We start from the raw sequence: 56,759 nt of genomic DNA, 5'->3' as shown, positions 1-56,759 counted from the left end.
GACGGCTCGCTGAACACGCTGATCGCCAAATGGGAAGTGTCCACACAGTGGTAATCTGACCCTTTGTAAACACCGGGGCCTGCCCTTTTGGGCGGGCCCTATTTTTCACCCGGCCCACGTATGATGTTTCGCGCCCGAAACAGAAGACCAAAGCCCCTTTCCATCCGGTTCTTGCGATGTTTTCCTACTGCACCGATCCTTCGACATTAGATGGCCTGAAATGGCTGTCCTGCTACCTGACCACAGGCAAGCATATGTCTTTCTATGCCTCATTCGGCACGGTCTTGGCGCTGTTGGCAATCACCGCTCCGGTGGCATTATTATTCGGATTTGCGGGGGCCTCTGCCGCCCGTGCGCGCATTGCCCCCATTCGCTGGCTGGGCAAAAGCTATACCGCGATTGTACGCGGCGTACCGGACATTGCCTTTTTCCTGTTTTTCGTGATCGCCTTGGACCAAGCGTTTGAGTGGATGCGCCACAAGGTGAAATGCCCAGACTGGGATCAACCGATCCGCCAGGGCAGCGATTTCATTGTGTGTGACGCGGCCAAACTGCCTCTGTCCAGCTCGCCGCAATGGATCCACGAAGCATACGGGTTCTCGCTGGCCGTGCTGACCTTTGCGATTGTGTTTGGCGCCTTCGCCGCAAATGTCTTGTATGGCGCGATGCGTGCGGTTCCCCGTGCGCAATTGGAAACGGCCGAGGCCTACGGCATGTCCCATCGCCAGACCTTTTGGCGCATTCTGGTGCCACAAATGTGGACCTATGCCCTGCCCGGCCTGTCAAATCTGTGGATGATCCTGATCAAGGCCACACCGCTTTTGTTCCTGCTTGGGGTCGAAGACGTGGTCTATTGGGCGCGCGAATTGGGGGCGACCAAAACCGCCAAATTCTCTGATTATCCGCACGGCAACTGGCATATGCAGTATTTCTTTGGGCTTTTGGTGTTTTACCTTGCCTTTACCAGCCTGTCAGAACGCGTGTTCAAACGCATCTCTGCCCGCCTGTCCCACGGCCAAGCCACGGCCGCCGGAGAAGCCCAAAGGAAAGCCGCACAATGAGCTGCACAGAGACCATCCAGAACTTTGCCTTTCGGTCCATCGGTTACGGCGAACGCATGCTGCCACGCACAGATTTTACGTTGTGCGAGCATTTCACCCTGATCGGGTCTGGAATGATCTGGAACATCTATTACGGATTGGTTGCGATCCTCTTTGGTTTTTTCGCCGCAACTGGACTGGCAATGGCGAAAAACAGCGAGAACAAATGGCTACGCAAACCGGCGGAGTTCTTTATCTATGTGTTTCGCGGATCCCCCCTGTTCATCCAGTTCTTCTTTGCCTACGCGGTGTTTTTATCGCTGAAACAAAGCGTGCCTGCGTTGCAACCGCTGACCGCGTCTTGGTTGGGGGCGACACTTGTTCTCTTTTGCAACACCTCCGCTTATTCAGCAGAGATCTTTTATGGCGCTTTGCGCTCCATCCCCAAAGGCGATCTGGAAGCGGCGGACGCGTATGGCATCATGGGGTGGACCCGGTTTAAGCGGATCACATGGCCAACAATGCTGCGCCTTGCGTGGCCGTCTTATACCAACGAAGCGATCTTTTTGTTCCACGCAACCGCGCTTGTGTCTTTCTCAAGCTTTCCGGTTTGGCAGCAACGTGGGGATGCGTTGTATTACGCAAGCTATTTTGCGGATAAGACCTTCAACCCCTTTGTGCCTTATCCGATCCTTGCCTTCTATTTCATCCTGCTGACCTTGGTGGTGATCACAATCTTCGGCGCGGCAAACAAGCATTTGAACCGCCATTTGCCCCAAGAGCGTCGCAAGAAGGTCCGGGTAAAGTTCAACATATTTCGGTAATTTACCAACCGGTGTTTTGCTGTGGATAGGTCTGCGGAGGGGGATGTTTTCCGTCCCCGGTCCCCTCATGTCTTTGGCGAGACGCGGTAACTCTTCGGCTTAGATTGTAAATTTACTTATACTTTGCAATATCTTACCACTATTTCTCTTTTCTGACGGAATGCCCCTTGCCCCACCACAGGGGCTCCTCTAGGCTGGCGATGTAAAATTTGATCAAATTTGGTGACTCATGAGGATTGGCATCCTACAAGCCGGCCATTCGCCCGATGAACTGCGCGAAACGGTTGGAGACTACGGCGAAATGTTCACGCGCCTTTTGGGCGGACATGGCTTTGACTTTGAAATCTTCTCGGTGGTGGATGGCATCTTTCCCCCCGACCTGGGCGCCGCCGATGGCTGGCTGATCACAGGATCAAAATACGGCGCCTATGAGGATCACGACTGGATCCCGCCGCTGGAACAGCTGGTGCGCGACATCCGCGACAAAGGCCAGCCTTTGGTCGGCGTGTGTTTTGGTCATCAGATCATCGCACAGGCGCTTGGTGGCAAGGTTGAGAAATTCGACGGCGGCTGGTCCGTTGGCCGGCAGGAATACGACTTTGGCGATGAGAAAATGGCGTTGAACGCGTGGCATCAGGATCAGGTCACGGTGCTTCCCGAAGGGGCCGAAGTGATCGCCTCTACCGATTTCTGCGCCAATGCGGCCCTGGTTTATGGCGATCAGATCCTCACCATTCAACCGCACCCCGAATTCACCTCAGAACTGGTGGCCGGGCTGATTGAGCATCGCGGCCGGGGCAATGTGCCCGACGCGCTGCTCTCAACCGCCACCGAAAATTTAAACACCGCCACGGACAATGCACGTTTTGCACACCGCATGGCCGAGATGTTGAAAAAAGGAGCCAAGTGATGGGCGCCCAAAACAAAACAAACACCGCATGGATGGCCAATTTGCCAGAGGCCGCGCAGGAGTATCTCGAAGGGAACCGCTTGGACGAGGTGGAATGTATCATTTCGGATCTGCCCGGCATTGCGCGTGGTAAAGCCGTACCTGCAGCCAAATTTGGACGTCAGGATTTCTTTCACCTGCCCGACAGCATCTTTTACCAAACCATCACCGGGGATTGGGGCGAAGCCGCTGGCGACGAAGGGTTTCTTGAACGGGACATGACCCTGCGCCCGGATATGGACACCGCAAAAGCCGCCCCCTGGACCGGGGATTGGACGCTTCAGGTGATCCATGACGCGTTTGATCGGAATGGCGAACCAATCCCATTTTCACCGCGCAACGTGCTGCGCCGCGTTGTGGATTTGTATCGGGCCAAAGGGTGGGAACCTGTTGTTGCACCGGAAATGGAATTTTACCTCGTTGCCCGAAATCTGGACCCGGCTGAAAAGATCAAGCCAATGATGGGCCGGTCTGGCCGCCCAGCTGCGGCGCGTCAGGCCTATTCCATGACCGCGGTCGACGAATTTGGCCCTGTGATCGATGACATTTACGACTTTGCCGAAGCGCAGGGGTTTGAAATCGACGGCATCACCCAAGAGGGCGGCGCCGGTCAGCTGGAAATCAATCTGGTCCACGGCGACCCGATCAAACTGGCCGATGAGGTGTTTTTCTTCAAACGCCTGATCCGCGAAGCCGCCCTGCGCCACGATTGCTATGCCACCTTCATGGCCAAGCCGATTGCTGAAGAACCCGGTTCCGCGATGCATATCCACCATTCGGTGCTGGACATCAAAACCGGGAAAAACATCTTCTCTGATGCCGATGGCGGCGAAACCGATGCGTTTTTCCACTTTATCGCTGGCATGCAAAACCACCTGCCGGCAGCGGTGGCCATGCTGGCCCCTTATGTGAATTCCTACCGTCGCTATGTGAAAGACAACGCCGCACCGATCAATCTGGAATGGGGCCGCGACAATCGAACCACGGGCATCCGCGTGCCGCTGTCCTCGCCCAACGCGCGCCGTGTCGAAAACCGGATCGCGGGCATGGATTGCAACCCCTACCTTGGCATCGCGGCGTCTTTGGCGGCAGGCTATCTTGGGCTCTTGGAAAAAGAGCAACCCAGCGCGCTTTACAAAGGCGATGCTTATGAGGGCGAAGAGGATATTTCGCGCGATTTGAACACGGCGCTCGATATCTTTGATGCGTCTGAAAAGATGCATGAGGTGTTGGGGCCAGAGTTTGCCCGCGTCTATTCCATCGTAAAGCGCACGGAATACGAAGAATTTCTGCAAGTGATCAGCCCTTGGGAACGCGAACATTTGCTTTTGAATGTCTAAACAGGACAGATCCATGACAAACGCCCTCTAAAAGGGGGCAACTCCCCGCCGCACGTCAGTTCGGCGGGGTTTTTTGTGGCATGATGGCGGGATTTTCTTTAGAATATCCGAAATGTCTCTTTGGGATATCGAAATTGACCAAACGTCAAAAGGAACAGCCATGTCGCTTGCCCCAAACGTCTATGACGCCGAACCCATCCCCGATGCCGCCCGCGCAGAAATTGACCGTCTGCTCGCCTCTGGTGATCTGTTCCGATACACCGCGCCCTCTGATGCCCCAGTTGCGCTGCTAGAGGCAGAGTTTGCAGAGCTGATGGGGGCGAAATATGCGCTCGCCGTTGCAAGCTGTTCGGCCGCGCTGTTTCTGTCTCTCAAAGCCTTGGATCTTCCCCGCGACAGCAAAGTACTCATCCCCGCCTTTACCTTCGCGGCCGTGCCGTCATCGGTTGTTCATGCGGATTGCGTGCCGGTTTTGGTGGACGTGACCGCGAATTACCGCATCGACATGCAAGATTTCAAAGCCAAGCTGACCCAAGACGTCGGCGCCGTGATTATCAGCCATATGCGCGGCCATACCTCTGATATGGATGCGATCATGACCCTGTGCGAGGCGCAAAATATTCCGGTGATTGAAGATGCCGCCCATTCCCTTGGCACACTCTGGCATGGGAAAAAAATCGGCACCATCGGGAAAATTGGCTGTTTCTCGTTTCAATCCTACAAGATGCTGAACGCCGGCGAGGGCGGGATCATGATCACCAACGACCCAGAGATTGCCGCCCGTGCTGTCATCATGTCTGGCGCGTATGAGCACAATTGGAAGAAACACAAAACACCGCGGGGCGAAAACTCATCCGAACTGGCGGATGCCTTCGCGCGTTGGCAAAACAAGCTGCCGCTGTATAACACCCGCCTGTCCAACCTGTCGGCGGCCATCATCCGCCCCCAACTCCCTGAACTCACACGACGGGTCACAGATGGGCTGCGCAATCATGATTATGTGGCCGGCCTATTAAATCAAAGCCCTTGGCTGGACGTGCCCCCGCCGCTTGAACCAGAAACCCGTGCGCCGGATTCCATTCAGTTCAATCTGGTTGGCTTTTCCGACGAAGAGACCATCGCCTTTCAGCTCGCCGCCAAGAAACGCGGTGTTTCAGTGCAGGTTTTTGGCCTGAGTGAAGACAATGCACGGGCCTTTTGGAATTGGCAGTTTATTCCCGACCAAGGCCCGTTGCCGCAAACCCGCGATATGCTGATGCGCGCCTGTGACACGCGGCTTCCCGTGCGTCTGAAACGGCCCGAGCTCGAGTTTATCGCCGCAGCACTGGTGGATGGTGCCGCCGATGTCAAAGACGCCGCAAAAACATCGGCCGCGTGATTTGACGCCGCGCGGTTTACAAAAGTCGCAGCTGATTTCGCAGCCAGGGCGTATCGGACACCGCCGGCGTCACCACCATATCTGACAAGATATTTTGCAATTGCGCGGCGATGTCCTTGGGCAGATCCCCCAACACGCCCTGTCGGGACGCCAGCGAAATCCGGCGGGTCATTGGCCCGAACGGCAGCGGGATAAGTTCGGTTTCCGCGCGGAACCGTTGGGCGTGAAAATAGCCAAGTGGGGTCAGGATTGTCCAACCGATTCCCTTGGCCACCATCGACATAATCGCGTGATAGCTATCAAGCTCGAACCGTTTATCCAGATGCAGGTTTTCCCGCGCCAGATGGTCGGAAATCACCCGCCCCATGTGATGGCGCGCAGTATATTGCACCAAGGGTAATTTCGCCAATACAGCCATAGGGTTACCCGGATCGACGTGCCCTTTTGGCACCGCGGCCACAAAGGGTTCTTCCAACAGGGGATGGACCTCCATCCAGTCGGCCCCAGCCCCGGTGTCTGCCGCGACAATCACATCCAAAGCCCGCGCATCCAGCTGGTCATACAACCGGTGCGATGCGCCGGTTTCCAAGGAAAAATGAGTTCCCGATAATTGATCTGCCAATTGCGTCAGCAACCGCGGAGTAACATCGGAGTCGAAATCTTCGATCACCCCCAACCGCAACCGCGACAGGCTGGCAAAGGCGCCCCGCGCAAGCTCTGCCCGGGCTTGTTCAGCTTCATTCAAAATCGCTTGTGCGCGTTTCAAAAACAGCTCGCCCGCCGGGGATAGGGACAAAGGCCGGGCAGAGCGCACGACCAGCGAGGTGCCCAGCGACGCCTCTAGATTGCTTAATTGCTGACTGACCGAAGAGGGGCTGACCCCAAGGCGCCGTGCCGCCACTGAGATCGAGCGTTCATCCGCCGTCGCGACAAACACCTCAACGCCCCAAAGCGTAATTCGTCCTGCGGTTTCGACCATCTGCGTGCTCCTGTTTCTGGACGCACGCTAGGGTGTTTGGGAAATCCGATCAATGGGGGCGACGCTTACCGCGCCGCTTTACCAATGGGTCCAAAGCCGGTTCCCTTGGCGATCTCGGGCGGTCTCGACCGATAATCCATTTGGTGTGGGCCACAATGCAACGGCCCCCGAGGCGCGCAATGCCCCGACATCAAAGACCTGACATCCCACCGGAACGGTGTCGAGTATGGTGCTGTTCATCACCACAAAATCCGCATAGGCACAGGCCGCCTGCAACTGTTTTGCACCGCTCTTCCCAGTTAGATGCACAAGTGTTTTCCCGGCGATCGTGGTTTCAGACAGGCCTTTTGCACCGCTAAATTCCCCCAACTGATAGGCGGCGGCTTGCGCCATCGGTGCGCCATCATTTTCCAACCAGACCTTTGCGGCAAAGCCGTCGCCCTTGGGTTTGGACAGGGCGCGCCCCTCGGGGGTAAGCACGCCCACCAACCCTCCGGTCTGACTGATCAAGACCAAGGGGCGCGTGGCCTGGGCCCAAAGAAATGCTGCAAGACATAAGGGCAGCAGCGCCAGAGCGCGCTCCCATCTCCGTAAAAGAACCACCAGCAGCCCGCCAATTGCGACCAATGGCAACACACTGCTTGGCGGCTGCGGCACATGCCCTATCGCCCCATCAAGCGACGACACCCAGTGGGCAACAAAGATGATCCAGCCAATCGGTGGTCCCATGGCGCTGATGGCCACCCAGCCCAAGCCGAAAGGTGATAACAGCGCGGCCACAACTGCGGCGGGCATGATCACCGCCCCCATCAAGGGAACGGACACGAGGTTTGCGATCAGGCCAAAATGACTGACCTGATTGAAATGCGCGGCCCCAAACGGGGCGGTCGCAGCGGCCGCAACAGCCGAAGAGACAAGCACCGCCAACACCGGTTGCGCCCATTTGGGGGCACGCCACCCTTCGCGCCGCCTAAGCCACCCAAACACAGCCACCAACGCAGTGGTTGCAGCAAAGGACATCTGAAACCCCGGTTCTGTCAGGGCCTCTGGGTGCAACAACAGCACCAGAATGGCCGCCATTGCCACCGCCCGCAAGCTAAGCGCACGACGGTCAAACAGGATCGCCACCAACATGGTAGAGACCATGATAAATGCACGTTCGGTCGAAATGCTGCCCCCAGACAACAATAGGTAAACACCCCCTGCCCCAATGGCCGCAAGGGCTGCGTATTTCTTGGTCGGAAAACGTAACGCAACCCATGGGACAAGCGCCAGGAGATACCGCATCGCCTGATAGACAAACCCGGTTAAAAGCCCCATGTGCAACCCGGAAATCGCCAAAAGATGCGCAAGATTGGCCCCGCGCAGGGCCGCCAATGTGTCTTGTCCCATCGCAGATCGGTCGCCTGTGGTGACGGCGGCGGCAAAAGCACCTGTTTCTCCGGGTAAAATCCCTCGCACCCAGTTGGCAATTGCCATGCGCGTACGGGTCACTTGAACACGCACGCCAGACCCATTGGCGGGCGCCAAAAGCATCACCGGCGTTCGGGTATAGCCCACCGCGCCGATGCCGCGAAACCAGGCCATGCGTTGAAAATCAAAGCCGCCCGGTTCCACCGGACCATTGGGGCCAGACAAATGCCCGGTCAGGGCGACACGCGCGCCCACTTGGGGGGTGAACGCCCCCAAGCCCCCTTCGAACGCGCCAAGCAAAGACACGCGAACTTTGCGCGGAACACGGTCGGGGGCGGTGTCGGACAGCCGCACCTGATCCAATGTCAGGCGCACGGCATCTGATTGCGATCGGTCCATCGCGACCACGCGCCCTTCGATGGCGCCGTAATAGCGATATCCAAGCACCGGCCCCGCCACATAATGCGCGCGTGCGCCCGCCAGACAGATCCCAAGCGCCACAAGGGCAAACATCCCCGCCACCGGGCCATAGCCCCAAGGCAAACGCCACCGGACCGCCAACATCAACAGGACAAACCCGCCAAGCGCCATATAGATCGTTTCGCTCGGCTCATTGGGCCACAGAAAATACCCCCCGATCCCTGTTGCCAGAAAGATCGGAACCCAATGCAAAAATCGACCCCGTTCGGTTTCGACCCTAAGAAGGATCTGGCCCAGCACCTTGTTCTTGGCCTCCGTTTTGCTTTAACACGCCATTAACGTAATTCAGGCATACGCCTCGCATGGTTTCCAAAAGGTTAACGTCTCATGAACTCTGATCAGGTTGTCACCCGCTTCGCCCCCTCGCCCACCGGGTATTTGCACATCGGTGGGGCGCGCACCGCGCTGTTCAACTGGCTTTTTGCCCGGGGTCGCGGCGGCAAGTTTTTGCTGCGGATCGAAGATACAGATCGGGCACGTTCAACGCCCGAGGCCACAGCCGCCATCCTGAAGGGGATGGATTGGCTGGGGCTGGACCATGATGGCGAGGTGATCTCACAGTTTGATCGTGCCGACCGCCACGCAGAGGTGGCCCATGAGATGCTGGCGAGTGGGCATGCTTACAAATGTTTCGCCACCCAAGATGAGATCCAAGCCTTTCGCGATGCGGCGAAAGCCGAGGGGAAGTCAACGCTTTACCAATCTCCTTGGCGCGATGCGGCGGCGGACACCCACCCCAATGCCCCCTATGTGGTGCGCCTAAAGGCCCCGCGCGAAGGCGCGACCGTGATCAAAGATGCGGTGCAAGGCGATGTGACCATCCGCAATGATCAACTCGACGACATGATTTGTTTACGTTCAGACGGTACGCCCACCTATATGCTGGCTGTGGTTGTGGATGATCATGATATGGGCGTGACCCATGCGATCCGGGGGGATGACCACCTGAACAATGCCGCGCGCCAAATGCTCGTCTATCAGGCGATGGGCTGGGATGTGCCGATCTGGGCGCATATTCCGCTGATCCACGGCCCAGATGGCAAGAAACTGTCCAAACGTCACGGTGCGCTGGGGGTCGAAGAATACCAAGCACTTGGTTATCCCGCACAGGCGATGCGCAACTATCTGGCACGTTTGGGGTGGAGCCACGGCGATGATGAGTTTTTCTCAGACGCCCAAGCGCTGGAATGGTTTGACCTGAAGGGAATCGGCAAATCCCCCGCCCGTTTCGATTTTAAAAAGCTTGATAACCTGTCCGGTCAGCACATGGCCGCGATGGATGATGCGGATGTTCTGGCGGGATATGAGGCGTTCCGTAACGTCACAGGCGAAGATATGCTGCACCCGCAGAAACGTGAACTTTTGTCTGCGGCAATGTACGTGCTGAAGACCAGCGCCAAAACATTCCCACAACTCACTGAAAAAGCACGATTTGTCCTGGCTGACCGCCCGCTGGAATGTGACGAGAAAGCGCAAAAGGCTCTGGATGAAGTATCCCGTAGTATACTGAAAGAATTGACGCCGCAGCTGCAAAATGTTAGCTGGGATCGCAATACGCTGGAGGCGATTTTGAACGGCCTAGCCGAAGCCCACGGGCTGAAATTCGGCAAACTGGCCGCGCCGCTGCGCGCAGCCCTTGCTGGGCGCGCCGTGACCCCCAGTGTTTTTGACATGATGCTGGTTCTTGGCCCGGACGAAACCATCGCCCGCCTTAAGGACGCAAGCACGTAAACACCGTCCGCCCATCCGGGACGGACCATGCATGAAGGGAATAAATATGGCTGAACAAACCGGAACCGCGAAACTCACCTTTGGGGATAAGGAACTGGAATTGCCGATGTATTCACCGACGGCAGGTCCGGACGTGATCGACATCCGCAAGCTTTATGCCCAAGGCGATGTGTTCACCTATGACCCCGGGTTCACGTCAACGGCAAGCTGCGATTCGACCATCACCTTTATTGATGGCGACAAAGGCGAGCTTTTGTATCGCGGTTATCCCATCGATCAGCTGGCGGAAAAGTCGCATTACCTCGAGGTATGCTATCTGCTGCTGTATGGTGAGCTGCCATCGGCGACAGAGTTGGAAGATTTTGAAAACCGCGTGACCAACCACACGATGGTCCACGAACAGATGTCCAAGTTCTTCTCGGGCTTCCGTCGTGACGCGCACCCAATGGCGATCATCACCGGTGTCATGGGCGCAATGTCGGCGTTCTACCACGACAGTACCGACGTGAATGACCCATGGCAGCGTGAAGTGGCCGCGATCCGCATGATTGCAAAAATCCCGACCATTTCGGCGATGGCCTATAAATATTCCATCGGCCAGCCGTTTGTGTATCCGAAAAACGATCTGGATTACGCGTCAAACTTCCTGCGCATGTGTTTTGCGGTGCCTGCCGAAGAATATGTGGTGAACCCGATCCTGAGCCGCGCGATGGACCGGATTTTCACATTCCACGCCGATCACGAACAAAACGCATCAACCTCTACCGTGCGTTTGGCTGGGTCTTCGGGCGCAAACCCGTTTGCCTGTATCGCTGCGGGCATCGCGTGCCTCTGGGGCCCTGCCCATGGCGGCGCCAACCAAGCCTGTCTTGAAATGCTGCGCGAAATCGGTTCGGTCGACAACATTCCGGAATATGTGGCCCGCGCCAAAGACAAAGATGACCCCTTCCGCCTGATGGGCTTTGGTCACCGCGTTTACAAAAACTTTGACCCTCGTGCCAAAGTGATGAAGGAAAGCGCGGATGAAGTGCTTGGTCTTTTGGGTATCGACGACAACGAAACCCTGAAAGTGGCCAAGGAGCTTGAGCGTATTGCGCTGGAAGATCCTTATTTCGTTGAGAAAAAGCTTTATCCTAACGTCGACTTCTATTCCGGCATCATTCTGGAAGCCATGGGTTTCCCAACCTCGATGTTCACACCAATTTTTGCGCTGTCGCGCACTGTGGGTTGGATTTCGCAGTGGAAAGAAATGCTGGGCGATCCAGGTCAGAAAATTGGCCGTCCACGTCAGTTGTATCTTGGCGATACTGCGCGTGATTATACGGATGTAGAAAGCCGCTAAACCCGGCGGGTAAATTCAAAAAAGGGGCTGCCGCTGGCGGCCCCTTTTCTTTTGCGCTACCACTTTTGCATGACCACACTCATCACTAAGCGCCTGATTTTGCGCGGCCCCAAGCCCACCGATCTTGATGATCTTTTTGCAATCTTCAGCAACCCCGACGCCATGGCCTATTGGTCCACGGCGCCGCATGAGCACCGGGACGTGACCCAAGAAAGGCTGGACAAGATGGTTGCGGATTTCGCGGCCAAGCCAACCTATTTCATCTTTGAACGAGCAGGACGCGTTGTGGGCATGGGCGGCATGTTCAGCGAAGGCGACCTTGGATATATCCTGCACCCCGATCACTGGCGTCAGGGTCTTGCCACCGAGGCAATCCGCGCGGTGATTGACCATGTGTGGGCCACAACGGCTTATCCCCATTTGCAAGCGGGATTAGACCCTAGAAACGCCGGCTCCAAGGCCCTGTTAACGCGCCTTGGTTTTGTACAAACCGGATTTGAAGCCAACACCCATTGCATCAACGATGCCTGGAGCGACAGCATCTATATGATGCTCCCACGCCCCAAAGATCGCGCATAAAAAAGGGGCCCGGCGGCCCCTTTTCTGTCGTAATTCGGTGGCGCCTCAACGCCCCTCAAAATCTGGCGTGCGCTTCTCAAGGAAGGACATCACCCCCTCTTTGAAATCACGCGATTGACCGCATTCGCCCTGAAGCTTTGCCTCAAGCGCCAATTGCTGATCCAAGTCGTTGGTCAGGGATGCCCGCATCGCTTGTTTGATGCTGGCAAAGCTTTTGGTTGGGCCTTTGGCGAGATATTCCGCGCGCGCTTTCCACGCCGCATCAAATTCGTCATCGGCCACACACTCCCAGATCAACCCAAGATTTGCGGCGTCTTTGGCAGGGAGTTTTTCGGCAAAAAGAGCCGCGCCCATGGCCTTGGCAAACCCCATCATACGGGGCATCCAATAGGTGCCACCCGCGTCAGGGATCAGGCCAATGCGCGAAAAGGCTTGCATGAAATAGGCGCTTTCTTTGGCGATCACCACATCGGCGGCCAGCGCGATATTGGCCCCTGCCCCAGCAGCAGCCCCGTTCACCGCAGCAATGATCGGAATGGGCGCGTCATAGATGGCACGCAGCAGCGGTTCATATTCATCCTTTAGCGTGCGCTCCAGATCCACCTCGCCCGCATTGGCGCGGTCCCCCAGATCCTGACCCGAGCAAAACGCCCGCCCAGACCCGACAATAACCAAAGCCCGCGCCGTGGTGCCCGCATCGCGCACCGCATGGGCAATTTCCGCCCGCATCTGTGTGTTCAGCGCGTTCATTTTGTCTGGCCGGTTCAAGGTCAAAACAGCCAAGCCATCGGTGAGATCATAGGTGATTGTGTCGTAATTCATCGGGGCCTCCCTACAGTTCCCGCCCTTATAACCGACCATGCGGACGGGAAAAAGGGGAACGTGCCGTCAAATAGCGGCGCGTGTCATTTCGTTGCAAAACGGGTGACATGCAGAGGACGGGGGCGCAAGTGTTTCGCCACGGCAGGGGCTGTCTTGCGCAGAAAAAAGGGCGGATGCCTGAACACCCGCCCCTTGTCTTAGTCTTTCATCAACTCGTCTAAGCGCGCCTGCTCCGTGTCTGACAGACCCAGGCCCTGTTCAGACGATTGTGATCGCCGCCGCAGGTAAAGCCCGCCTGTGACCGCCGCCAGCAAAAACAAGATCGGTCCCGCAAGCCAAAGCACGATGTTGGCCCCCAAAAGGGTTGGCTTCATCAATACATATTCACCGTAGCGTTCGACAATAAAGGCAACAACATCTTCGTTGCTGTCGCCTTCAACCAAGCGCTCGCGCACCAACAGGCGCAAATCATGCGCGATCTCGGCGTTGCTTTCGTCGATGTTTTCACCGCGGCACACCACACAACGCAGGTCAGCAGAAATTGCGCGGGCACGCCCTTCCAAAACGGGGTCGTCCAGCACCTCATCGGGGTTCACAGCCAAAGATGGGCTGGCGGCCAATGTGACCGCCAACGCCAGAGATGTGATAAAAAGTTTCATCCGCAACATCATTCCGCCGGCACCCCTTGGTTGGGAACTTTGGCAGCACCTGCAGCAACACGGAACCGGCGATCAGACAGGCTGATCAGCCCACCCAGTGCCATGATAATGCACCCTGCCCAAATCCAATTGGTGAAAGGCTTGATAAAGGTACGCACAGCCCAACCACCCTCATCCTGAGGGTCCCCAATCACAACATAGATGTCGCGCCAGAACCCATTGGAAATCGCGGCTTCCGTGGTGGGCATCGCTTGCACCGGATAAATACGTTTTTCCGGATGTAATACCGCCACAGTTTCACCATCACGGGCAATTCGCATGTCCGCCATGGTTGTCGTGTAGTTAGGTCCTTGTTCGCGGTACACATTTTCCAAAGTCACCGTATAGCCGGCCACTTCAAACGGCGCGTTCAGCTGGGTCACACGAATATCTTCGTGCTGATACGCCTCCAGCCCGCAGATGCCCATAATGGTGATACCAAAGCCCACATGCGCGGTGAATTTGCCCCAGTCAGCACGCGGCAGACGGGTGAGGCGCGACAATCGTTTCCCGATCGCGCCACGGCCCGTACGGCCCACAAGATCCGTCAGGGAACCAGCCACCAGCCAAGTGCCAAGAAACATCCCAATCGGCCCCAAAGCAGAGCGGCCAGTTTGGATGGCCCACACCAGCGCCAAGATCGCAATCGCCAAGGCAAACGCCGGGATCAATTGTTTTGCGGCACGTTTCACTTTCGCTCGCTTCCATGGCAACATTGCACCGATGGGCAACACCAATGCCAGCAGCACCATAAAGGGGGTAAAGGCCGCCTCGAAATACGGCGCTCCGACCGACACTTTGCGGCCAAAAATCTCGCCGATCAGCGGCCAGATTGTGCCCGTAAAGACCACAAGTGACCCAACCGCCAGGAGGATATTGTTGAACACCAGCGCACTTTCGCGACTGACCAGACCAAAGACGCCGCGCGCCTCCATCGCACTTGCGCGGGCGGCAAAAAGCGTCAGCGCCCCGCCTGTGAAGACCGCAAGAATAGCAAGAATGAACACGCCGCGTTCGGGATCAGAGGCAAACGCATGCACAGAGGTGATCACGCCAGAGCGCACCAAGAATGTGCCAATCAGCGAGAAACCGAACGCAAGGATTGCAAGCAGGATGGTCCAGCTTTTCAACGATTCCCGTTTTTCAACCACAATGGCAGAGTGCAAAAGCGCGGCGGCAAAAAGCCAAGGCATGAAGGACGCGTTTTCAACTGGATCCCAGAACCAGAAACCGCCCCAGCCCAGCTCGTAATACGCCCACCAGGACCCAAGACCGATGCCGATGGTCAAAAAGACCCAAGCTGCCAAGGTCCATGGGCGTACCCACCGACCCCACGCGGCGTCAATGCGCCCTTCGATCAGGGCCGCAACGGCAAAACTGAAGGTCATCGAAAGACCAACATAGCCGAGATAAAGGAAGGGGGGGTGGAAGGCGAGGCCCACGTCTTGCAAAAGCGGGTTCAGATCCCGGCCATCAAACGGCGGCTGCGCAAGGCGTAGGAACGGGTTTGATGTAAAGATAATAAAGGCCAAAAACGCCGCCCCAATGGCGCTTTGCACTGCCAGCACACGCGCCTTAAGGCGCAGCGGCAGATTGCCCCCAAACCACGCAGCCATCGCGCCAAACAGGGCGACAATCAGCACCCACAACAGCATCGATCCCTCGTGGTTGCCCCAAACGCCCGATACTTTGTAAAGCATCGGCTTGTCGCTGTGAGAGTTGAAATAGACCAATTTCAACGAGAAGTCAGAAGTTACAAACGCATAAGTGAGCGCGGCAAATGCCGCAGCGATCAGCGCAAATTGAATAGAGGCGGCGGGAACCGCCATCTCCATCCAGCCACGCCAGCCTTTATGCGCCCCAATCAGTGGCACGATCATCTGGATCAGTGCCACGCCCAGCGCTAAGATCAGCGCAAAATGTCCAAGCTCGGTAATCATGACGCGCAGTCTAGTCCTTATCGCGGGGGCCGACCAGCCCCCCGCGTCTCCGATGCGGCAACCAGTCACGGCCTTTTCATTCCGTTATGCGCTTATTCACCAAGCCGGACGCTCAAGTCATGATGTAAATCAAGCTGGACAGAACAACTGCACCCAGGATCGGCCATAAAAACATGGCCCCATGCCACCCGAACGACCGATTGATCACGGAAAAGTGTAATAGAGCCCCGACCAAATAAAGCGCCACAAACACAAAATGCGCGGGGCTTTCCGCCGCCCAAGCTGGCTCCCCCAACAGCGAATAGATCCACCACCACCCCAAAACAAGGCTGGCGCCCGACCAACTATAGGCCATTCCAAGTGCCAAGGGCGTTGCGCGCACCACATAAAGCCACAGGAATGTCAGCGAGATCATCAGCCCCATCAAGGTGATCGCGCCATAGCCAATTTGATACACCACATCATAGCCAGCCCATTGATACCCCGCCTGCAACAGCAGTGCGATCAACATCATCAAGACAAATGCCTGTTTCATTTCTGCAAGACCTCTCGCACGACCGCATCCAACTCTGCCGCCGCCTTTTGGTTTCGTTCCACTGATCGGTGCAGCTGCGCATTGGAAATCAGCTCTTTCACCATTTCAAAAACCCACCTCATCGCCCGTACCCTCCGCCGGATGGCAGTCGTTCGCGAATAATTGTGGTGATCTCAATCAGGATGGATGAGTTTTTATCCAGCACCGCACGCGTCGCCTGATCCTTTTGCAAATCACGGTAAAGCAGGTAAAATACCAACAGAACCCAAGGCCCGTGTTCAGACACGAGTTTCAGAATTAAGTCACTTCCCACCAGTGCGCCCCCTCGACTTAACCCAATCCACAAGGGCCGCATTGCCCGATGTATCAACGGCTTGCGCCTTTAATGCAGGTTTGGGCCCTGCAATGCCCCGAAAGGAAAGCGGCGTGGAAGGGGGGGGGCTTTGGCCGGCTGCGGCGTGCCCCGTCAGCCCCTCAATATTGCGCCGCACCTCATCCGTGCGCGACAGGGTCGTGGCGATAGAGCGTTGAAACTCCTGCCCCTTCGCCTGATGCCGCGCGCCAAAGTAAAAACTCACAATGGCACCGAGCAGCCACCACAAAGGGTCAGGCACAAGCGAAATCCCCTGCATCCGGGACGCGAACCAAATAGGGTCCACCATCGCCGCCGTAAACAGCCCCAATGTGCCCAAGGCCAGCGCCGGACGAGGCAGGCGATTAAGCCCATCCATAAACCGATCAAACATCCCTTTCTGGGGGTGCATAAATTCGGCGGCATACGCCTCTAACGTGGCGCGGTGCAGATCCACATCGCGCACGGCCCCCGCCTCGCGGTTTTCCACAAACACCTCTGCGGTGTCACGGATCACATTGCGCCCGCCGCCAAAGAGAATATTGAAAAGTGATCCCATTACCCCCATTTCGCGACCCTCTCACGATGCTCTTTGTTGGAAAGGTGATATTTTGGCGCAATGAATTCCTCGGCCCGGCGGATCCATCCACCTTTTCCGCCATCCTTACGCCGCGCATATTTGCGCGATGCGGTGCGTTGATCGGCCAGACGGTAATAATAATTGCGCCGTTCAATCCCATAGGCATCCGCCAGATGGTCCGGTGCCGCCGCATGGGCCAATCGCGCCGCCCCAAGGGTTTGCGGCCCCAAAGCGCCATCAACAGCGGCGCGAAACCCCATCTTGCCAAGAAGGCGCTGTAAAATCCGCACCGCATTGCCGCCAGAGTTGACATACATATCAAACACCGACGCCTGAAGCGGCAGGGGCAATTCAGCGATGCGGGGACGTTTGAAATAGTGACGCACAAAAATGTCGCGCGCCTGATCGCGGCTCAATGCCTTCACGTCCTGCGTCGTGACCTTCCCGTCCCCGGTCAGATCAAGCCCAAGCCCGCGCATTGTATGGATTGTGACACCGTATTTGGTCGCGCCCCCCGGGTCACTGGGGTCGTTCACATAGCCGCCTTCGCGGGCAATGATCTCATCTGCGATCTCGTCAACGCTTTTCATCCGGGCCTCTCCCCGCGGTTCAACACGGGGATAAGGCTGGTTAAATTACGTTAAGATTGTGGAAATCAGGAGGACGGCTCCACATACACGCCGGTTTCTTTCAGGCTATCAAGCACCTCTTTTGGCATGTAATTCTCATCATGTTTGGCGAGAATTTCCGAGGCCACAAACACCCCGTCCACATAAGATCCGGTGCCAATCATCCCTTGGTTTTCACCAAAAAGATCAGGCAACACGCCGGTATAGCTGACCGGGATCACTTCGCCACCATCTGTCACCGAAAAAGTCACCGTTTCGCTTTGCCCGCGCACAATGGACCCATCGGACACCAGCCCGCCCATGCGGAACACTTCGTTTGGCGCAGGCGGTTTCGCGATCACTTCGGTCGGGGACCGGTAATAGTTGATCCCATCCTGAAGCGCATAGCCGATCAAACCGGTCGAGATTGCCAACGCCACAAAGGCCAAAGCAATCACCTGAATGCGGCGCGTTTTCTTAAGGTTCTTCATCCCAGCCATCCGGGACACTCCTTTCACATCCCTTGCAACAAGGGGCTAAACTGTTTCCCAGGCAATACGCCTTACGGGAAAATCGGTGCCAACATCAGCCCCGTGGTTTCATCTTCGCCCAGCATCAGGTTCGCGTTTTGCATCGCTTGTCCCGACGAGCCTTTGCACAGGTTATCCAGCGCCGAGACCACCATCGCACGACCTGCGATCCGGTCCGCGACCACGCCAATGTGACATTGGTTTGATCCCGCCACCTGCCCCATGCCGGGCATTTGCCCCATGGGTAGCACGGTCACAAATGGCTCGTCTTGATACGCATCAACAAGCTCTGCGTGTATTTCATCCGCATCACCGCGCACATAGCAATCCGCCAAAATGCCGCGATTGACCGGCACTAGATGCGGGGTAAAGATGATGCGCACATCACGTCCCGCCAGCTTTGAAAACTCTTGATCAAACTCGCCCAGATGCCGGTGCTTGCCACCCTGCGCATAGCCCATCACATCGGTAGAGCGTTCGGCAAACAGCATGTTTTCCTTCAATGACCGCCCGGCCCCGGACAACCCGTTTTTCAAATCACAAATGATCGTATCAAGATCAATCAAGCCCTTGGCAATCAACGGATTAAGCGCAAACTGCACGGTCGCCGCGTTGCAACCCGTGCCCGCCACCAAACGCGCATTTTTGATGTCTTCGCGGTAAAACTCGGTCAGGCCGTAAACAGCGGTTTTTTGCAGCTCCGTGGCCACATGGGGCGCGCCGTACCATTTCTCATATTCCGCAGGATCGCGCAGCCGGAAATCCGCGCCGAGGTCGACCACTTTCACATGCTCAGGCAGATCACGCACCAAGGCCTGCGACAGCCCATGGGGCAACGCAGCAAAGGCCAGATCGACGTTCGAGAAATCAATCTGGTCCATCTTCACCAAAGTCGGCAGCTCCAGATGGCGCAGATGCGGATAGACCTCTGCCATCTCCATCCCGGCCTTACGGTCAGCCGACAGCGCAACAATTTCCATTGTTGGATGGGTGGCGATCAACCGGACAAGTTCCGCACCCGTGTAACCAGACGCGCCAAGAATAGCGATTTTGTGGGTCATCATGACCTCCTACGAGTTTCAAAAGATCTAAGGGTTTTGATTGCGGTCTTCAATCAGGCTGCTTCAAACGTGATCTTTCGTCGCAAGAACTGTGTTGCGCGGTTCGAGACTTTTTCCGGGTTTCCCGTGGTCAGGAACTTGCTGCCCGTGCCCGTGCCGCGCATTTGTGGGTGGCGATCCAGATAATCGGCCAGACTGTCAGCGACAAGATTGGCCTGGCTAAAGACTTTCACACCCTCGCCCAAGGCCGCCTGGAATTCCTTTTCCATCAACGGGTAATGGGTACAGCCCAGAATGGCCGCCTGCGGGGATGGCATTTTCCGTTTCAAAGCATCCACATGGCTGTTCACCAAAGCTTCCGCCAAGATCATGTCACCGTCTTCAATGGCATCAACCACACCGCCGCAAGCCTGCGCCTCGACGTCCACACCAATGGCGCGGAACGCAAGTTCACGCTGAAAGGCCCGGCTGGAAACGGTGGCGGGCGTGGCAAACAGCGCCACATGTTTCACCTCGACCTCGCGCGGTGGGGAATTATCCCCCCAATCGCGTTCGGTCATCGCCTCAATGAGGGGCACAAACACCCCAAGCACACGTTTGTCAGACGGGATCCAGCTTTCCTGCATTCGGCGAAGGGCCGCGGCCGAGGCGGTGTTACAGGCCAGAATCACCAGATCACAGCCCTGATCCCACAGCGCCGACACCGCCTGCGTGGTCAAATCATAGATATTATCCGCATCCCGCACCCCATAAGGCGCATGGGCGCTGTCGGCATAATAGACGAAATCCACATCTGGCAGACGCTTGGCCACCGCATCCAGAACCGTCAATCCGCCCAATCCTGAATCGAAAATCCCTACCGCCATGCGCCTCGTCCTTCTGCTTTTGCCTGCGTAGTCCGCCCCCGCAACTGGGTTTGGAACGTTCCACAAGGCATAGGTCGAATTTAGGCGGAAATCTATGGTGGATTTAAGATACGCGGCAGATTGCATCAGCCTTGCAGCATTGTGGTTTCAATACAAAAATGGCCGCGCCCCAACAGGCACGGCCAATTTCACCAACGTCCCTATCTGCGCGGGTTATTCAGCGGCGTGCTGGGCGCCGGCCCCCTCGCGCAACTCAGCCAGAAGGGACTCGCGGGTTTTTGCCGCTTTTGCCGCGGTTTCGGCCTTTACCGGTCCAAATCCACGGATCTCAAGCGGCAGCTGTGCCAAAGCCCGCGCCGTGGACAGGTTGTCCGCCGTCAACAGCGTCATCACCACGTCAATATCCGCCTCATATTGCGCAATCAAAGCCCGCTCCATTTTGCGCTCTTCCGTGCGGCCAAATAGGTCAAACGACGTACCACGCAGGGTCTTCAGCCGCGCCAGCATTGGCGCCAACTTGGCAAACCACGCGCCAAATTCGCGTTTCTTCGGACGACCATTGGCATCCACCCCCCCAAGGATCGGCGGGGCCATGTGGTATGACAGGGTCAGATCGCCATCAAACTCAGCCTCAGCCTTGGCGCGGGTGTCACAGATCAGGCGCGCCACCTCATATTCGTCTTTATATGCCAACAGCTTATGATAACCGAGCGCCACCGCTTCGCGCAGCTCTTCTGGTATCTTCGCCACCAACGATGCGTACCGATCCGCGTAAGCCGCGTCTTGGTATTGGGTCAGATGATCCACGCGGAAGGCGATCTTTTCCTCAAGCGTTTTGGGCGGTTCAACAACGTCTGCGTCGACATATCCGTCCGCCTCAGCAGGATGCAGATAGGCCCAGCGCCCAATGTCAAACGCGCGTTTGTTGCGATCCGGCGCTTGGCCATTTAGGTCAATCGCGTGCATCAACGCCTCAAACGTCAGCGGCACAAGGCCCGCCTGCCAGCTCGCGCCCAGCACCATCATGTTGGAAAAGATGCTGTCCCCCATCAAGATGCGGGCAAGCTCGGTTGCGTCAAACAGGCTGACACGGTCGCGCAAGCGCGCCTCTAGCGACAATTGCAAACGATCACCGGGGATGGTGAAATCCTTGTCGCGGGTGAATTCCCCAGTCACGGTTTCATGGCTGTCGACAATCGCACCGGTGCGGTCCGTTTTGGTCAGACCAAGCGTGGTCGAGGCCGCCGAAACCACCAGATCACAGCCAATCAGCGCGTCACATTCGCCCGTGGCCACACGGATGGCCGAGATATCATCGGGCTTTTCCGCAAGGCGCAAATGCACGGTGACCGCGCCGCCTTTTTGCGCAAGCCCGGCCATTTCCATCATGCCAGCGCCCTTGCCATCAATATGCGCCGCTTGCGCCAGAATGGCACCAATGGTCACAACGCCGGTGCCGCCAACGCCGGTGATCACCGTGTTGAAGGTGCCGTTGATGGCGGGCAAGTCGGGGTGTGGCATATCCGGCAAATCAAGCTCTGCTGTGGCCGCCTTTTTCACCTTGGCGCCAGAGACAGACACAAAGCTGGGGCAGAACCCGTTTACGCAGCTAAAATCTTTGTTACAGCTGGATTGGTCAATCGCACGCTTGCGGCCCAGTTCGGTTTCCAGCGGCACAATCGACACACAGTTGGATTGCACACCGCAATCGCCGCAGCCTTCGCAAATGTCCGGGTTGATGAAAATCCGCTTATCCGGATCGGGGAAAAGCCCGCGTTTGCGCCGACGCCGTTTTTCGGCGGCACAGGTCTGGATATAAAGGATCACAGACACGCCCTTGATTTTGCTAAACTTTCGCTCAACCTCCAACAGCTCGTCTCGGGTGTGATGGGTCAGCCCCTTGGGAAAGGCTGCCAGATCCACGTCTTCTTTGTCGTCATACACCAGCGCAATGTGATCCACGCCCGCTGCCTGCACCTCGCGCGCAATGCGCACCGCGTCCAAACCGCCCTCGTTTTCCTGACCACCGGTCATGGCAACCGCATCATTATAAAGGATTTTATAGGTGATATTGGCATCTGAGGCGAGGGCAGCGCGCAGGGCTAAAATACCAGAGTGGTTATAGGTCCCGTCGCCCAAATTCTGGAACACATGCTCGGTGGTGGAAAACGGCGCTTCGCCGATCCAATTGGCCCCCTCGCCGCCCATCTGGGTGAACCCAGTGGTCGAACGGTCCATCCATTGCACCATGTAATGACAGCCAATTCCGGCATACGCCCGCGTGCCTTCAGGCACTTTTGTGGATGTGTTATGCGGGCAGCCTGAGCAGAAAAACGGCAGGCGTGCGGCAATATCCGACGCGTTATCCGCTTGTTTCGCTTGTAGAATTTGATCCAGCCCGGCTTTGACCGCATCGGTGCCGCGCCCCTCGTCGATCAAGATCCCACCCAGCTTTTCGGCAATCATCATCGGATCAAGCGCATAGCGGGTTGGGAACAGTTCCACCCGTTTGCCGCCCTCCCACAGATCGCCTTTGTGCCAGCCAAACACGCGACGCCCTTGGCGATTGTCAAACAGCGCTTCTTTGATCTGCACTTCGATCAGTTTGCGTTTCTCTTCGACCACCACAACCAGATCAAGCCCCTCGGCCCATTCCTCAAAGCTTTGCATATCCAGCGGAAAGGTTTGGCCGACCTTATAGGTGGTGATGCCAAGGCGTTCGGCCTCCGCATCATCAATGCCCAAAAGATTGAGCGCATGCACCAGATCAAGCCAGTTTTTACCCGCCGCGACAAAACCGATCTTGGCCCCGGGTTTGCCCCAAACACGACGGTCAATGCGGTTGGCGCGGGCAAAAGCCTCGGCCGCGAAGCGTTTATAATCAATCATGCGGGCTTCTTGCGGGATACGGTCATCCATCAGGCGAATGTTCAACCCGCCCTCGGGCATGTCAAAATCGGGGGTGACCAGCTGCATCCGGTCCGGGCGGCCATCGACCACGGATGTCGCCTCAACCGTGTCTTTCATCACTTTAAGACCGGCCCAAACGCCCGCAAATCGGCTAAGGCCGTAGCCGTAAATACCAAAATCAAGGATTTCCTGCACACCTGCCGGGGATAAAACAGGGATATAAGCGTCCACCATCGCCCAATCCGATTGGTGCAATACTGTGGAGCTTTCGCCGGTGTGATCATCGCCCATCGCCATCAAAACGCCACCATGCGGCGAAGAGCCGGCCATGTTGGCATGGCGCATCACGTCGCCAGTGCGGTCCACGCCCGGCCCTTTGCCATACCACAGCCCAAAAACCCCATCATGGGCCCCTTCACCACGCAATTCCGCCTGTTGGCTGCCCCAAAGAGCGGTTGCGGCGAGGTCTTCATTCAGGCCCGGATGAAAGAGAACGTCGTTTTCTTTCAACACCTTGCTGGAACGCCCCATCCACAAATCCACCGCCCCAAGGGGGGATCCGCGATACCCGGTGACATAACCCGCCGTGTTCAGCCCTGCGGCTTTATCACGGGCCTTTTGCATCAACATCAGGCGCACCAAGGCTTGGGTTCCGTTCAACAAAACCTGTTCTTTGGTCAAATCAAAGCGATCATTCAGTGTTATTTCTGGCTTGCCCATGGCGCCCTCCCTGACGAAATGGATATCTGGCTTAGGGGTATAATAGGTCAAAAAGCCTGACCTAACAAATCATTTCTGCGTGCATTCCCCATTGGCAAATGTGATGAATTTGAGGATAACAGAACGGAAATGTTTTCGCGCTAACAGCTTAATGGTTCTTGCTTCATGGATTGGGATAAACTCAGAATATTTCACGCGGTTGCGGATGCGGGGTCGCTGACCCACGCAGGTGACGCGTTGCATTTGTCGCAATCTGCGGTGTCCAGACAGATCCGGGCGCTTGAGGAAAGCCTGAATGCTACCCTGTTTCACCGCCATGCCCGCGGACTGATTCTCACGGAACAGGGTGAGCTTTTGTTTGACGCCACCAATGCCATGGCCCAACGGCTCGAGGCCGCCGTGGCGCGTATTCGTGACAGCAAAGAAGAAGTGTTCGGCGAGCTGCGCGTCACCACCACCACCGCCTTTGGATCCCTTTGGCTGGCCCCACGTTTGCCGAAATTCTACGAACAATACCCGGATCTTTCGATTGATCTGATGTTGGAAGAACGTGTGCTGGACTTGCCAATGCGCGAAGCTGACGTGGCCATCCGCATGAAAGAACCCAGCCAGGCAGACCTGATCCGCAAACGGTTGATGGATGTGCATATGCGCCTTTACGCCGCCCCCAGTTACTTGGAAAGCTATGGCGCGCCGGAAACGCTTGGGGATTTAACCAAACATAAGATCATTTGCCAAAGCGCATCTGCCGCACAAGTCAGCGCTGGCGCCGCCTTGGTGCAGGAACTTTTGGCCTATGGTGTGAAATCCAGCCTGACGATAAATAATTATTTTGGCGTTCTTCAGGCGACATTGAATGGCTTGGGCATCGGTATTTTGCCTGATTACATCATTCAAAACTTCCCCGAACTCAAGCGTGTGCTGCCCCAAGCCGAAAGCAAAGACATCCCCGTATACCTCGCCTACCCCGAGGAATTGCGGTCGGCCAAACGCATTGCGGCGTTTCGCGATTTTGTCACAGAAGAGATTTTGGCGGAGCGCAAACGGAAAAATAGCTGAGTTGCCAGCGAGTTGCATTCTTTCTTAGGTGATCCCCGCAACAGCTATGCGCAAGGTGCATAGCCGCAATGCAGCATTATCCCTTGATCCATCACTTCCCGCCCCCTAAATCAAACTCAAAGCCGAACACGGGGCTTAGGCCTCTCGGTTTTTACCTCCCTGTTGGACTTGGCCGGGCGCTGCCCGGCCTTTTTTTTGCCCAAGCGAAACCTCCCCCAAAATCAACACACCCCATGATGCTGCATTTGCTCGGCTTGCCCTTGCTAATAGGCTTCCCTAACCGCCCCTTTTCCCATATGAGAGGCCGCAACTGCCAATGCGCACGCGAACTCACCAACGCGAGGCGCCATAAGGGGATCCGCGCGAGATGCAAGAACCAGCCATCACCACCGACCTGATCGAAGCCCACGGGCTGAAGCCTGACGAATACGAATTGCTTCTTGAGATCATCGGACGTGAGCCAAGCTTTACCGAACTGGGTATTTTTTCGGCCATGTGGAATGAGCATTGTTCATATAAATCCTCAAAAAAATGGCTGCGCACCCTGCCCACCAAAGGTCCACAAGTCATCTGTGGCCCCGGCGAAAACGCTGGCATCGTGGATATTGGTGACGGTCAGGCCGTGGTGTTCAAAATGGAAAGCCACAACCACCCGTCGTATATCGAACCCTATCAGGGCGCGGCCACCGGCGTTGGCGGCATTCTGCGCGACGTCTTTACCATGGGCGCACGTCCCATCGCGGCGATGAACTCGCTGTCGTTTGGCGAGATTGACCACCCGAAAACCAAAACATTGGTGAACGGTGTGGTCGAAGGTGTCGGCGGGTATGGCAACTGTTTTGGCGTGCCCAATGTGGGCGGCGAAGTACGCTTTCACCCGGCTTATAACGGCAACTGCCTTGTGAACGCCTTTGCAGCAGGGCTTGCGGACACGGACAAGATTTTCTACTCGGCCGCCAGCGGTGTGGGGATGCCCGTTGTGTACCTCGGGGCCAAAACCGGCCGGGACGGCGTTGGCGGTGCCACCATGGCGTCCGCTGAATTTGACGACACGATTGAGGACAAACGCCCCACGGTGCAAGTTGGTGATCCCTTCACCGAGAAACGCCTGATGGAGGCCACGCTTGAGCTGATGCAAACCGGCGCTGTGATCTCGATCCAGGATATGGGGGCCGCTGGCCTGACCTGTTCGGCCGTGGAAATGGGCGACAAAGGCGGGCTGGGCGTGAAGCTCAACCTCGAAGATGTGCCCCAGCGCGAAGAAAACATGACTGCCTATGAGATGATGTTGTCAGAATCTCAGGAACGCATGTTGATGGTGCTGAACCCCGAACTTGAAGATGCCGCCCGTGCGGTGTTTGAGAAATGGGATCTGGATTTTGCCATCGTCGGTGAAACCCTGCCCGATGATCGCTTTTTGATCATGCACAACGGCGAAGTGAAGGCCGACCTGCCGCTGTCGCCCCTGTCGGGCCGCGCCCCGGAATACGACCGCCCATGGGTGGAAACCCCTGCCGTGGATCCGCTTGCGGATGTGCCGGAAATTGACGGGATCGACGGGTTGAAAGCTTTGCTCGCCACGCCCAACTATGCCGCCAAAAACTGGGTCTATGAACAATATGACCACATGGTGATGGGCGACACGGTACGCGCACCGGGGCTGGGCGCGGGCATTGTGCGCGTGCATGGCACCGACAAAGCGCTGGCGTTCACCTCGGACGTGACCCCGCGTTATGTGAAAGCAAACCCATTTGAGGGTGGCAAACAGGCGGTGGCCGAAGCGTACCGCAACCTGACCGCCGTGGGGGCCAAGCCTTTGGCAACAACAGACAACCTCAACTTCGGCAACCCCGAAAAGCCCGAAATCATGGGCCAGTTTGTGGGCGCGATCAAAGGCATCGGCGAAGCAGTTGCGGCCCTTGATGTGCCGATCGTGTCGGGCAACGTCTCGCTTTACAATGAGACCGACGGCGAAGGCATTTTGCCAACCCCAACCATTGGCGCCGTTGGCCTGCTTGAGAGCCTTGATGATCTGATCGGTGGCGACGCACGCGACGGCCATGTCGCGATGATGATCGGCGATATGGAAGGGCATCTGGGCCAATCCGCTTTGCTGGCCGAAGTGTTTAACCGCGAAGACGGCGACGCACCACATGTGGATCTGGATCTTGAGAAAAAGAACGGCGAATTCATCCGCAACAACCGTGACCTGATCAAAGCCTGCACCGATATCTCAGACGGTGGTCTGGCGATGGCGGCGTTTGAAATGGCCGAGGCGGGGGGCGTTGGCGTACAGCTTGATGCCTCTGACACGCCAACGCTTTTTGGCGAAGATCAGGGCCGTTATCTTGTGGCGTTGAACTTTGATCAGGCCGAAGGCTTGATGCTGGCCGCGGGCCAAGCGGGTGTGACGCTGACCTCGGTTGGGCGCTTCACCGGCGACAGCGTGAAACTGGGCAGCTCGGAAGCGACATTGGAAGAACTGACCGGGGTTTACCGCACCGGCTTTGACAAGGCGCACCGTTAATGGCTGAGGGGGACCCCGCGCAAATTCCCGCGCTGAGCGCTGATTGCTCGTCCTGCATGGGCATCTGCTGTGTGGCCCCCAGTTTTGAAAAAGGGGCGGAATTTGCGCTGAGCAAACCCGCCCTGACCCCCTGTCCGCATCTGAATGACAAAGACCGCTGCAAGATTTATCGCAACCTCGATTGGCACGGGTTTGCCGCCTGTGGGGCCTTTGATTGCAAGGGGGCTGGGCAGTATTTGACACAGGTGGTGTATCCCGGAAAACACTGGCGCGACGGCCCGGCGTTAAAGGCTGAAATGGCGGAAACCTATCGCCGGTTGCGCCGCGTGCATGACCTGATCGAAGTGTTCACGCTTGCCAAATCCCTGCCGCTTGACGAACGTCAAGAAACCGCGCGCCAGACCGCGCTTATATCATTGGCACCAGAGGATGGATGGACGGCTGAGGGTTTGATTGAGGCAGAAGCCGCCGGGCTGTTTGGTGACATGCAAAAGACCCTGCGATCCTTCCAAAGTGCCTATGCCCGCAAATAGGACCCGTAAATAGAGCCCGAAAATATAGGGGATGACGACAAATACCGGAAAACTAGTTTTCTAGTTTTCTAGTTTTCTAGTTTTCTAGTTTTCTAGTTTTCTAGTTTTGAAATTCCGAGGGGCCACAGCCCGGTCAACCGCAAAACATCGCTTCTTACCTTGAAGCCACCGCCCTGCCGACTTAGATTTATTCCAAACGCGACTTGATAAAGGATCACGCCACATGGCCATGGAAGCGCAACAGATCGAAGACCTGATCCGCGCGGGATTTCCCGACGCCCAGATCACCATCACCGACCTTGCGGGCGACGGAAACCACTGGGCCGCCGAAGTGATCGACGAAAGCTTTCGCGGCATGAACCGCGTGCAACAACAACGCGCGGTCAATGCCACGGTGAAGGCGCAGATCCACAGCGGAGAGTTGCACGCGCTGGCGCTGACGACAAAGGCGCCTGAATGAACCTTCCGAATTGGGTTGTTTCAGTTGCAGCTATTTCCATATTCTCCGGATTGGTATTGCTGAAGCTGCGACCCTATATCACTCAATTGAAAAAAAGCGCCAAGGCGCGTGAGGACCAAGACAATGACTGACGCAAAAACCCGTATCGACGAAACCGTAAAAGCCAACGATGTTGTGCTTTACATGAAAGGCACCAAAGACGCGCCGCAGTGCGGGTTCTCCTCGCGCGTGGCGGGTGTTTTGAACTTCATGAGCGTGGATTACGCTGACGTGAATGTGCTGGCAGACGAAGAAATCCGTTCGGGCATCAAAGATTACTCTGACTGGCCAACCATCCCACAGCTTTACGTCAAGGGCGAATTTGTGGGGGGCTGTGACATCATCACCGAAATGATGTTGTCGGGCGAGCTGGACACGTTGTTTGACGACAATGGCGTCGCGTTTTCAAAAGACGCTGCGGACAAAATCCGCGAAGCCAACGCGTAAGCCGTTCAACAATCATTAAAAAAGGGCGATCCTAATGGGTCGCCCTTTTTTGTTTTCCACATGAATTCAGCTGGCTTTTCGGCCGATTATCCGGCGGCTTTTTCCTCAACCGACTTGGCCATCGCCTCGGCGCGGGCGGCAATTTCAGCCAAACTGTCGGTCACAGACGCTGGGATCACCGGGACCTCAACCTTTACAGGATCCGCTGATTTCAGTGCAGACATCTCGGCCTGCAAATCCGCAATCTGCTTTTCAGCGATCTTCAATTTATCATCCAGACCAGCGGTTTTATCGGCGAGCATCAACCCGGACATCAACAACAGGCGGCTTTCGGTCAGATGCGCAATCTGCCCCACCAGAACCGAGGCCTCAACGTCCAACATCGCCGCGGCCGATTTCAGGAAATGCTCTTCGCCTTCTTGGCAGGCCACATCAAATTCGCGTCCGCCGATTTTGATAATCACGTCAGGCATCTGCACTCTCCTTGGCGTTGGCATCTTCGATCAAGCCGGTCAATTCGCCCAGCACCGCATCCAGTTCCACACGGTCGGCGTTTTGTGCCGCACGCAGGCCTTCCAGTTCTGCCATCATGGATTTGTTGATCAGATGGGGTTCCGCGACACCTTGGCTCACCGCTTGACGCAGCGCATCATTGTTGGACCGCAGATCGTTGTTCACCTGGCGCAGCTTGGCCAATGTACGTTCTTCGGTTTCCAACAGCGCACGCAGGCGATCAACTTCGCCCACCAGTGTTTCCACGGTGCTGTCTTGCTTTTCTTTAATCGCTTTCACGCGCTCTTCGAGTTGCGCATTCACGGTGCGCTCTTCCTCTAGCGCTGCGGTCAATGCCGCCACTTCGCCCGGCTCACTGGCCCCTGCTGGTGCAAGCGCGCCCAAACCGGCGCTGATGCGTTCCAGCGCGGTGGTGATGCGTGTCTCCAGTTCGGAAATATCGCTCATTCTCTGCCCTGTTTACTATCACGTTGCCCCCGACCTTTGGCTTTCATCGGCGCAAAGGCAAGGCGAATCGCCATTTGCGGGGAATTACGCCCATATTAGCCAAAGCGTTTGGGAAATGCGCCCCTTGGTTTGTGTCCAGTTTTCCAAAGACTTGGCCCAAGTGGCTCACCTTGGCTTGACCCACGCAAAATCACTGTTAAACCCCTTGCAAACCTTCCCTAGCCAAAGGATCTGGGCCTTGGATATCGCTACACTTCGCTCGAACCACCCTGACCACTGGAACAAAGCTGCTGCTATCCGCGCCTTGACGCTGGATGCGGTTGCTGCGGCCAATTCCGGTCACTCTGGCATGCCGATGGGCATGGCGGATGTTGCCACGGTGCTTTACGAAAACCACCTGAAGTTTGACGCCTCTGCGCCGCGTTGGGCGGACCGTGACCGGTTCATCCTGTCGGCAGGGCACGGCTCGATGTTGATCTATTCATTGCTGCACCTGACCGGCTATGAAGATGTAACGCTGGAGCAATTGAAAAACTTCCGCCAGTGGGGCGCGATCACAGCAGGCCACCCGGAATTTGGCCATGTGTCCGGCGTTGAAACCACCACCGGCCCGCTGGGTCAGGGCATTTCCAACGCGGTTGGCTTTGCGATGGCAGAGGAAATTCAGCGCGCCCGTTACGGCAAAAAGATCGTCGATCACTATACTTACGTGATTGCGGGTGACGGTTGCCTGATGGAAGGCATCAGCCAAGAAGCAATCGGGATTGCCGGCCGTCATGAGCTGGGCAAATTGATTGTGTTCTGGGACAACAACGACATCACCATTGATGGCAAAGTGTCGCTTTCGGATCGCACCAACCAAGTGCAGCGCTTTAAGGCCTCCGGCTGGCATGTGATTGAAATCGACGGGCACAACCCCGAAGAAATCGACGCCGCCATCACCAAAGCGAAGACCACCAAAAAGCCGTCGATGATCGCGTGCAAAACGCATATCGCGCTGGGTCACGCCGCTCAGGACACCTCAAAAGGTCACGGCGCGCTGACCGATCCTGAGCAGATGAAAGCCGCAAAAGAAGCCTACGGTTGCCCCCAAGATCCCTTCACCATTCCGGCCAATGTGAAAGCGGCTTGGGAAGCCATCGGTGCCAAAGGCGCCGAGGCCCGCACCGCCTGGGAAGCCCGTTTCGCAAGCATTTCAGAACGCAAACAGGCCGAGTTCAATCGCGCCTATGCCCTTGATGCACCTAAGAAATTATCGGCTGTGATCCGTCAGCTGAAAAAACAAGTTGCCGAAGAACAGCCCAAAGTTGCCACCCGGAAATCCTCCGAAATGGCGCTGGCCGTGATCAACCCGGTGATGGGTGAAACCGTCGGCGGATCTGCTGATTTGACCGGATCAAACAACACCAAAACCGCAGACCTTGGCGTGTTTGACACCGACAACCGCAAAGGGCGCTACGTCTATTGGGGCATTCGCGAACACGGCATGGCGGCGGCGATGAACGGCATGGCGCTGCACGGCGGAATGCGTCCCTACGGCGGCACCTTCTTCTGCTTCACCGATTACGCGCGCCCTGCGATGCGTTTGGCGGCCCTGATGGGCATCCCAACCGTGTTTGTCATGACCCATGACAGCATCGGCGTGGGCGAAGATGGCCCAACCCACCAACCGGTTGAGCATCTGGCGATCTGTCGCGCGACCCCCAACAGCTTTACCTTCCGTCCCGCCGATACGGCAGAGACCGCAGAGGCTTGGGAAATTGCGCTGACCGAGAAAAACGTGCCCTCGACCATGGTTCTGACCCGTCAAAACCTGCCGACCCTGCGCACCGAGTACAAACAGAAAAACCTTGTATCACAAGGGGCTTACGTGCTGGCGGATGCGGAATGCGGCAAGCGTCAGGTGATCCTGATCGCCACCGGTTCCGAAGTGTCGCTGGCGATGGACGCGCGCGCGAAACTCGAAGCCCAAGGCATCGGAACCCGCGTTGTGTCGATGCCCTGCATGGAGCTTTTCGCCCAGCAGGACGAAGCCTATCGCCGCAAAGTTCTGCCCGCTGGCCCCGTCCGTGTGGGCGTGGAAGCGGCCGTGCGCGATGGCGGCTGGGACCGTTGGCTTTTGGGCGAACGTGGCCGCGACGCCAAGGCGGATTTCGTCGGCATGACCGGCTTTGGCGCCTCTGCACCTGCGGATGTTTTGTACGAGAAATTCGGCATCACGGCAGATAATGTGGCCGAAAAAGCCAAAGCCTTGCTTGCCTAAACGGTATCAGATTTCGGGGGAATTCCGACCCATCCGAAAATCGAAAATCCTTGAAACGCCCCGTCTTATTGGCGGGGCGTTTTCTTTAAAGCGTGTTGCGTTTTACAGATTTAAGAATGTAACAAAAAACGCGTTTGAGCGCCGCGAAAGACAGCGCATTTTTGTTTCCGGTTTAACGCAACACGCCTTAAACTGTTTAAAGGTCGATGTCGCAAAACATTAAACTGTTTAAAGATTTCACCCCCAAAACTGTAAACTCTTTAAAGGGAACATTCCGCGAAACTTTAAACTGTTTACAGGCGGTGTGATTTCGCGTTTTGTGCGGTTTCGGCCCATCGTTCGGCCTGATCCTCAGCAAGACCGAAGGGAAAGCCCCAAAATGTCCGACAATATGCGCGGCGCGTTTTTCATGATTTTCGCAATGGGATTATTTGCGCTGGAGGATATGGCCCTAAAGGCCGCCGCCCGCGACATTCCAATTGGTCAGGCGGTGGCGCTGTTTGGCGCCTTGGGATTGGTTGTTTTTGCCCTAACGGCGCGCGCGCAGGGGGAACGGGTTTTGCATCCGGATCTGCTGTCGAAAGTGTTGATCATCCGGTCCGTGTTTGAAATTGGCGGGCGGTTGTTCTTTGCGTTGGCGATTGCGCTGACGCCGATTTCAAGCGCCTCGGCGATCCTGCAGGCCACGCCCTTGGTGGTGGCTTTGGGCGCGGTTTTTGTGTTTGGAGAGCGGGTCGGCTGGCGGCGCTGGCTGGCGATCTCTGCCGGGTTTATCGGCGTTTTGATGATTCTACGCCCGGGGTTGGAGGCGTTTGATCCCTTGTCGATTTTTGCCGTCCTGGGGCTGTTGGGCTTTGCGGGCCGCGATTTGGCGACGCGCGCAAGCCCCGTGTCGATGACCGCCGCCCAATTGGGTGTGGCGGGGTTTGCGGTTTTGACGGCGGCGGGGCTGGTGTTGATCGGCTTTGGCGGGGTTAAACCGATGACTTTGGCCAGCTGTGGCTATGTGGGTTTGGCGACCGTTGTGGGGGTTGTGGCCTATACCGCGCTGACCCGCGCGATGCGGGTGGGGGAAGTGTCGGTGGTCACGCCGTTTCGCTATTCCCGGTTGCTTTTTGCGCTGGTGATTGGGGTAAGCTTTTTTGGCGAGCGCCCGGATATGATGACGCTTTTGGGCAGTGCGGTGATTGTGAGCAGCGGGCTTTTCTTATTGCAGCGGTCGCGAAAGTAAGGGGCGCTGCCCCTTGCCCCGGGATATTTATGACAAGAAAAAAGAGCCGTGGGTCACGCGTTGCCTTTGAACACGGCGGCCCAAATGGGGGCAATGATCCGTGTGGCGACGGGGATGATCATCACGCCGAGGATCAGGCCAAACACGCCATCAAGGGCGGCGGTGACGGCCCATGTGACAAAGCCCGCAAAGCGTGGAACCCGTTGGGACGCGTTTTCGGCGATGTGGTGGATGGGTTCATAGGGCCAGTGCATTCCCAGTTCGTGCAAGCCGTGGATGATGATCGAGCCACCGACCCAGATCATGGCGGCGGTGCCGATGATCATCAACAGCTTCATCAGCGTGGGCATGAACCGCACCAGGCCCAGACCAAAGCGGCGGGTGAGTTTCATGCGGCCAGAGCGTGCCAGCAGCAGGCCAAAATCATCCATTTTCACAATGAGCGCGACCGCGCCGTAAACCGCCACGGTGATGCCAATACCCGCAATCGCCAGCCCGCCCGCTTTGGCGTAGATTGATCCGTCGGGAAGGGCCGCGAGGATGATGGTCATGATCTCGGCCGACAAGATGAAATCGGTTTTGATGGCGCCGGCGATTTTGCTTTCCTCAAGATGCGCGGGATCGCCTTTTGGATGTTCCGCGTGGTCCCATGTGTGGTCTGTGGGGAACAGCACATGCCAGACCTTTTCGGCGCCTTCAAAACACAGGTAAGCCCCACCCAGCATCAACAATGGGGCGATCAGCCAAGGGGCGAAGGTTGAGAGCAGGAGGGCGACCGGCAAGAGGATCAGCAGCTTGTTTTTGATCGAGCCCCAAGCGATACGGCCGATAATGGGCAGCTCGCGCGCAGGGGCAAAGCCTTGCACGTATTTCGGGGTCACGGCGGCGTCATCAATCACGGCCCCGGCGGCTTTAACCCCGGCTTTTGCGGCTTGGGCGGCGACATCATCCACGGAGGCGGCGGCGACTTTGGCGATTCCGGCCACGTCATCAAGTAGGGCAATTAATCCGCTCATGTCATCTTTTCCCGTTCTTGTGCTGATCGGCGACTGTGTTTGGGCGAATCCTAACGATTGTACGGCCCCAGGCAACCGTTTGATCCCCGATTGCACGCCCGGCTGCGCAACTTCGTGACTGTTTGCGCCCCAAGATATTTAACGAATGCACTTACGGGTGTTGGCCGGGGCACACGGGTTTGCGCTAACAGGTCATGTTTTCGCTAACAAGCTGGCAACAATCGCGTTTTCCGAGTTGGACCAACCCGCCTGCCCGTCTATACCCTGCGCAAAGTCTCTATAGGGCCGCGGGGCGTGGTCCGGAACTCAAGGGGTAATTCGATGACCGTTAAAGTCGGTATCAATGGTTTTGGTCGCATCGGCCGCTGCACATTGTCACAAATCGCAGCGTCTGGCCGCACAGACATTCAAGTTGTCAAAGTGAACGCCACCGGGCCGCTGGACACAGCAAAACACCTGCTGAAATACGACTCGGTTCATGGGCGTTTTCCGAACGAAATCACCCTGGGTGAGGGCACAATGGATGTGGGCCAAGGCCCGATGCAGATGATGTCGACCTATAATATGGAAGAGCTGGATTGGTCTGGCGTTGATGTGGTTCTGGAATGCACCGGCAATTTCAACGATGGCGACAAGGCGCATCAGCACATTGTGCAGGGTGCCAAAAAGGTGCTGATCTCAGCGCCGGCCAAAAACGTGCAGAAAACCATCGTTTACGGTGTGAATGATGACGAGCTGACCGCGGATGACGTGATGATTTCAAACGGATCCTGCACCACCAACTGTTTGGCGCCGATGGCCAAGGTGCTGCATGGCGCCTTTGGCATCGACAGCGGCATTATGACGACAATCCATGCCTATACCGGCGACCAACCCACGCTGGACCGTCGCCACAAGGACCTGTACCGCGCGCGGGCGGCAGCGATGTCGATGATCCCGACCTCAACCGGGGCGGCCGCCGCCTTGGGCGAAGTGCTTCCGGCGCTGAAAGGCAAGCTGGATGGATCCGCCGTGCGCGTGCCCACGCCGAACGTCTCTGCCGTGGATCTGACCTTTGTGGCGGAACGCGACGTGACCCTGGACGAGGTGAACGCGGTGATGAAAGCCGCCTCTGACGGCGCCATGAAAGGCGTGCTGGGGTACAATGACGAAGAGCTGGTGTCGATTGACTTCAACCACTCGGAAGAAAGCGCAATCTTTGCCGCGGACCAGACCAAAGTGACCGGCAACCGCCTGGTGCGCGTGCTGGGTTGGTACGACAACGAATGGGGCTTTTCGACCCGCATGGCCGATTTGGCCGTGAAGATGGGCAGCCTTTAAGCCACTTTAAATATTAAAGAAATACCCCCGATGCTGCGATGCACCGGGGGTATTTTTTTGCGGCTGTGTGGGCTTTGTGTGAAGTCGCTGCATGCGTTCCAAGGTCCGCTTTCGGCACATGACAGTCATTTTAGTTCAACGTCACTTGCTTCTCGCTCAGCATATTGAGTGTTTTCTCCGCACCCTGTTGATCAGCTGACAAAACACCCCGCCTGATGATCTCAACCTCATATCCCCGCTGCCGTGCCGCAAGTGCCGTCTTGGCAACGCAGTAATTCGTGTCCAGCCCAACAATGCGAAGTTTTCCGACGTCGAGTTGCCCGAGGAGGCTATCGAGTTCTTTGGTCTCAAACGCATCCTGAACACGTTTCACCACAATGTGGTCGGCAAGATCTTCGAATGGTGTCGCTAGTTCGGTCCCCGGCGTCCCTTCAATCGCTTGCCCTTTCATCAACAGCCTCGCCACGGCCTTGGTCGAAGGAATAGACCATTCCTGGCGCACTGCGATGACGGGTAGACCGCTGGACTTGGCCGCCTCTACCTCGGACAGCACCTGCGCCTTTGCATTTTCTCTTGCAGTTTCATCGAATATGCCCGCGTCCCAGAAAACAGTTTGAAGATCAATCATGAGCAGCGCAGTGCCTGATCGCGCGTCAATAGGGTCGCCAGAACTGACCGCACCAATCTGCCTAATACCATTTACAAACCAAATGGTTACCCCGAAGATAGCGAGGGCTGGTAGGCTCCAGATCATATCAATCGCTTTCTATATTTGATTTCAGTTTCTCGATCAGCGCCGTGACAACCTTGAGGGCGGTTTCGACCTCGGAGGTGTTCAGCCCCGCACTCATTGATCTGACAAGCGACATTTCGCGGCCAATAACATCTTTGATCAACGCGCGCCCCTGATCAGTCAATGTAATGATGGCGGATTTCTTGTGGCGGGGATTTTCGCACCTGACGGTCAGATTATCCGCAAGGGTCTCATTCACCATTAACTGAACATATTGTCTGTTGATCTCAAGTTTCTGCGCAATGGCAGGAACGGTAGCTTCATCTTCAGCGTAGAGAATTTCCAGAACGGCCCGTGTCCTAACAGTCAACCCAGTGCCATCCAGTCCTAGCTCAACAGCATTCTCCGCCGCCTGCATCAATGGGCGCGACATCCAAATGAGTTTGTATATTTGCTCCGACTTCATCATGACAGTATCAATGTCATAATGACATGTACAATGTCAAGACTGACTGTGCAGCCATTTGTTCAGTTCGCGGCATCCGTCACTCTGGACTCATAGCCGCCATCTGCCGCCCAAAGCCGCGCCATATTCCTTCCCCCAAACACACTCCCCCATAAGCAGCGATGCGCGCCGCATCCACAGCCCCCCATCCACACGCCCCCCTTGCCCCCATCCGCCAACACTGCGAAACTGTGGCGATGTGACAGGAGCATATTCGTGACAAACCCCATCGCCATCTTTCTCGGCATCGTGATTGTTGCCTTTTTCGGACTGGATTTTACCCTGTTTGACGGGGAAAACTCGTTATTTCTGGCCAAGAAGTTCACGGAATTCACAGAATGGTTGGCCTTTTGGCGTTAACCTCCAGGGCTGGCAGTCATAAACCTGTGTAAACGCCTGACCCACGCCCCCCCGATTGGGGCGATCCATCACCGTTCACATTCCGCGTAAAATCCCCCGACCACGGTCGGTTTCGCTTGACCTTTGGCTGAAAATGCACATGTTAGCGCTAGCATTTTATATAAACTTCGGATCATGAAGGATCACGCATATGACGGTTAAAGTGGCAATCAATGGGTTTGGCCGGATCGGTCGTCTGGTGCTGCGCGCCGCGTTGGAACAGGGCCGTGACGACATCGAAGTGATCGCGATCAACGATCTGGGGCCCGTAGAGATGAACGCGCATTTGCTGGAATTTGATTCTGTGCATGGGCGGTTTCCCCACGCGGTCAGTTTTGGCGAAGATTGGATCGACGCTGGCCGTGGCAAGATCAAAGTGACCGCCATTCGCAACCCCGATGACCTGCCCTGGGCGGATGTGGACATCGTGATGGAATGCACCGGGATTTTCAAAGGTGACAAGGCGCTGGTGCATCTGGGCAATGGGTCCAGCCGCGTGTTGGTCTCTGCCCCGTCATCGGGTGCGGATAAGACCATTGTGTATGGGGTGAACCACGGTGATTTGACCGCCAATGACGTGCATGTGTCGAACGCCTCTTGCACCACAAACTGCCTGACCCCGGTTGTGAAAGTTCTGAATGATGCGATTGGCATCAACAAGGGCTTTATGACCACCATCCATTCTTATACCGGCGACCAGCCGACGCTGGACACGCTGCACAGCGACCCTTACCGCGCGCGTGCTGCCGCGATGAGCATGATCCCCACCACCACCGGTGCGGCCAAGGCCGTGGGTCTGGTGATGCCGGAACTTGCGGGCAAATTGGACGGGGTGGCGATCCGTGTGCCAACGCCGAATGTATCCTGCGTGGACCTGACCTTTGAGGCCAGCCGCGACACATCGGTCGAAGAGATCAACGCCGCCATCCGCGCCGCCGCCAGCGATGGCCCGCTGAAGGGGGTTTTGGCCGTGACCGACAAGCCGCTGGTGTCGATCGACTTCAATCACGACCCCGCAAGCTCCAGCTTTGCCACGGATCAGACCCGTGTAATGGACGGCAACATGTGCCGGATCCTGACTTGGTATGACAATGAATGGGGCTTTTCCAATCGGATGCTGGACACGGCGGTTGCGATGGGGACGTTTCTGTAAGGGGCCAACCCACTGAATTCTCAAAGCTTTACACTGAAAAGCCGGGGCATTCTCCGGCTTTTCATCGTGGATAACCAAGACCAGACGTCTCGCAATGGTTTACTCTGGTGCCGTTTCAATCATTGAGCGGCGGAGCTTGACCTCGCTAAACCACCCTGCAAGATGTGGGTGCTTGGCCTGCCAATCGGGGTGAAACCCATTAGATTGCATCAAATCCAGCCCAGCCGCCAATGCCATACCACGAAAGGTTGCAAAGTCTGGCAAATCCATCTTCTGTGCAACCCGCTCAAGAGACATCAAACAACGCAGAGAGCGGTCCCTTTCGACATCGACAAGAAACATCGATCGCATCGATATTTCACGGCGGTTTTCACGCACCCAACAGGCAATTCCATCCATAAAACCCAAGATCTGCCCCTCTTGAGAAACAGCTTTGACGTCGAGTGGCGGGATGGAAACGACGTCGGGGTTGGTCGATTTTTTGGTTAAAAAATCATAGATATAGCGCGCCTCTGTGATCACCAGCTCGCCGACAACCAGCGTCGGCACGCGCCCCACAGGGCTGTGGATCAGCACAGGGTTATCTGGAGCACGGTTCGCAGCCATCCTTTCTTCGACCTCAGCCATTTTTCCGGACTCTCTCGCAGCCATCCGTGCGACCCGGGCAAAAGGCGAATTCGTTGAATAATATAAGATCATGGAAACGACCGGATGCTCCCCTCAGCCAATTTTGGCGAGCAGCTTTTCCTTCACTTCAGGTGTGACAAATTTCGACACGTCCCCATCAAGCTTGGCGATCTCTTTCACCAGTTTCGATGCAATCGCCTGATATTTCGCCTCAGCCATCAGGAACACTGTTTCAACCGAGCTGTCCATCGCGCGGTTCATGCCAACCATCTGATATTCATACTCAAAATCCGTCACAGCCCGCAGGCCGCGGATGATGATCTGCGCGCCGACATCTTTGGCGCAATGGATCAAGAGGTTCTCAAACGGGTGGGCAATGATCTCGGTTCCGGTTTCCGCCGACAGTTTGGCGCATTCTGCCTCGACCATCGCAACACGTTCCTCAAGCGAAAACATCGGCCCTTTGCCGGTGTTGATCGCCACGCCAATCACCAGACGATCCACCAGCGCACAGCCGCGGCGAATGATGTCGGTGTGCCCAAGGGTGATCGGGTCAAAGGTTCCGGGGTAAAGACCAACGCGCATATCTGTGCCTCCTGTTTACCCGGCGCACGCAACTATATTGCGCGTGGTATTACAAGTGTTTTGGCGCCGATACGTGTTTCTACGTAGCGGCACCAGATGCGTTTGAACGCGGTCTTCGCTGGGGATCAGTATCCCATGATCATGTTTTTCAGCGCATCCGCCTGTTGGCTCAGCTCATCCAGCCGCGCCTTGACCACATCGCCAATGGACACCAGGCCAACCATTTCGTCGCCTTCCATCACCGGCATGTGGCGAAAGCGTTTTTCGGTCATGGTTTGCAGCACCTGAATGGCGCGATCCCCCGGCTTACAGCTGATCAGCTTGGCGGTCATAATGCTGTCGACCGGATCGGCCAGACAGCTGGTGCCTTGGGATCCCAGCGCGCTGACCACGTCGCGTTCCGACAGGATTCCGGCCGGATGCACACCGTCTTTCGACACAATCACCGCGCCGATTTTCTTGTCCGACAACATCTTAACCGCATCGCCAACGGAGGACCCGGGCTGTACGGTGGCCACACCGTCGATGGATTTGTCTTGAAGAATTTGGCTGATGAGCATGTTGGCTCTCCTGATGTGAATTTATTTTATGTCCCCAGCGTCACCCTTAAAGCAACAATATGTCAAGCAGCATCCATCAGTTAAAGCGTGCCGCCATAAACTTAAATCCCGCGCTTTGGGCGAACCGCCCACAACATGAAGAGGTTTCGCCCGCTTCGCCGTTTCCCTGCGCTGGTTAAAGGCGGGACGCATTAGGGGGCACCAACCCCTCTAATCGGGCCACTTCGTCGCGGATCCCCTGTGCCAGCTCTTCGGCAACACGGTGAAAGCGTTCCACCCGCGCATCGCCTTCGTGGCGCACAAGGTAGAAGGATCGGGTGATCGACAGGGCATCTTTCAGCACGCGCCTCAGATCTGGGGCAAACGGCAGGATGAAATCATGGGTGATCCCCACCCCGCCGCCTTCCCGCACCATGCCCAGCTGAACCGCCACAAGGTTCGAGGCCAGCTGTACCCGGTCAATGCCCAGTTTGGTCAGAAAGTCGAGTTCAGGATAGAAAATCATGTCTTGGATATAGCCGACAATCGGGTGTCCCTTGAGATCCTCTAACCGTTCCAGCGGCGGGGCGTCGCGCAAATACTCCCCACTGGCCGCCAGATGCAGATGGTAATCCGTCACCCGCTGCACCGTCAGTCGGCCGGCTTGCGGCGGGCTGACCGTGATCGCCATATCCGCCTCGCGCTTTGACAGGTTGATCACCCGTGGCAAGGCGACAATCTGCAACTCCAGCTCCGGATGTTCGCGCTGAATACGCGCGCAAACCTGCGGCAGGATATAGCTCGCACAGCCATCCGTGGCGCCAATACGTACCTGCCCAGAGAGTTGCCCCGACTGCCCCTTAAGCTCATCCGCGCCAGATAAAACCGCCTGCTCCGCCCGTTCTGCGTGGGCCAACAACCGCGATCCCGCTTCGGTCAACGCATAGCCTTGCGGGGATTTCATAAACAGCCGCGTGTTCAGATCCGTCTCAAGCTTTGACACCCGCCGCCCCACCGTGGCCGCATCCCGCCGCAGCGTTTTGCCCGCCCGCGACAGGCTTTCATCACGCGCCACCGCCAAAAACACCTTGAGATCATCCCAGTCCATATCACACGCCCCGTCCCACGCAGCCGCAGCCCATTTCTTTTTCTTGCGCCCAATACCTCGGGGTGAGGCTGTAAGCCGAGGGGCAGCGCCCCTTACCCTGCCCCACAGGTTTCCCGCTCCGCATTTTGCAAATTTGCAAAACCCTTTTGGGAAACTGCCCCTTTTCACTGCATGAATGCAAGGCTAATTTGCCCCCAGATTTATTGGGAGAACACTCATGGAAAAACTTGGTCACTGGATCAATGGTCAACTGGTCGACGGCACATCAGGCCGTACCGCTGACGTTTACAACCCCGCCACCGGCGAAGTGCAGGCACAGGTTGCCCTGGCCACCAAAGCCGAATTGGACGCCGCTGTCGTTGACGCAGCCAAAGCGCAAAAAGCTTGGGGCGCCACAAACCCGCAAAAACGCGGTCGTGTGATGATGGCTTTGGTGCATCTGATCAACCGCGATATGGACAAGCTGGCCGAAGCGCTGTCGCGTGAGCACGGCAAAACCATCCCTGACGCCAAAGGCGACGTTCAGCGCGGTTTGGAAGTGATCGAATATTGCATCGGTGCCGCCCAAATGTTGAAGGGCGAATTCACGGATTCCGCGGGCCCCGGCATCGACATGTATTCCATGAAACAGCCTCTCGGTGTTGTGGCCTCGATCACCCCGTTCAACTTTCCTGCGATGATCCCGCTGTGGGGCATGGGCCCTGCGCTGGCCTCCGGCAACGCGATGATCCTGAAACCATCCGAGCGTGACCCATCGGTGCCTTTGATGCTGGCCGCTTTGTGCAAAGAAGCCGGTCTGCCTGATGGTGTGTTGCAGGTGATCAACGGCGACAAAGACGCGGTGGATGCGATCCTTGACAATGAAACCGTGCAAGCGGTGGCCTTTGTGGGATCCACCCCGATTGCCCATTACATCTATTCGCGCGCCACAGCCAACGGCAAACGTGCGCAATGTTTTGGTGGCGCGAAAAACCACATGATCATCATGCCTGACGCAGACATGGACCAAGCGGCCGATGCGCTGATTGGCGCCGGTTTTGGCGCGGCTGGCGAACGCTGCATGGCGATCTCGGTGGCGGTTCCTGTAGGCGAAGAGGCGGCAAATGCGCTGCGTGAACGTCTGATCCCACGCATTGAGAAGCTGAAAGTGGCACCTTACACCGCTGGCGACGACGTGGATTACGGCCCCGTTGTGACCTCTGCTGCCAAAGAAAACATCCTGCGTCTGATCCAGACCGGTGTGGACCAAGGGGCCGAGCTGGTTGTGGACAACCGCGACTTTAATCTGCAGGGCTATGAAGACGGGTTCTTTGTCGGGCCACACCTGTTCGACAATGTGACCACCGACATGGACATCTATAAGCAAGAGATCTTTGGACCGGTTCTGTCGATGGTGCGCGCTGAGACTTACGAAGAAGCGATCAATATGGCGATTGACCACGAATACGGCAATGGCACCGCGATCTATACCCGTGACGGCGACACCGCGCGTGACTTTGCCAACCGGATCAACATCGGTATGGTCGGCATCAACGTGCCAATCCCTGTGCCATTGGCTTATCACACCTTTGGCGGCTGGAAAAAGTCGGGCTTTGGCGATCTGAACCAGCACGGACCAGATGCGTTCAAGTTCTATACCCGCACCAAAACCGTGACCTCGCGCTGGCCATCGGGCATCAAAGAAGGTGGCGAGTTTAACTTTAAAGCGATGGACTAACCCCTTTCGCTAAAGCGTTTCGAATTGAACCAGAAACAGGGATCAGTCGAAACGCCTTAACCCAAAATTTAAACGCCCCGAGCATTTGCTTTGGGGCGTTTTTTTGTGTCATGCGGCCTGCGGACGGTTTTCTGGCGCCAAAGCACAACCTGAAAGTGATTAAATTCCGGGTCAAAGCACCGAATTTCCTTTCATATCCCCACAAGTTAATTGCATTTAGCAAGATTAACCCGTAATATTTTTATATAAATCAAGAATATAGTCGACACAGCCTCTCACTAACCTTTAGGATGTAAGAGCAACCTAAAGTAGTGCTTTGTAACGAGACCTGTAACATGCCCCACGGTATTTTCTACCCTGCAAGCCAGCTGATCTATTTGCGCCTCGAAGGGGCGCTGGATGTGATGCGCTTGAAAAAAATCCTGCCATCGCTGCGCGACACGCTGCAGATCAATAGCGAGTTTGACACCTTTATCGACCTGTCTGAAACCACGGATATCGAAAGCTCTTATGCTTCGATCTCGGCATTGGTCAGCACAACAGAAGCACTGTATCGCGCCCATCCCGTGCCGCGCAAATATGCGTTTTGGGCGCCGGGGGATCTGGCGTTTGGCACCTGTCGGATGTTTGAGCAAATTGCGCAAGACCGCCTCCCGTCGGAGTTTTTGGTGAGCCGGGACGCCGCAGAGGCAATGTCTTTTCTGGGGCGCCGCGAAACAACGGTTCCCATGTTGATCACCGCATTGAACGACGAACGCGATGATGCGCAAGCTGGGCCGTCAGCCCCCTTGGCCGGGTCGACAAACGCGCCGTTCAGGTCGCTGTCCGCCCCGCTGGAAGAGATGCTAAATATGCGTCGACGCTGTCTGCCTTAACGCCAATAAAACCAAGGGCGTCGCGTTCCGATCGAAACACCTGAATCTTTTCGCGAAGCACCCCTTCGGCGTTTTGTTCAAACAGGCGCCCAAGGACAAATCCCACCGGGCTGTTGGCGAAAATGGCGCTGTGTTGGGGCGACGGGGTATCTTGATAGACGCGCGCCTGCATATTCACCAGTTCCTTGACCCCATCCGCCGCGCGATCCACCGCCTCGATCCCTCGGGTGTCTGTCAGGCAATTATACCCCGTGGGCACCGAAAACTCATACATCCACTCTGCCATACGCGCCGCCAAAGATGTGATGGAAACCGTCCCCCAAACGTGAAGGTAAACCAGTTTGTGGTCTGGGAAATAGGTCACAGATTGCGGCATGGGCGGTCCCAACAAGGTGAGCAAAAAGGAAGTGAGCCGTGGTCAACACCCCCTATAATAGAGTATTTTGTGGCAACCGTACAGGCCATGGCAATCGTACAGGCCATGGCAATCGTACAGGCCATGGCAATCGTACAGGCCACTGCGTGCGGCGGGCGCACACCACGCCAACCACCATTGCTTGCCCCCTTCACAAAATCCTGCAAAGCTGAAACCGCGAAGGGTTGCGGCGCTTTTTGGGCGGCAAAACGGCATGAAAAGGGGGGGCACATATGGCACATCAGGAACCACCGTTCACCATTGGCGTCGAAGAAGAATACCTGTTGGTGGATCGCGATAGTCTTGAGCTGGCCCGCGCGCCAAATGAAATGATGCAGGACTGTCTGGCGGAACTTGGTGATCAGGTCAGCCCGGAATTTTTACAGTGTCAAATTGAGATCGGCACCAAGGTCTGTGAAGGCGTTGGTGAGGCGCGCGAGGATTTGAAACACCTGCGTGCCGGCGTGTCCAAACACGCCGCGAAATATAACCTCGCGCCGATTGCCGCCTCATGTCACCCGTTTGCCGATTGGAAAGATCAGCACCATGTGGACAAGGACCGTTACAACGATCTGCGCCGGGATTTGGCCGGGGTGGTGCGGCGGATGTTGATTTGCGGGATGCATGTTCATGTGGGGCTGCCCACCCCGGACACGCGCATCGATGTGATGAACCAACTGAGTTATTTCCTGCCGCATTTGCTGGCGCTGTCGTCCAGTTCGCCGTTTTGGCAGGGCGAAGACACGGGGCTGGCCAGTTACCGTCTGAGCGTATTTGACAATCTGCCCCGCACCGGTTTGCCGCCACATCTGAGCAGTTGGTCGGAATATGAACGGTCGGTTCAGGCGTTGGTGGACATTGGCGTGATTGAAGACAGTTCCAAGATTTGGTGGGATTTGCGCCCCTCGGCCCGGTTTCCCACATTGGAGGCGCGGATTTGTGATGTGCAACCGCGCCTTGAACACACCCTGTCGCTGGCCGCTTTGATCCAGGCGCTGACCCGGATGTTATGGCGGCTGAAGCAGCAAAACCAACGCTGGCGCACCTATGACAATTTCCTGATTTCTGAAAACCGCTGGCGCGCGCAACGCTATGGCACCACGGCGGGGTTGATTGATTTCGGGTTGGGGGAGATCACGCCCTTTGATCAGCTTCTTGATGAGATGTTTGAGCTGACCGCAGAAGATGCCGAGGCCTTGGGATCCACCGCCGAAATTGAAGCCGCGCGCGAGATTTTAACCCAGGGGACCTCGTCTGAACGGCAGCGCGCCGTTTACGTGAACAGTCTTCAGGCCGAAAAGCCGGTGAATGAGGCCTTAAAAGACGTGGTGCGCCATCTGATTGAAGAATATCACGCGGATTTATAGGGCGTTCCAAGCCGCGAGCGACAAGTGACGTAGGGGAAAATGACAGGCCCGCCGTGCTGTCTTTGTCCCTCTTGAAAAACTCCTGTAAGAATTGCGCTGTATAGACGGTTCTGAACATTTGCGGACGGGAGAAGACAGCATGGATTTCGCGCTTTCCGAGGAACAAACCCTCATTTTTGATATGGCCAAAGGCTTCGGCGAAGAGAACATCGCGCCTTACGCTGAGAAATGGGAAGCCGAAGGCACGATCCCGAAAGAGCTGTGGAAAGGTCTGGCGGAACTGGGCTTTGGCGGGCTGTATGTGTCTGAAGAATATGGTGGATCTGGCCTGACGCGTCTGGATGCGACATTGGTGTTTGAGGCTTTGGCGATGTCCTGCCCCGCGGCGGGATCGTTTCTGTCGATCCACAATATGTGCGGCGGGATGATCGACAAATTCGGCAAGGAAGAGGACAAGCAGAAATGGCTGCCTGATCTGTGTTCGATGGAGAAAATATTCTCTTATTGCCTGACCGAACCGGGGTCAGGATCGGACGCAGCCGCCCTTAAAACCCGCGCGGAAAAGACCGAAGGTGGCTATGTGATGAACGGCAACAAAGCCTTCATTTCGGGCGGCGGGTATTCCGACGTTTACGTCACCATGTGCCGCACCGGCGACGACGGCCCCAAGGGGATTTCGACCTTGGTTGTGGAAGACGGCACAAAGGGTCTGAGCTTTGGCGCCAATGAACGCAAAATGGGCTGGAAAGCCCAACCCACATCGCAGGTTCAATTCGACGATTGCGCGGTCCCGGCCGAGAACCTTTTGGGCGAGGAAGGCAAAGGCTTTTCTTACGCAATGGCCGGCCTTGATGGCGGACGTTTGAACATTTCCGCAGGGGCATTGGGGGGCGCACAAAAGGCGCTGGACCTGACCCTGCAATACATGGGCGAACGCAAGGCCTTTGGCAAAACCATCGACCAATTCCAAGCGTTGCAATTCCGTCTGGCGGAATATGAAACCCGCCTGCAAGCGGCGCGCACTTTCCTGCGCCAAGCGGCGTGGAAGCTCGACAACAAAACCCATGACGCGTCAAAGTTTTGCGCCATGGCCAAGCTGATGGTCACCGATGCGGCCTTTGATGTGGCCAATGGATGTCTGCAATTGCACGGCGGCTACGGCTATCTGTCTGACTATGGGATCGAGAAGATTGTCCGTGATTTGCGGGTGCACCAAATTCTGGAAGGCACCAATGAAATCATGCGCTTGATCGTTGCCCGCCAACTGTTGACTGAACGCGATCGCGGCTGATGGCGGACATTTCTATTCGAAAATCTGGCAAGGCGGGGCGGATCACTCTGACCCGCCCAGACGCGTTAAATGCGCTAAGCTATGAGATGTGTTTGGCGATTGATGAGGCCCTGATTGCATGGGTCGATGACCCTGACGTGCATTTGATCATCATTGATGCCGAAGGGGATCGGGCGTTTTGTGCGGGCGGTGATATTCGCGAGATTTACGACATCGGAAAATCCGGCGATCACAGTCGCGCGCAAGCGTTTTGGCGCGATGAATACCGCATGAACGCGCGGCTTTATGAATTCCCCAAGCCGATTGTCAGCTTTATGCAGGGCTTCACCATGGGCGGCGGTGTGGGCGTTGGCTGTCATGGGTCGCACCGCGTCATGGCGCGCTCGTCCCGCATGGCGATGCCGGAATGTGGCATTGGTCTGGTGCCGGATGTGGGCGGGTCGTTGATCCTTGCCCAAGCGCCCGGGCATCTGGGCGAATACATCGGCATCACCGGGGCGCGACTGGCGCCGGGGGATGCCATTCACGCCGGATTTGCCGACCATGTGATCCCGCAAGCCCAGTGGCCTGCGTTGATTGCCGATCTGGAACGGACGGGGGATCCGAGCCATATACATGAGGCGGAAATCCCGCCCATTCCCGGCAATCTCTCAGCGATGCAGCCAATGATTGATGCGCATTTTGGCGGGCGCAGCCTGCCGGCCATCATCGCGTCACTGCGCGCAGAAGACAGCCAGTTTGCGACCAACACCTTGGAGCTGCTGGAGCGGAACTCGCCGCTGTCGATGGCCTGCGCGGTCGATATCATTCACCGTTTGCAAGACGAAGGTCATGTCCGGCCCGCGCTGATGCTGGAATACCGGTTTGTCTATCGCGCGCTGGCACAATCGGACCTGATCGAAGGCATTCGGGCGGCGGTGATCGACAAAGATCGCGCCCCGAACTGGAAACACACGCTGGACAATTTGCCGCCTGACGCGGTGGACAATATGCTCGCCCCTTTGGGCGACAAAGAACTGAGTTTTTAAGGAGAGAACGCCATGAAAATCGGATTTATTGGACTTGGGAATATGGGTGGCCCGATGGCTGCAAATCTTGCCAAAGCGGGGCATGAGGTCACGGGTTTTGATATGGCAGATGTGGCCATTGACGGCGTGAGCATGGCCGACACCGGGGCGAATGCTGTCAAAGGCGCGGATGTGGTGGTGACCATGTTGCCCAACGGCAATATCCTTCGTGCGGTGGCCAATGAGATTATACCGGTGATGGAAAAAGGCGCAGCTTTTGTCGATTGCTCAACCGTTGACGTGGAAAGCGCGCGCGCGGTGGCAAAACAGGCCGTGGCGGCCGGGCTTTTGGCGGTGGATGCGCCGGTGTCCGGCGGCGTTGGCGGGGCCGCTGGCGGCACGCTGACCTTTATGGCAGGTGGCTCGGCAGACGCCTTTGCCAAGGCTGATCCGCTCTTTGACATTATGGGTCAAAAAGCGGTGCATTGCGGGGAAAGCGGTGCGGGCCAAGCGGCAAAAATCTGTAACAATATGATCCTTGGAATCACCATGGCCGGCACCTGTGAAGCCTTTGCTTTGGCGGATAAATTGGGTCTGGACCGGCAAAAAATGTTTGACGTTGTGTCGACCTCATCTGGTTACAGCTGGACCATGAACGCCTATTGCCCGGCGCCCGGTGTGGGGCCAGCCTCGCCCGCTGACAACGACTATAAACCCGGCTTTGCGTCTGAGCTGATGCTCAAGGATTTGCGCCTGAGCCAGCAAGCCGCAGAAGCGGTGGATGCGGACACCCCAATGGGTCAACGCGCGACCGAGCTTTACACGGATTTCGTTGAGGATGAAGACGGCTTGGGCATGGATTTCTCAGCCATGCTGCCGCGCTTTGAAAAACGCGGCCGCGGCTAACAGCCCAAATTCAGTCGCAAACCCAAGCAAGGGGGCGCTGCCCCCTTGTACCCCCGAGGTATTTTCAGCAAGAAAAAGGAAACGCTGCGTATCGGCTTTTTTCTTGTCTTAAATATCCCCGCCGGAGGCATCCCCCATGAGCTGGACCCAAGACACTTTGGATATCGCGCAACTGGAAGCGCCCGCGCGGGCATTACTGGACACATTGTCGCCGATGTCCGTACCCAAAGGGGCGGTGCTTTTCTGCCCCGGTGAGGCGGTGAAAGGCTATGTGTTTGTACTCTCTGGACAGGTCGATGTTAATCTTGTGGGGCCAAATGGGCGCGATATTCTGCTCTATCGGGTCGCGCCGGGGCAAAGCTGTATTCAATCCACATTGGGTCTGTTGGGCGGCGAGGATTACACTGGCGAAGCCACTGCAGAGACAGCAACAAAAATGGTGTTGATCCCACGCGATGTGTTTTTTGCACTGATCGACAGCTCACCCAAGTTTCGCCGTATGGTGTTTGGGGCCTTTGCCGACCGGATGCAGGCGATGATGCAACTGATTGAGAATGTGAGTTTTATGTCGGTTGAGGCGCGGTTGGCGGCCCTTATTCTGGACCGGGCGGGGCCGGACAATTGCCTAAAGATGACCCAAGCCGAGATTGCCACCGCCATTGGCACCGCGCGCGAAGTTGTGTCGCGACGCTTGGACAAAATGGCGCAGGCGGGCTTGGTTGGCCATGAGCGCGGCACGGTGATTGCGTTAAACCGCGCGGAGCTAGAGGAGTTGCGGCGCGGGCCTGCGATGTAACGGCGGTCTCTAAAATCCATTTCTGTGTGACAGGGTCACATGCCTTTCTGCGCGCGCCGTCTTAACACTGGGGCAACAGACAGAAAGGACAATCTCATGTTTAAGAAAAACGCTGGTTCCATCGACCGTATCCTTCGCATTGTCGCAGGTTTGGCCCTGATCGGTTGGTACGCATTCGCAGGCGGGCCGATTTGGGCGCTGATCGGTATTGTGCCATTGGTCACAGGCCTGATCGGCAGCTGCCCGGCCTATTCGCTTCTGGGCATCAAGACCTGCAAGCTGAAACAGTGACTTGTTTTCGATTTCGCAACCTTTGCCTTGTAGAACGGATTTAGGTTGTAACAAGTGATTGGGGGCCAGGACATTCCAGCCCTGACCCCCACTAAGGTTTGCGTCTTTTGAAGTAGAGAGTGCGGCGGGGAGATCATCCCCGCCTTTTCTATTTCGTGATGATCTCTGGTCCCATCAATGTGGTTGGCAACCAAGTTGAGAGGAACGGAATATAGGTCACCATGATCAGGAAGACGAAGAGCACGGCGAGGAACGGAAGGGCCGCTTTCACCACTTTCATCATCGGCATCCCGGCCACGCCAGAGGTCACAAAAAGGTTGAGACCCACAGGTGGTGTGATCATGCCGATCTCCATGTTCACCACCATGATGATGCCAAGGTGGATCGGGTCCACGCCAAGCTCAATCGCGATGGGAAAGACCAGAGGCGCGACGATCACGATCAGGCCCGAGGGTTCCATAAATTGACCACCGATCAGCAGGATGATGTTCACGATGATCAGGAACATAATCTTGCCAAAGCCCGCCGACAGCATCGCGCCTGCGATTTGTTGTGGGATCTGCTCATCGGTCAGAACATGCTTTAGGATCAGCGCGTTGGCGATGATGAACATCAGGGTGATGGTCAGCTTGCCCGCATCAAACAACGTCTTGCGGGTGTCTTCGTGGAAAAAGGCTGTGATCAGCGCCTGTGGCTTTTGCAACAGCGTCTTTTTACCCTCACCTTTGTCCGCCAAGGGGCCCATATCGCGGTAGATGAAGGTCGCAACAAGAAAGGCGTAGACCGAGGCCACAGCGGCGGCTTCTGTTGGGGTGAAAAGCGCGCCGGTGATGCCGGGAATGCCGTAGATGCCAACCATGATGATCACGATCAGCAAAAGCCCCCAGACCGCGTCTGAAAAGCTGGCGAACACCTCTTTCCAGCCGCCGAACTCGCCTTTTGGCATATTGCGGATGGTGGCGATGACATAGATGGCGATCATCAGCATGATGCCGGCCAACAGCCCGGGAATAACGCCCGCAAGGAACATCCGGCCCACGGAAACTTCGACCGCCGAGGCATAGACCACCATCACGATGGAAGGTGGAATGAGGATGCCCAAGGTGCCCGCGTTACAGATCACGCCCGCGGCGAAATCTTTTGAGTACCCCACCTGTTGCATCGCCGCGATGACAATGGTCCCGATCGCCACAACCGTCGCCGGGCTTGACCCGGACAAGGCGGCAAACAGCATACAGGCAAAGACACCCGCAATCGCCAGACCGCCGCGCATATGCCCCACACAAGCGATGGAGAAACGGATGATCCGCTGCGCCACGCCGCCGGTTGACATAAAGCTTGAGGCGAGGATGAAAAACGGGATCGCCAGAAGGGTATAGTGCCCCGCCTGGGCCTGATAGAAACTTTGCGCAACTGACGCCAGCGAGGTTTCAGAAAAGAGCAAAAGGAAGATGATCGAGCTCATCCCCAGCGACACCGCAATCGGCACGCCGAGCATCAAGAACCCAACAACCATTAGGAAAAGAAAGAGTACATCCATGGGTCAGGTCCCTGATTTTGTATGTTCGGTGGCATCATGGTCGGCTTGCAGCTGTTCGATCTCATCTTCCACTTCGTGGCTGACGATCAGGCTGTCTTGCGCCCCGGTCCAGATGCGGATCGTGGCCTGCACAAAGCGGAAAAGCAAAAGCGCCGTGCCAACGGGCAGGATGATATAAGGCACCACACGCGGCAGCTTGTCATAGGTCTCACCGTAGTTGATCCAGTCTTCCAAGAAACGCAGGATCCCCGGCATCGGCACCTGATCGGTGATGTAAAAGCTTTGCCCGCGGGTCTGTTCAAACCCGGTGGGAAACCAGCGACCAGAGGTGCGGCTGAGTTCGGCATAAGGCGCCCAGTAATCCCACGCGCCTTTCAAAAGCAGGAAGGAATAGACGATGCAAACGGCCCCTGCCATCAACGCCACGGCCTTGCGCCAGCCCGGCGACATGATGTTGGTCAGCGCATCCACCCCAAGATGGGCGGTGACTTTCACGCCGTAGCTCACGCCCAGCAAAACCAGCCAGGCAAACAGGATCAACGTGACCTCCAGCCCCCAGATGATAGAACTGTTGAACAGATAACGCAGCACAACATTTACAAAGGTGATCATCGTCATCAAGCCCAAAAGCAGCGCAATCGCCGTCTCTTCGAACCCGTGTTTTAGTGTGGATGAATGGCTCATCTGTCCCCTCCCCTTACGTCGCCTGATGCGGCGGGGTGCAACTATCGTGCAGGAAATTTTTGTCGGATATTCAAGAGTGTTCGGGGCCCGCGCGTGGCAGGCCCCGGAAGGGATGCTTAGTGCATTCCGTTGATTTTTTGCGCAGCTTCGATGTTTTCGGCGCCGACGTCGCCTTCAAACTTCGACCAAACTGGCTTCATCGCGGCAACCCAGGCCGCGCGCTGTTCAGCGGTCAATTGGCGCACGGTGCTGCCGGCATCGATGACAGATTGCTTGGCGGCTTCATTCACAGCAAAGGCTTCGCCGTTGCGGGTTTTGGACACTTCGCTCATGATGGTGGACAGCTGGTCACGCACATCGGCGGGCAGACCTTCCCACCAGTCAACATTGGTCACAACGAGGTAATCAATGATGCCGTGGTTGGTCTCGGTCACGCCGTCCTGAACCTCAAAGAACTTTTTGCCGTAGATGTTCGACCAGGTGTTTTCCTGACCATCCACAACGCCGGTTTGCAGCGCGCCGTAAACTTCGGAAAATGCCATTGGCTGTGGGCTTGCCCCGATGGCTTCCATCTGTGCCACCAGCACGTCCGAGGTTTGAACACGGAATTTCAGGCCAGCCGCATCCGTCGGCAGCTCAAGCGGTTTGTTGGCTGAAAACTGCTTCAGACCATTGTGCCAGAACGCCAGGCCCAACAGACCACGACGGGTCATGCTTTCTTTCATCGCCTGACCGGTTTCCGACTGTTGGAACGCATCCACAGCATCCATGTTTTTGAACATGAACGGCAGGTCAAAAATGCGGAATTTCTTGGTGAAGGCTTCGAATTTCGACAGGCTTGGCGCGGCCATCTGAACGTCGCCTTGCAGCATCGCCTCAAGCACTTGGTTGTCGTTATAAAGGGTCGAGTTCGGGTACACTTCCATGCACGCCTTGCCGTCCATCTCTTTGTTCACACGGTCCGCCAGCAAAGACGCCGCGATCCCTTTGGGGTGCTTGTCGGCGTTGGTTACGTGGCTGAACTTGATCACAATCTCGCCGTCGTCACAGGCGGCGTTTGCGGTGCCCATTGAAACGGTCAGGGCCAGCGCAGATGCGGCCATCGTAAGGAATTTCATGTGGTGTCCTCCCAGACAGAATATCTTCCTACATCCCGAAACGGATGTTGGGGCTATTGGGCCATGTGGGATGAGGCTGACCAAGGGGCAAGTTAATGTTAGCGATATCGGTTGTTTTTTAGGTTCGATTACAAAGACTTGTCGCGCCTATTTTTGCGGCACCAGTGATGAAAAAACAGCAGATGAGTGGATTTCCGCACAGGGAACAGACAGGTTGTGCGGATTTCCGCACAGGTGAGGGATTCGGGGGGGCGACTCAGTTGAGGTGATTCGGCACTTCAGCGAAACTCACCGGCAGGACACCGACAGCAGACGCACCTGCATTGCGAGGGAAATATCCCTGGGCCCACTCACCCCCGATAATCCTCCGCCTTAATCCCATGCCGCGCGAGCTTGTCGTAGAATGTCTTGCGGGGGAGTTTTAGCTCTTTGGCGGTGGCGGTTGCCCCGCCCGCGTTACGACGCAGCGCCTCGATCAAAAGCGAGCGTTCCACTTGGGCGAGCTGTTGGGCAAGGCCCGGGCGCGCCTCGTCGCCCTCTTCAATATCGCCAAGCCCCAGCCCCATCGCAAAGCGCATCGCGGTGTTCATCAGCGCGCGCGCATTGCCGGGCCAGTCTTGCGCCATCAACTGTCCGATCACCTCTTGGCTGATCTCGGGCGGGGTCAATGCCGCCTGTTCGCTGGCGATCGACACGTAATGGCGAAACAGCACCGGGATGTCGTCTTTACGCTCGCGAATGGCCGGGATGCGCACGCGCAGCACGTCGAGTTTATAATAAAGGTCGGGGTTAAACCGCCCCGCCTCCACCTCGCCCGCAAGGTCGCGGTAGGTGCCCACGACCACCCGCGCGGTTCCCGATTTCTCCAGCAAGTTCAGCAGGCTATATTGCACTGATGCCTCAAGGGCGGCGATTTCATCCAAGAACAGCGTGCCGCCCTCGGCCCGTTCAAAGGCGGCGTCCAACGCCTCAGCCGTCAGGCCCGCGGCGGGCAATTTCACAAACGGGCGCATTGCCACGCCGGACAAAAGATGCACAACCTCAGCCACTTTTGCGGTGCCGGATCCCGGCTCGCCACAGATCAGAACTTCCGCTTGCGTCGCAGCCACAGACCTGACCCGCGCGCGCAAATCGTCGGCCTGCGTGCTTTCGCCAAACAGCAATCGCGAGGCCGCATCGCCCTTTTGTGCGTTGCGTTTAAGGGCGCGGTTTTCCAGAACCAGCCGCCGTGTGGCCAGCGCCCGTTCAATCACCGTCACCAGCGCGGCGGTGTCACAGGGTTTTTCAAGGAAATCAAAGGCCCCCGCATTCATCCCACGCACGGCCATGGGGATGTCGCCCTCCCCCGTCAACAAGATCACCGGCAGCTCGGCATCCACTTTTTGCGCCTGCGTGAGCAGTTGAAACCCGTCTTTGCCGGGCATCCGAATATCGCTGACCACCACCCCTTCGAATTGCTCCGACAGGTGGTCTTTGGCCTCGATATAGCTGCCGGTCAGGATCGCATGATAGCCCGCAAGGTCCAGCGTCTGGCCCAAAGCCTCGCGCACCATCGCGTCGTCATCGACCAAAAGCACCTTGCGCGTCTGGGATTGGGTCATGTTGCGGGTTCCTTATGTGTCGACGCGGACCAATATTCCAGCTCAACCGTGAACATCGCACCACTTGGCGCTTCCGTGGGCCCATCGGTGGGCGCATCAGTCGGCGCATTGGTCCCGCGAATGTTGCCGCCAAAGCTTTGCACCAAACCATAAGAGATCGACAGGCCAAGACCCATCCCCTCCTCCCCCACTTGTTTGGTGGTGTAAAAGGGGTCGAAAATCTTGTCGGTGTTGGTGATGCCAGGGCCGGTGTCGCGCACCGTCACCGTCAGCTTTTCGGCTTGTATCAAATTGATATCAATGCGTTTTTTATCCTGCCCGGCCATCGCATCCGCCGCATTGTTGATCAGGTTGACAAAGACCTGACCCAAACGCACCTCGCCGCCGATGGCGTAAACCGGGTGGTCCGGTGGGTGCCAGCCCAGCGTGATATCATCGCCGCGCAGACGTGCCCCGGTTAGCTCGACTGCGGCGTTGATCACCTGTGCCAAATCGACCTTGCCATGGGGTTCGCTTTCATTGCGAGCAAAGGCGCGCAGGTTTTTGATGATCCGATCCATCCGGCCGGCAAGTTCGGAAATTCGCAACAGATTGGCCCCCGCTTTGTCAGGCGCACCTCGGCTGAGAAACTGGGTTCCATTGTCGGCAAAGCTGCGGATTGCCATCAAGGGTTGGTTGAGTTCGTGGCTGATCCCGGCCGACATTTGCCCGAGGGCCGACAGCTTGCCCGCCTGCACCAAATCCGCCTGTGCCTGTTGCAAATCCGCATTGGCCTGGGTCAGGGCGGCGGTGCGTTTCACCACGCGGGCCTCAAGTTTGGTGTTGGCGGCGGCCTCAATCTCCAACCGGTCTGCCAACGCGCGACGCCGTTGCCCAACCACAAAAAACGCCCCCCCAAACAGCAGAAAAATTGCCCCGGTGATCACCGCAATCTGTACGCCCGCCCGCAATGCCGGGCGGCTGTCCAGCAGCAACTCCCCTTTTAAACCAACCGTCAAAAGGTCACGTTCCAGATGCAGCGCCTGTGTCGGCAAATATGGCCCGCCATCCAAACTCCACAGTTGATGACCACGCCACATATGCTGTTGAATGGCCATGAAATCATCCGCCATCCGGTCCGCCAGCACCAGTTCCGAGCGGTTGGTGACCAAAACCCGTCCCTTTGCATCAGAGAAGAACACGACCGCCGCGGACCCCGGCCAGTCATCCTCATATTTGCGGATGTCAATTTCGGCCACCACCGCGCCAATCACCCGCCCGTCGGGCGCGCGCAAGGGGGCGGCAAAGCTGAACAACCGCTTGGTTTCGCCTCTGGTCCCGGGACGGGTTGTGGCGACCTGTCCCAACGCGCCATTTAACGCGCGCACCACCGGAAGCGCGTCTGGGGTCCAGGGCGCGGGCAAGGCCACATTCTGTTCCGATCGGGCCAGTATATGCCCCTCGACATCCACCAATGCGAATTGCCGCGCGCCGGTCATATCCGTCAAGCGAGACAGGAAACTCACCGCATCGCTGCGCTCGCCCAGCCGGTCATTCACCGTGTAAAGGGCCGCACGCAGCACCGGGTGTTCAGCGGCGACAACCACCAGTTCACGATAGCGAAAGAGGTGGCGTTGCAACCGATCAGAGGCCAGCGCCAAATCGGTTTCGGCCCGTTCCGCCAAGGGATCCAGCGCATCACGCCACGCAAGCATGCCGACGCCGCCACTGATCGGCACCGCGATCAACAGGTAAAGCAAAAACCATCGAAACCGAAAAAGTCGCAACATGGGCAAGACCTTAAGGCGCCGCTCTTGCAAAGGCCAGCGGGTTTGGTGAATGTGCGGGGATGAAAAAACTGACCCAATCCCCCACCGCCGCCGATTTCGTGCAAGACCCATATGCGTTTTACGCGCGCGCCCGTAATGATGGCGATCTGTTCTATTGGGAGGACTACAAGATGCCGATGGCGGTCAGCCATGCGGCGGTCA

At 56.8% G+C, this 56,759-nt stretch carries 57 protein-coding genes (2 of these 57 cut by a window edge); 28 read left to right on the top strand and 29 right to left on the bottom strand.

The features are described from left to right. The 6 genes from KKW20_RS06665 to KKW20_RS06640 all read left to right on the top strand — a co-directional run. Positions 1-54: the end of a transporter substrate-binding domain-containing protein gene (locus KKW20_RS06665; RefSeq protein ID WP_214567096.1), read on the top strand. 657 nt of this gene lie to the left of the window's left edge; the window shows 54 of its 711 coding nt (coding positions 658-711); its start codon lies off the left edge, out of view; it ends in the stop codon at positions 52-54. A gap of 122 nt (positions 55-176) precedes the next feature. Next, a complete protein-coding gene (locus KKW20_RS06660) occupies positions 177-1,061 on the top strand; it encodes an ABC transporter permease (RefSeq protein ID WP_214567095.1) in 885 nt (294 codons plus the stop codon). Continuing rightward, the gene (locus KKW20_RS06655; RefSeq protein WP_214567094.1) at positions 1,058-1,864 is read left to right on the top strand and encodes an ABC transporter permease; all 807 of its coding nucleotides are present in this window, start codon (positions 1,058-1,060) and stop codon (positions 1,862-1,864) included. Before KKW20_RS06660 ends, KKW20_RS06655 begins: the two co-directional genes overlap by 4 nt. Before the next feature lie 229 nt (positions 1,865-2,093). Continuing rightward, a complete protein-coding gene (locus tag KKW20_RS06650) occupies positions 2,094-2,774 on the top strand; it encodes a type 1 glutamine amidotransferase (protein ID WP_214567093.1) in 681 nt (226 codons plus the stop codon). Beyond that, a complete protein-coding gene (locus KKW20_RS06645) occupies positions 2,774-4,153 on the top strand; it encodes a glutamine synthetase family protein (protein ID WP_214567092.1) in 1,380 nt (459 codons plus the stop codon). Before KKW20_RS06650 ends, KKW20_RS06645 begins: the two co-directional genes overlap by 1 nt. A gap of 160 nt (positions 4,154-4,313) precedes the next feature. After that, positions 4,314-5,531, top strand: a complete 1,218-nt coding sequence (locus tag KKW20_RS06640; RefSeq protein WP_214567091.1) for a DegT/DnrJ/EryC1/StrS family aminotransferase — start codon at positions 4,314-4,316, stop codon at positions 5,529-5,531. 16 nt (positions 5,532-5,547) lie between these two features. Here KKW20_RS06640 and KKW20_RS06635 read toward each other — a convergent pair whose 3' ends face one another. Together KKW20_RS06635 and KKW20_RS06630 are read right to left on the bottom strand one after the other, a co-directional pair. Next, positions 5,548-6,510: a LysR family transcriptional regulator gene (locus KKW20_RS06635; RefSeq protein ID WP_214567090.1), complete on the bottom strand. Its 963-nt coding sequence runs from the start codon at positions 6,508-6,510 to the stop codon at positions 5,548-5,550. A 78-nt stretch (positions 6,511-6,588) separates the two neighbouring features. Continuing rightward, positions 6,589-8,643, bottom strand: a complete 2,055-nt coding sequence (locus KKW20_RS06630) for a ComEC/Rec2 family competence protein (protein WP_343207557.1) — start codon at positions 8,641-8,643, stop codon at positions 6,589-6,591. Positions 8,644-8,730: 87 nt separating this feature from the next. Here KKW20_RS06630 and gltX point away from each other — a divergent pair, with 87 nt between their 5' ends. From gltX to KKW20_RS06615, 3 genes are all read left to right on the top strand, one after another. Then, positions 8,731-10,134: a glutamate--tRNA ligase gene (gene gltX, locus KKW20_RS06625; protein ID WP_214567089.1), complete on the top strand. Its 1,404-nt coding sequence runs from the start codon at positions 8,731-8,733 to the stop codon at positions 10,132-10,134. Between the two features lie 46 nt (positions 10,135-10,180). Further along, positions 10,181-11,476, top strand: coding sequence for a citrate synthase (gene gltA, locus KKW20_RS06620; RefSeq protein ID WP_214567088.1), 1,296 nt, complete (start codon positions 10,181-10,183; stop codon positions 11,474-11,476). 69 nt (positions 11,477-11,545) lie between these two features. After that, positions 11,546-12,055, top strand: a complete 510-nt coding sequence (locus KKW20_RS06615; protein ID WP_214567087.1) for a GNAT family N-acetyltransferase — start codon at positions 11,546-11,548, stop codon at positions 12,053-12,055. A gap of 45 nt (positions 12,056-12,100) precedes the next feature. Here the strand turns inward: KKW20_RS06615 and KKW20_RS06610 are convergent, their stop codons facing one another. The 12 genes from KKW20_RS06610 to KKW20_RS06560 form a co-directional block, all read right to left on the bottom strand. Beyond that, positions 12,101-12,877 (bottom strand): enoyl-CoA hydratase-related protein, encoded by a 777-nt coding sequence (locus KKW20_RS06610; protein ID WP_214567086.1) that lies wholly within the window; start codon positions 12,875-12,877, stop codon positions 12,101-12,103. A 197-nt stretch (positions 12,878-13,074) separates the two neighbouring features. After that, entirely contained in the window at positions 13,075-13,536 is a 462-nt protein-coding gene (locus KKW20_RS06605) for a cytochrome c-type biogenesis protein (RefSeq protein ID WP_214567085.1), read from the bottom strand. 8 nt (positions 13,537-13,544) lie between these two features. Then, positions 13,545-15,515, bottom strand: coding sequence for a heme lyase CcmF/NrfE family subunit (locus KKW20_RS06600; protein ID WP_214567084.1), 1,971 nt, complete (start codon positions 15,513-15,515; stop codon positions 13,545-13,547). Between the two features lie 112 nt (positions 15,516-15,627). Beyond that, complete coding sequence (locus KKW20_RS06595; protein WP_214567083.1) at positions 15,628-16,050, bottom strand: hypothetical protein; 423 nt, start codon at positions 16,048-16,050, stop codon at positions 15,628-15,630. After that, complete coding sequence (locus KKW20_RS16620; protein ID WP_281422134.1) at positions 16,047-16,172, bottom strand: hypothetical protein; 126 nt, start codon at positions 16,170-16,172, stop codon at positions 16,047-16,049. The genes KKW20_RS06595 and KKW20_RS16620 overlap by 4 nt, the downstream gene beginning before the upstream one ends. Next, positions 16,169-16,363: a hypothetical protein gene (locus tag KKW20_RS06590; RefSeq protein WP_214567082.1), complete on the bottom strand. Its 195-nt coding sequence runs from the start codon at positions 16,361-16,363 to the stop codon at positions 16,169-16,171. The genes KKW20_RS16620 and KKW20_RS06590 overlap by 4 nt, the downstream gene beginning before the upstream one ends. Continuing rightward, positions 16,353-16,970: a holin family protein gene (locus tag KKW20_RS06585; protein WP_214567081.1), complete on the bottom strand. Its 618-nt coding sequence runs from the start codon at positions 16,968-16,970 to the stop codon at positions 16,353-16,355. Before KKW20_RS06585 ends, KKW20_RS06590 begins: the two co-directional genes overlap by 11 nt. After that, positions 16,961-17,572, bottom strand: a complete 612-nt coding sequence (locus KKW20_RS06580) for a holin-associated N-acetylmuramidase (RefSeq protein ID WP_214567080.1) — start codon at positions 17,570-17,572, stop codon at positions 16,961-16,963. Before KKW20_RS06580 ends, KKW20_RS06585 begins: the two co-directional genes overlap by 10 nt. A 65-nt stretch (positions 17,573-17,637) precedes the next feature. Beyond that, positions 17,638-18,081 carry a cytochrome c maturation protein CcmE gene (gene ccmE, locus KKW20_RS06575; protein ID WP_214567321.1) on the bottom strand — a complete coding sequence of 148 codons (444 nt, stop codon included), beginning with the start codon at positions 18,079-18,081 and terminating at the stop codon, positions 17,638-17,640. A 71-nt stretch (positions 18,082-18,152) separates the two neighbouring features. Further along, positions 18,153-19,181, bottom strand: coding sequence for an N-acetyl-gamma-glutamyl-phosphate reductase (argC, locus tag KKW20_RS06570; RefSeq protein ID WP_214567079.1), 1,029 nt, complete (start codon positions 19,179-19,181; stop codon positions 18,153-18,155). Between the two features lie 53 nt (positions 19,182-19,234). Next, entirely contained in the window at positions 19,235-20,047 is an 813-nt protein-coding gene (gene murI / locus KKW20_RS06565) for a glutamate racemase (protein WP_214567078.1), read from the bottom strand. Positions 20,048-20,260: 213 nt separating this feature from the next. Next, on the bottom strand, positions 20,261-23,677 hold the full coding sequence (locus KKW20_RS06560; protein ID WP_214567077.1) for an indolepyruvate ferredoxin oxidoreductase family protein: 3,417 nt from the start codon (positions 23,675-23,677) through the stop codon (positions 20,261-20,263). Positions 23,678-23,842: 165 nt separating this feature from the next. Between KKW20_RS06560 and KKW20_RS06555 the strand changes: the two genes are divergently transcribed. The 5 genes from KKW20_RS06555 (at position 23,843) to grxD (ending at position 28,742) form a co-directional block, all read left to right on the top strand. Next, a complete protein-coding gene (locus KKW20_RS06555) occupies positions 23,843-24,736 on the top strand; it encodes a LysR family transcriptional regulator (RefSeq protein WP_214567076.1) in 894 nt (297 codons plus the stop codon). 367 nt (positions 24,737-25,103) lie between these two features. After that, a complete protein-coding gene (purL, locus tag KKW20_RS06550) occupies positions 25,104-27,263 on the top strand; it encodes a phosphoribosylformylglycinamidine synthase subunit PurL (RefSeq protein ID WP_214567075.1) in 2,160 nt (719 codons plus the stop codon). Beyond that, the gene (locus tag KKW20_RS06545; RefSeq protein ID WP_214567074.1) at positions 27,263-27,796 is read left to right on the top strand and encodes a hypothetical protein; all 534 of its coding nucleotides are present in this window, start codon (positions 27,263-27,265) and stop codon (positions 27,794-27,796) included. The genes purL and KKW20_RS06545 overlap by 1 nt, the downstream gene beginning before the upstream one ends. A 223-nt stretch (positions 27,797-28,019) precedes the next feature. Then, positions 28,020-28,256: a BolA family protein gene (locus KKW20_RS06540; RefSeq protein WP_214567073.1), complete on the top strand. Its 237-nt coding sequence runs from the start codon at positions 28,020-28,022 to the stop codon at positions 28,254-28,256. Between the two features lie 123 nt (positions 28,257-28,379). Beyond that, positions 28,380-28,742, top strand: a complete 363-nt coding sequence (grxD, locus tag KKW20_RS06535) for a Grx4 family monothiol glutaredoxin (RefSeq protein ID WP_214567072.1) — start codon at positions 28,380-28,382, stop codon at positions 28,740-28,742. A gap of 86 nt (positions 28,743-28,828) precedes the next feature. Here grxD and KKW20_RS06530 read toward each other — a convergent pair whose 3' ends face one another. Both KKW20_RS06530 and KKW20_RS06525 read right to left on the bottom strand, forming a co-directional pair. Next, on the bottom strand, positions 28,829-29,215 hold the full coding sequence (locus KKW20_RS06530) for a cell division protein ZapA (protein WP_214567071.1): 387 nt from the start codon (positions 29,213-29,215) through the stop codon (positions 28,829-28,831). After that, a complete protein-coding gene (locus tag KKW20_RS06525) occupies positions 29,208-29,702 on the bottom strand; it encodes a hypothetical protein (protein ID WP_214567070.1) in 495 nt (164 codons plus the stop codon). Before KKW20_RS06525 ends, KKW20_RS06530 begins: the two co-directional genes overlap by 8 nt. Before the next feature lie 238 nt (positions 29,703-29,940). Between KKW20_RS06525 and tkt the strand changes: the two genes are divergently transcribed. Together tkt and KKW20_RS06515 are read left to right on the top strand one after the other, a co-directional pair. Further along, positions 29,941-31,965: a transketolase gene (gene tkt, locus KKW20_RS06520; RefSeq protein WP_214567069.1), complete on the top strand. Its 2,025-nt coding sequence runs from the start codon at positions 29,941-29,943 to the stop codon at positions 31,963-31,965. 379 nt (positions 31,966-32,344) lie between these two features. Then, the gene (locus tag KKW20_RS06515) at positions 32,345-33,196 is read left to right on the top strand and encodes a DMT family transporter (RefSeq protein ID WP_214567068.1); all 852 of its coding nucleotides are present in this window, start codon (positions 32,345-32,347) and stop codon (positions 33,194-33,196) included. A gap of 53 nt (positions 33,197-33,249) precedes the next feature. Here the strand turns inward: KKW20_RS06515 and KKW20_RS06510 are convergent, their stop codons facing one another. Further along, positions 33,250-34,212 (bottom strand): DUF808 domain-containing protein, encoded by a 963-nt coding sequence (locus KKW20_RS06510; RefSeq protein WP_214567067.1) that lies wholly within the window; start codon positions 34,210-34,212, stop codon positions 33,250-33,252. 321 nt (positions 34,213-34,533) lie between these two features. Here KKW20_RS06510 and gap (KKW20_RS06505) point away from each other — a divergent pair, with 321 nt between their 5' ends. After that, complete coding sequence (gene gap / locus KKW20_RS06505) at positions 34,534-35,532, top strand: type I glyceraldehyde-3-phosphate dehydrogenase (protein WP_214567066.1); 999 nt, start codon at positions 34,534-34,536, stop codon at positions 35,530-35,532. Between the two features lie 130 nt (positions 35,533-35,662). Here the strand turns inward: gap (KKW20_RS06505) and KKW20_RS06500 are convergent, their stop codons facing one another. Both KKW20_RS06500 and KKW20_RS06495 read right to left on the bottom strand, forming a co-directional pair. Then, entirely contained in the window at positions 35,663-36,286 is a 624-nt protein-coding gene (locus KKW20_RS06500) for a cysteine hydrolase family protein (protein ID WP_214567065.1), read from the bottom strand. A 1-nt stretch (position 36,287) separates the two neighbouring features. Next, complete coding sequence (locus tag KKW20_RS06495; RefSeq protein ID WP_246534488.1) at positions 36,288-36,698, bottom strand: MarR family winged helix-turn-helix transcriptional regulator; 411 nt, start codon at positions 36,696-36,698, stop codon at positions 36,288-36,290. Positions 36,699-36,986: 288 nt separating this feature from the next. On the opposite strand from KKW20_RS06495, the gene KKW20_RS06490 reads away from it, so the two are divergent. Continuing rightward, complete coding sequence (locus tag KKW20_RS06490; RefSeq protein ID WP_214567063.1) at positions 36,987-37,130, top strand: hypothetical protein; 144 nt, start codon at positions 36,987-36,989, stop codon at positions 37,128-37,130. Between the two features lie 190 nt (positions 37,131-37,320). Continuing rightward, a complete protein-coding gene (gene gap, locus KKW20_RS06485; RefSeq protein WP_214567062.1) occupies positions 37,321-38,322 on the top strand; it encodes a type I glyceraldehyde-3-phosphate dehydrogenase in 1,002 nt (333 codons plus the stop codon). Positions 38,323-38,421: 99 nt separating this feature from the next. On the opposite strand, the gene KKW20_RS06480 is transcribed toward gap (KKW20_RS06485), so the two are convergent. From KKW20_RS06480 to KKW20_RS06465, 4 genes are all read right to left on the bottom strand, one after another. After that, on the bottom strand, positions 38,422-39,021 hold the full coding sequence (locus KKW20_RS06480) for a glutathione S-transferase family protein (RefSeq protein ID WP_214567061.1): 600 nt from the start codon (positions 39,019-39,021) through the stop codon (positions 38,422-38,424). A 21-nt stretch (positions 39,022-39,042) separates the two neighbouring features. Then, positions 39,043-39,534: a pantetheine-phosphate adenylyltransferase gene (gene coaD, locus KKW20_RS06475; protein ID WP_214567060.1), complete on the bottom strand. Its 492-nt coding sequence runs from the start codon at positions 39,532-39,534 to the stop codon at positions 39,043-39,045. Positions 39,535-39,659: 125 nt separating this feature from the next. Further along, on the bottom strand, positions 39,660-40,094 hold the full coding sequence (locus KKW20_RS06470) for a CBS domain-containing protein (RefSeq protein WP_214567059.1): 435 nt from the start codon (positions 40,092-40,094) through the stop codon (positions 39,660-39,662). 175 nt (positions 40,095-40,269) lie between these two features. Continuing rightward, entirely contained in the window at positions 40,270-41,181 is a 912-nt protein-coding gene (locus KKW20_RS06465) for a LysR family transcriptional regulator (RefSeq protein ID WP_214567058.1), read from the bottom strand. A gap of 217 nt (positions 41,182-41,398) precedes the next feature. Here KKW20_RS06465 and KKW20_RS06460 point away from each other — a divergent pair, with 217 nt between their 5' ends. Next, the gene (locus KKW20_RS06460) at positions 41,399-42,898 is read left to right on the top strand and encodes a CoA-acylating methylmalonate-semialdehyde dehydrogenase (RefSeq protein WP_214567057.1); all 1,500 of its coding nucleotides are present in this window, start codon (positions 41,399-41,401) and stop codon (positions 42,896-42,898) included. Positions 42,899-43,233: 335 nt separating this feature from the next. Further along, positions 43,234-43,773 (top strand): hypothetical protein, encoded by a 540-nt coding sequence (locus KKW20_RS06455; RefSeq protein ID WP_214567056.1) that lies wholly within the window; start codon positions 43,234-43,236, stop codon positions 43,771-43,773. On the opposite strand, the gene KKW20_RS06450 is transcribed toward KKW20_RS06455, so the two are convergent. Further along, a complete protein-coding gene (locus KKW20_RS06450) occupies positions 43,712-44,149 on the bottom strand; it encodes a hypothetical protein (RefSeq protein WP_214567055.1) in 438 nt (145 codons plus the stop codon). The two genes, KKW20_RS06455 and KKW20_RS06450, sit on opposite strands and share 62 nt — an antisense overlap. Before the next feature lie 272 nt (positions 44,150-44,421). On the opposite strand from KKW20_RS06450, the gene KKW20_RS06445 reads away from it, so the two are divergent. From KKW20_RS06445 to KKW20_RS06420, 6 genes are all read left to right on the top strand, one after another. Beyond that, entirely contained in the window at positions 44,422-45,555 is a 1,134-nt protein-coding gene (locus tag KKW20_RS06445) for a carboxylate-amine ligase (protein WP_214567054.1), read from the top strand. A gap of 139 nt (positions 45,556-45,694) precedes the next feature. Next, a complete protein-coding gene (locus KKW20_RS06440; RefSeq protein ID WP_214567053.1) occupies positions 45,695-46,846 on the top strand; it encodes an acyl-CoA dehydrogenase family protein in 1,152 nt (383 codons plus the stop codon). Beyond that, positions 46,846-47,874: an enoyl-CoA hydratase/isomerase family protein gene (locus KKW20_RS06435; RefSeq protein WP_214567052.1), complete on the top strand. Its 1,029-nt coding sequence runs from the start codon at positions 46,846-46,848 to the stop codon at positions 47,872-47,874. The genes KKW20_RS06440 and KKW20_RS06435 overlap by 1 nt, the downstream gene beginning before the upstream one ends. Positions 47,875-47,886: 12 nt before the next feature. Then, positions 47,887-48,759, top strand: a complete 873-nt coding sequence (mmsB, locus tag KKW20_RS06430) for a 3-hydroxyisobutyrate dehydrogenase (protein ID WP_214567051.1) — start codon at positions 47,887-47,889, stop codon at positions 48,757-48,759. Between the two features lie 136 nt (positions 48,760-48,895). Then, complete coding sequence (locus KKW20_RS06425; RefSeq protein ID WP_214567050.1) at positions 48,896-49,555, top strand: Crp/Fnr family transcriptional regulator; 660 nt, start codon at positions 48,896-48,898, stop codon at positions 49,553-49,555. Positions 49,556-49,651: 96 nt separating this feature from the next. Beyond that, positions 49,652-49,846 carry a YgaP family membrane protein gene (locus tag KKW20_RS06420; protein WP_214567049.1) on the top strand — a complete coding sequence of 65 codons (195 nt, stop codon included), beginning with the start codon at positions 49,652-49,654 and terminating at the stop codon, positions 49,844-49,846. Positions 49,847-49,994: 148 nt separating this feature from the next. On the opposite strand, the gene KKW20_RS06415 is transcribed toward KKW20_RS06420, so the two are convergent. The 5 genes from KKW20_RS06415 to KKW20_RS06395 form a co-directional block, all read right to left on the bottom strand. Next, positions 49,995-51,386, bottom strand: coding sequence for a TRAP transporter large permease (locus KKW20_RS06415; RefSeq protein WP_214567048.1), 1,392 nt, complete (start codon positions 51,384-51,386; stop codon positions 49,995-49,997). 3 nt (positions 51,387-51,389) lie between these two features. Next, positions 51,390-52,070 carry a TRAP transporter small permease gene (locus tag KKW20_RS06410; protein ID WP_214567047.1) on the bottom strand — a complete coding sequence of 227 codons (681 nt, stop codon included), beginning with the start codon at positions 52,068-52,070 and terminating at the stop codon, positions 51,390-51,392. Positions 52,071-52,186: 116 nt separating this feature from the next. Beyond that, entirely contained in the window at positions 52,187-53,188 is a 1,002-nt protein-coding gene (locus KKW20_RS06405) for a DctP family TRAP transporter solute-binding subunit (protein ID WP_214567046.1), read from the bottom strand. Positions 53,189-53,538: 350 nt separating this feature from the next. Continuing rightward, positions 53,539-54,789: a sigma-54-dependent transcriptional regulator gene (locus tag KKW20_RS06400; protein WP_214567045.1), complete on the bottom strand. Its 1,251-nt coding sequence runs from the start codon at positions 54,787-54,789 to the stop codon at positions 53,539-53,541. Next, on the bottom strand, positions 54,786-56,558 hold the full coding sequence (locus KKW20_RS06395; protein WP_214567044.1) for a sensor histidine kinase: 1,773 nt from the start codon (positions 56,556-56,558) through the stop codon (positions 54,786-54,788). The genes KKW20_RS06400 and KKW20_RS06395 overlap by 4 nt, the downstream gene beginning before the upstream one ends. Before the next feature lie 59 nt (positions 56,559-56,617). Here KKW20_RS06395 and KKW20_RS06390 point away from each other — a divergent pair, with 59 nt between their 5' ends. After that, a protein-coding gene (locus KKW20_RS06390) for a cytochrome P450 (protein ID WP_214567043.1) crosses the window boundary here: on the top strand, positions 56,618-56,759 show its start. The gene runs 1,046 nt beyond the window's last position; the window shows 142 of its 1,188 coding nt (coding positions 1-142); the start codon lies at positions 56,618-56,620; its stop codon lies off the right edge, out of view.

Origin of the sequence: Aliiroseovarius lamellibrachiae (genome assembly GCF_018599245.1) — a bacterium.
Taxonomy (GTDB): Bacteria; Pseudomonadota; Alphaproteobacteria; order Rhodobacterales; family Rhodobacteraceae; genus Aliiroseovarius; species Aliiroseovarius lamellibrachiae.
This window is presented reverse-complemented; position numbering and strand designations above follow the sequence as displayed.

Bases quoted from the DNA above. Each gene is read 5' to 3' on its own strand.
- KKW20_RS06660 (WP_214567095.1), top strand. From the start codon at position 177: ATGTTTTCCTACTGCACCGATCCTTCGACATTAGATGGCCTGAAATGG.
- KKW20_RS06655 (WP_214567094.1), top strand. From the start codon at position 1,058: ATGAGCTGCACAGAGACCATCCAGAACTTTGCCTTTCGGTCCATCGGT.
- KKW20_RS06650 (WP_214567093.1), top strand. From the start codon at position 2,094: ATGAGGATTGGCATCCTACAAGCCGGCCATTCGCCCGATGAACTGCGC.
- KKW20_RS06645 (WP_214567092.1), top strand. From the start codon at position 2,774: ATGGGCGCCCAAAACAAAACAAACACCGCATGGATGGCCAATTTGCCA.
- KKW20_RS06640 (WP_214567091.1), top strand. From the start codon at position 4,314: ATGTCGCTTGCCCCAAACGTCTATGACGCCGAACCCATCCCCGATGCC.
- KKW20_RS06635 (WP_214567090.1), bottom strand. From the start codon at position 6,510: ATGGTCGAAACCGCAGGACGAATTACGCTTTGGGGCGTTGAGGTGTTT.
- gltX (WP_214567089.1), top strand. From the start codon at position 8,731: ATGAACTCTGATCAGGTTGTCACCCGCTTCGCCCCCTCGCCCACCGGG.
- gltA (WP_214567088.1), top strand. From the start codon at position 10,181: ATGGCTGAACAAACCGGAACCGCGAAACTCACCTTTGGGGATAAGGAA.
- KKW20_RS06615 (WP_214567087.1), top strand. From the start codon at position 11,546: ATGACCACACTCATCACTAAGCGCCTGATTTTGCGCGGCCCCAAGCCC.
- KKW20_RS06610 (WP_214567086.1), bottom strand. From the start codon at position 12,877: ATGAATTACGACACAATCACCTATGATCTCACCGATGGCTTGGCTGTT.
- KKW20_RS06605 (WP_214567085.1), bottom strand. From the start codon at position 13,536: ATGAAACTTTTTATCACATCTCTGGCGTTGGCGGTCACATTGGCCGCC.
- KKW20_RS06600 (WP_214567084.1), bottom strand. From the start codon at position 15,515: ATGATTACCGAGCTTGGACATTTTGCGCTGATCTTAGCGCTGGGCGTG.
- KKW20_RS06595 (WP_214567083.1), bottom strand. From the start codon at position 16,050: ATGAAACAGGCATTTGTCTTGATGATGTTGATCGCACTGCTGTTGCAG.
- KKW20_RS16620 (WP_281422134.1), bottom strand. From the start codon at position 16,172: ATGAGGTGGGTTTTTGAAATGGTGAAAGAGCTGATTTCCAATGCGCAG.
- KKW20_RS06585 (WP_214567081.1), bottom strand. From the start codon at position 16,970: ATGGGGGTAATGGGATCACTTTTCAATATTCTCTTTGGCGGCGGGCGC.
- KKW20_RS06580 (WP_214567080.1), bottom strand. From the start codon at position 17,572: ATGAAAAGCGTTGACGAGATCGCAGATGAGATCATTGCCCGCGAAGGC.
- ccmE (WP_214567321.1), bottom strand. From the start codon at position 18,081: ATGAAGAACCTTAAGAAAACGCGCCGCATTCAGGTGATTGCTTTGGCC.
- argC (WP_214567079.1), bottom strand. From the start codon at position 19,181: ATGACCCACAAAATCGCTATTCTTGGCGCGTCTGGTTACACGGGTGCG.
- murI (WP_214567078.1), bottom strand. From the start codon at position 20,047: ATGGCGGTAGGGATTTTCGATTCAGGATTGGGCGGATTGACGGTTCTG.
- KKW20_RS06560 (WP_214567077.1), bottom strand. From the start codon at position 23,677: ATGGGCAAGCCAGAAATAACACTGAATGATCGCTTTGATTTGACCAAA.
- KKW20_RS06555 (WP_214567076.1), top strand. From the start codon at position 23,843: ATGGATTGGGATAAACTCAGAATATTTCACGCGGTTGCGGATGCGGGG.
- purL (WP_214567075.1), top strand. From the start codon at position 25,104: ATGCAAGAACCAGCCATCACCACCGACCTGATCGAAGCCCACGGGCTG.
- KKW20_RS06545 (WP_214567074.1), top strand. From the start codon at position 27,263: ATGGCTGAGGGGGACCCCGCGCAAATTCCCGCGCTGAGCGCTGATTGC.
- KKW20_RS06540 (WP_214567073.1), top strand. From the start codon at position 28,020: ATGGCCATGGAAGCGCAACAGATCGAAGACCTGATCCGCGCGGGATTT.
- grxD (WP_214567072.1), top strand. From the start codon at position 28,380: ATGACTGACGCAAAAACCCGTATCGACGAAACCGTAAAAGCCAACGAT.
- KKW20_RS06530 (WP_214567071.1), bottom strand. From the start codon at position 29,215: ATGCCTGACGTGATTATCAAAATCGGCGGACGCGAATTTGATGTGGCC.
- KKW20_RS06525 (WP_214567070.1), bottom strand. From the start codon at position 29,702: ATGAGCGATATTTCCGAACTGGAGACACGCATCACCACCGCGCTGGAA.
- KKW20_RS06515 (WP_214567068.1), top strand. From the start codon at position 32,345: ATGTCCGACAATATGCGCGGCGCGTTTTTCATGATTTTCGCAATGGGA.
- KKW20_RS06510 (WP_214567067.1), bottom strand. From the start codon at position 34,212: ATGAGCGGATTAATTGCCCTACTTGATGACGTGGCCGGAATCGCCAAA.
- gap (WP_214567066.1), top strand. From the start codon at position 34,534: ATGACCGTTAAAGTCGGTATCAATGGTTTTGGTCGCATCGGCCGCTGC.
- KKW20_RS06500 (WP_214567065.1), bottom strand. From the start codon at position 36,286: ATGATCTGGAGCCTACCAGCCCTCGCTATCTTCGGGGTAACCATTTGG.
- KKW20_RS06495 (WP_246534488.1), bottom strand. From the start codon at position 36,698: ATGTCGCGCCCATTGATGCAGGCGGCGGAGAATGCTGTTGAGCTAGGA.
- gap (WP_214567062.1), top strand. From the start codon at position 37,321: ATGACGGTTAAAGTGGCAATCAATGGGTTTGGCCGGATCGGTCGTCTG.
- KKW20_RS06480 (WP_214567061.1), bottom strand. From the start codon at position 39,021: ATGATCTTATATTATTCAACGAATTCGCCTTTTGCCCGGGTCGCACGG.
- coaD (WP_214567060.1), bottom strand. From the start codon at position 39,534: ATGCGCGTTGGTCTTTACCCCGGAACCTTTGACCCGATCACCCTTGGG.
- KKW20_RS06470 (WP_214567059.1), bottom strand. From the start codon at position 40,094: ATGCTCATCAGCCAAATTCTTCAAGACAAATCCATCGACGGTGTGGCC.
- KKW20_RS06465 (WP_214567058.1), bottom strand. From the start codon at position 41,181: ATGGACTGGGATGATCTCAAGGTGTTTTTGGCGGTGGCGCGTGATGAA.
- KKW20_RS06460 (WP_214567057.1), top strand. From the start codon at position 41,399: ATGGAAAAACTTGGTCACTGGATCAATGGTCAACTGGTCGACGGCACA.
- KKW20_RS06455 (WP_214567056.1), top strand. From the start codon at position 43,234: ATGCCCCACGGTATTTTCTACCCTGCAAGCCAGCTGATCTATTTGCGC.
- KKW20_RS06450 (WP_214567055.1), bottom strand. From the start codon at position 44,149: ATGCCGCAATCTGTGACCTATTTCCCAGACCACAAACTGGTTTACCTT.
- KKW20_RS06445 (WP_214567054.1), top strand. From the start codon at position 44,422: ATGGCACATCAGGAACCACCGTTCACCATTGGCGTCGAAGAAGAATAC.
- KKW20_RS06440 (WP_214567053.1), top strand. From the start codon at position 45,695: ATGGATTTCGCGCTTTCCGAGGAACAAACCCTCATTTTTGATATGGCC.
- KKW20_RS06435 (WP_214567052.1), top strand. From the start codon at position 46,846: ATGGCGGACATTTCTATTCGAAAATCTGGCAAGGCGGGGCGGATCACT.
- mmsB (WP_214567051.1), top strand. From the start codon at position 47,887: ATGAAAATCGGATTTATTGGACTTGGGAATATGGGTGGCCCGATGGCT.
- KKW20_RS06425 (WP_214567050.1), top strand. From the start codon at position 48,896: ATGAGCTGGACCCAAGACACTTTGGATATCGCGCAACTGGAAGCGCCC.
- KKW20_RS06420 (WP_214567049.1), top strand. From the start codon at position 49,652: ATGTTTAAGAAAAACGCTGGTTCCATCGACCGTATCCTTCGCATTGTC.
- KKW20_RS06415 (WP_214567048.1), bottom strand. From the start codon at position 51,386: ATGGATGTACTCTTTCTTTTCCTAATGGTTGTTGGGTTCTTGATGCTC.
- KKW20_RS06410 (WP_214567047.1), bottom strand. From the start codon at position 52,070: ATGAGCCATTCATCCACACTAAAACACGGGTTCGAAGAGACGGCGATT.
- KKW20_RS06405 (WP_214567046.1), bottom strand. From the start codon at position 53,188: ATGAAATTCCTTACGATGGCCGCATCTGCGCTGGCCCTGACCGTTTCA.
- KKW20_RS06400 (WP_214567045.1), bottom strand. From the start codon at position 54,789: ATGACCCAATCCCAGACGCGCAAGGTGCTTTTGGTCGATGACGACGCG.
- KKW20_RS06395 (WP_214567044.1), bottom strand. From the start codon at position 56,558: ATGTTGCGACTTTTTCGGTTTCGATGGTTTTTGCTTTACCTGTTGATC.